The 57,671-nt window shown below is 54.5% G+C and carries 55 protein-coding genes (1 of these 55 running past the window's edge); 40 read left to right on the top strand and 15 right to left on the bottom strand.

From position 1 onward, the window contains the following. On the bottom strand, positions 1 to 57 hold the beginning of the coding sequence (gene bcp / locus CJP72_RS01060) for a thioredoxin-dependent thiol peroxidase (protein ID WP_162379060.1). The gene continues 414 nt to the left of window position 1, outside the view; the window shows 57 of its 471 coding nt (coding positions 1-57); its start codon is at positions 55 to 57; its stop codon lies off the left edge, out of view. Beyond that, positions 57 to 629 (bottom strand): glycine cleavage system transcriptional repressor, encoded by a 573-nt coding sequence (locus CJP72_RS01055; RefSeq protein WP_202882566.1) that lies wholly within the window; start codon positions 627 to 629, stop codon positions 57 to 59. Before CJP72_RS01055 ends, bcp begins: the two co-directional genes overlap by 1 nt. Positions 630 to 774: 145 nt before the next feature. Between CJP72_RS01055 and dapA the strand changes: the two genes are divergently transcribed. The 6 genes from dapA to ypfH all read left to right on the top strand — a co-directional run bounded on the left by dapA (position 775) and on the right by ypfH (position 7,335). Continuing rightward, positions 775 to 1,653 (top strand): 4-hydroxy-tetrahydrodipicolinate synthase, encoded by an 879-nt coding sequence (dapA, locus tag CJP72_RS01050; RefSeq protein WP_162379058.1) that lies wholly within the window; start codon positions 775 to 777, stop codon positions 1,651 to 1,653. Positions 1,654 to 1,669: 16 nt separating this feature from the next. Further along, positions 1,670 to 2,704: an outer membrane protein assembly factor BamC gene (gene bamC, locus CJP72_RS01045; protein ID WP_162379057.1), complete on the top strand. Its 1,035-nt coding sequence runs from the start codon at positions 1,670 to 1,672 to the stop codon at positions 2,702 to 2,704. A gap of 110 nt (positions 2,705 to 2,814) precedes the next feature. Next, a complete protein-coding gene (gene purC / locus CJP72_RS01040; protein WP_162379056.1) occupies positions 2,815 to 3,528 on the top strand; it encodes a phosphoribosylaminoimidazolesuccinocarboxamide synthase in 714 nt (237 codons plus the stop codon). Positions 3,529 to 3,666: 138 nt separating this feature from the next. Continuing rightward, the gene (gene ypfJ, locus CJP72_RS01035) at positions 3,667 to 4,533 is read left to right on the top strand and encodes a KPN_02809 family neutral zinc metallopeptidase (protein WP_162379055.1); all 867 of its coding nucleotides are present in this window, start codon (positions 3,667 to 3,669) and stop codon (positions 4,531 to 4,533) included. Between the two features lie 15 nt (positions 4,534 to 4,548). Continuing rightward, on the top strand, positions 4,549 to 6,564 hold the full coding sequence (locus CJP72_RS01030) for a tRNA(Met) cytidine acetyltransferase TmcA (RefSeq protein WP_162379054.1): 2,016 nt from the start codon (positions 4,549 to 4,551) through the stop codon (positions 6,562 to 6,564). Between the two features lie 72 nt (positions 6,565 to 6,636). Then, positions 6,637 to 7,335, top strand: a complete 699-nt coding sequence (gene ypfH / locus CJP72_RS01025) for an esterase (protein ID WP_162379053.1) — start codon at positions 6,637 to 6,639, stop codon at positions 7,333 to 7,335. Between the two features lie 78 nt (positions 7,336 to 7,413). Here ypfH and CJP72_RS01020 read toward each other — a convergent pair whose 3' ends face one another. The 3 genes from CJP72_RS01020 to CJP72_RS01010 all read right to left on the bottom strand — a co-directional run bounded on the left by CJP72_RS01020 (position 7,414) and on the right by CJP72_RS01010 (position 9,252). Then, positions 7,414 to 7,614 (bottom strand): YpfN family protein, encoded by a 201-nt coding sequence (locus CJP72_RS01020; RefSeq protein WP_162379052.1) that lies wholly within the window; start codon positions 7,612 to 7,614, stop codon positions 7,414 to 7,416. A 27-nt stretch (positions 7,615 to 7,641) separates the two neighbouring features. Beyond that, the gene (gene dapE / locus CJP72_RS01015) at positions 7,642 to 8,769 is read right to left on the bottom strand and encodes a succinyl-diaminopimelate desuccinylase (protein ID WP_162379051.1); all 1,128 of its coding nucleotides are present in this window, start codon (positions 8,767 to 8,769) and stop codon (positions 7,642 to 7,644) included. A 108-nt stretch (positions 8,770 to 8,877) separates the two neighbouring features. Continuing rightward, entirely contained in the window at positions 8,878 to 9,252 is a 375-nt protein-coding gene (locus tag CJP72_RS01010; RefSeq protein WP_162379050.1) for an ArsC family reductase, read from the bottom strand. Between the two features lie 412 nt (positions 9,253 to 9,664). Here CJP72_RS01010 and ypfM point away from each other — a divergent pair, with 412 nt between their 5' ends. Further along, positions 9,665 to 9,724 (top strand): protein YpfM, encoded by a 60-nt coding sequence (gene ypfM / locus CJP72_RS01005; protein WP_001386977.1) that lies wholly within the window; start codon positions 9,665 to 9,667, stop codon positions 9,722 to 9,724. A gap of 93 nt (positions 9,725 to 9,817) precedes the next feature. Here the strand turns inward: ypfM and acrD are convergent, their stop codons facing one another. Beyond that, entirely contained in the window at positions 9,818 to 12,931 is a 3,114-nt protein-coding gene (gene acrD / locus CJP72_RS01000; RefSeq protein ID WP_162379049.1) for a multidrug efflux RND transporter permease AcrD, read from the bottom strand. A 184-nt stretch (positions 12,932 to 13,115) separates the two neighbouring features. Next, positions 13,116 to 14,816, bottom strand: a complete 1,701-nt coding sequence (narQ, locus tag CJP72_RS00995; protein WP_162379048.1) for a nitrate/nitrite two-component system sensor histidine kinase NarQ — start codon at positions 14,814 to 14,816, stop codon at positions 13,116 to 13,118. Between the two features lie 236 nt (positions 14,817 to 15,052). Here narQ and aegA point away from each other — a divergent pair, with 236 nt between their 5' ends. From aegA to CJP72_RS00980, 3 genes are all read left to right on the top strand, one after another. After that, positions 15,053 to 17,032, top strand: coding sequence for a formate-dependent uric acid utilization protein AegA (gene aegA, locus CJP72_RS00990; RefSeq protein WP_162379047.1), 1,980 nt, complete (start codon positions 15,053 to 15,055; stop codon positions 17,030 to 17,032). Positions 17,033 to 17,099: 67 nt separating this feature from the next. Beyond that, positions 17,100 to 17,675 (top strand): GDP-mannose pyrophosphatase NudK, encoded by a 576-nt coding sequence (gene nudK / locus CJP72_RS00985; RefSeq protein WP_162379046.1) that lies wholly within the window; start codon positions 17,100 to 17,102, stop codon positions 17,673 to 17,675. A gap of 124 nt (positions 17,676 to 17,799) precedes the next feature. Continuing rightward, complete coding sequence (locus tag CJP72_RS00980; protein ID WP_162379045.1) at positions 17,800 to 18,843, top strand: DUF1176 domain-containing protein; 1,044 nt, start codon at positions 17,800 to 17,802, stop codon at positions 18,841 to 18,843. Positions 18,844 to 19,073: 230 nt separating this feature from the next. Here CJP72_RS00980 and tkt read toward each other — a convergent pair whose 3' ends face one another. After that, complete coding sequence (gene tkt / locus CJP72_RS00975; RefSeq protein WP_162379044.1) at positions 19,074 to 21,068, bottom strand: transketolase; 1,995 nt, start codon at positions 21,066 to 21,068, stop codon at positions 19,074 to 19,076. A 20-nt stretch (positions 21,069 to 21,088) separates the two neighbouring features. Beyond that, positions 21,089 to 22,039 carry a transaldolase gene (tal, locus tag CJP72_RS00970; protein WP_162379043.1) on the bottom strand — a complete coding sequence of 317 codons (951 nt, stop codon included), beginning with the start codon at positions 22,037 to 22,039 and terminating at the stop codon, positions 21,089 to 21,091. 272 nt (positions 22,040 to 22,311) lie between these two features. Here tal and maeB point away from each other — a divergent pair, with 272 nt between their 5' ends. From maeB to eutR, 18 genes are all read left to right on the top strand, one after another. Then, complete coding sequence (gene maeB / locus CJP72_RS00965) at positions 22,312 to 24,591, top strand: NADP-dependent oxaloacetate-decarboxylating malate dehydrogenase (RefSeq protein WP_162379042.1); 2,280 nt, start codon at positions 22,312 to 22,314, stop codon at positions 24,589 to 24,591. Positions 24,592 to 24,751: 160 nt separating this feature from the next. Then, entirely contained in the window at positions 24,752 to 25,087 is a 336-nt protein-coding gene (gene eutS / locus CJP72_RS00960; protein ID WP_042317647.1) for an ethanolamine utilization microcompartment protein EutS, read from the top strand. 12 nt (positions 25,088 to 25,099) lie between these two features. Further along, positions 25,100 to 25,579, top strand: a complete 480-nt coding sequence (gene eutP / locus CJP72_RS00955) for an ethanolamine utilization acetate kinase EutP (RefSeq protein ID WP_162379041.1) — start codon at positions 25,100 to 25,102, stop codon at positions 25,577 to 25,579. Further along, complete coding sequence (gene eutQ / locus CJP72_RS00950; RefSeq protein ID WP_162379040.1) at positions 25,557 to 26,246, top strand: ethanolamine utilization acetate kinase EutQ; 690 nt, start codon at positions 25,557 to 25,559, stop codon at positions 26,244 to 26,246. Before eutP ends, eutQ begins: the two co-directional genes overlap by 23 nt. 156 nt (positions 26,247 to 26,402) lie before the next feature. Next, positions 26,403 to 27,212, top strand: a complete 810-nt coding sequence (eutT, locus tag CJP72_RS00945; protein WP_162379039.1) for an ethanolamine utilization cob(I)yrinic acid a,c-diamide adenosyltransferase EutT — start codon at positions 26,403 to 26,405, stop codon at positions 27,210 to 27,212. Then, positions 27,202 to 28,218: a phosphate acetyltransferase gene (pta, locus tag CJP72_RS00940; RefSeq protein WP_162379038.1), complete on the top strand. Its 1,017-nt coding sequence runs from the start codon at positions 27,202 to 27,204 to the stop codon at positions 28,216 to 28,218. Before eutT ends, pta begins: the two co-directional genes overlap by 11 nt. Positions 28,219 to 28,254: 36 nt before the next feature. Further along, on the top strand, positions 28,255 to 28,548 hold the full coding sequence (eutM, locus tag CJP72_RS00935) for an ethanolamine utilization microcompartment protein EutM (protein WP_135324804.1): 294 nt from the start codon (positions 28,255 to 28,257) through the stop codon (positions 28,546 to 28,548). A gap of 105 nt (positions 28,549 to 28,653) precedes the next feature. Further along, on the top strand, positions 28,654 to 28,941 hold the full coding sequence (gene eutN, locus CJP72_RS00930) for an ethanolamine utilization microcompartment protein EutN (RefSeq protein ID WP_162379037.1): 288 nt from the start codon (positions 28,654 to 28,656) through the stop codon (positions 28,939 to 28,941). Positions 28,942 to 28,952: 11 nt separating this feature from the next. Further along, complete coding sequence (locus tag CJP72_RS00925) at positions 28,953 to 30,356, top strand: aldehyde dehydrogenase family protein (protein ID WP_162379036.1); 1,404 nt, start codon at positions 28,953 to 28,955, stop codon at positions 30,354 to 30,356. A gap of 28 nt (positions 30,357 to 30,384) precedes the next feature. Further along, positions 30,385 to 31,224, top strand: a complete 840-nt coding sequence (gene eutJ / locus CJP72_RS00920) for an ethanolamine utilization protein EutJ (protein ID WP_162379035.1) — start codon at positions 30,385 to 30,387, stop codon at positions 31,222 to 31,224. After that, a complete protein-coding gene (gene eutG, locus CJP72_RS00915) occupies positions 31,214 to 32,401 on the top strand; it encodes an ethanolamine utilization ethanol dehydrogenase EutG (RefSeq protein ID WP_162379034.1) in 1,188 nt (395 codons plus the stop codon). Before eutJ ends, eutG begins: the two co-directional genes overlap by 11 nt. A gap of 163 nt (positions 32,402 to 32,564) precedes the next feature. Beyond that, positions 32,565 to 33,791: an ethanolamine utilization protein EutH gene (gene eutH, locus CJP72_RS00910; protein WP_162379033.1), complete on the top strand. Its 1,227-nt coding sequence runs from the start codon at positions 32,565 to 32,567 to the stop codon at positions 33,789 to 33,791. Further along, a complete protein-coding gene (eutA, locus tag CJP72_RS00905) occupies positions 33,788 to 35,191 on the top strand; it encodes an ethanolamine ammonia-lyase reactivating factor EutA (protein ID WP_162379032.1) in 1,404 nt (467 codons plus the stop codon). Before eutH ends, eutA begins: the two co-directional genes overlap by 4 nt. Positions 35,192 to 35,202: 11 nt before the next feature. Next, complete coding sequence (gene eutB, locus CJP72_RS00900; RefSeq protein ID WP_162379031.1) at positions 35,203 to 36,564, top strand: ethanolamine ammonia-lyase subunit alpha; 1,362 nt, start codon at positions 35,203 to 35,205, stop codon at positions 36,562 to 36,564. Positions 36,565 to 36,584: 20 nt separating this feature from the next. Then, positions 36,585 to 37,484, top strand: coding sequence for an ethanolamine ammonia-lyase subunit EutC (gene eutC / locus CJP72_RS00895; protein ID WP_162379030.1), 900 nt, complete (start codon positions 36,585 to 36,587; stop codon positions 37,482 to 37,484). A 9-nt stretch (positions 37,485 to 37,493) separates the two neighbouring features. Next, on the top strand, positions 37,494 to 38,153 hold the full coding sequence (gene eutL / locus CJP72_RS00890) for an ethanolamine utilization microcompartment protein EutL (protein ID WP_045445968.1): 660 nt from the start codon (positions 37,494 to 37,496) through the stop codon (positions 38,151 to 38,153). An 11-nt stretch (positions 38,154 to 38,164) separates the two neighbouring features. Next, positions 38,165 to 38,671, top strand: coding sequence for an ethanolamine utilization microcompartment protein EutK (gene eutK, locus CJP72_RS00885; protein WP_162379029.1), 507 nt, complete (start codon positions 38,165 to 38,167; stop codon positions 38,669 to 38,671). Positions 38,672 to 38,720: 49 nt separating this feature from the next. Continuing rightward, positions 38,721 to 39,773, top strand: coding sequence for an HTH-type transcriptional regulator EutR (gene eutR / locus CJP72_RS00880; RefSeq protein WP_162379028.1), 1,053 nt, complete (start codon positions 38,721 to 38,723; stop codon positions 39,771 to 39,773). Positions 39,774 to 40,683: 910 nt separating this feature from the next. On the opposite strand, the gene hemF is transcribed toward eutR, so the two are convergent. Beyond that, positions 40,684 to 41,583, bottom strand: a complete 900-nt coding sequence (gene hemF, locus CJP72_RS00875) for an oxygen-dependent coproporphyrinogen oxidase (protein WP_162379027.1) — start codon at positions 41,581 to 41,583, stop codon at positions 40,684 to 40,686. Positions 41,584 to 41,585: 2 nt separating this feature from the next. Then, positions 41,586 to 42,455 carry an N-acetylmuramoyl-L-alanine amidase AmiA gene (gene amiA, locus CJP72_RS00870; RefSeq protein ID WP_162379026.1) on the bottom strand — a complete coding sequence of 290 codons (870 nt, stop codon included), beginning with the start codon at positions 42,453 to 42,455 and terminating at the stop codon, positions 41,586 to 41,588. 214 nt (positions 42,456 to 42,669) lie between these two features. On the opposite strand from amiA, the gene CJP72_RS00865 reads away from it, so the two are divergent. From CJP72_RS00865 to yfeX, 4 genes are all read left to right on the top strand, one after another. Continuing rightward, entirely contained in the window at positions 42,670 to 43,095 is a 426-nt protein-coding gene (locus CJP72_RS00865; protein ID WP_162379025.1) for a GNAT family acetyltransferase, read from the top strand. Then, positions 43,082 to 43,531 (top strand): DUF2919 domain-containing protein, encoded by a 450-nt coding sequence (locus CJP72_RS00860; RefSeq protein WP_162379024.1) that lies wholly within the window; start codon positions 43,082 to 43,084, stop codon positions 43,529 to 43,531. The genes CJP72_RS00865 and CJP72_RS00860 overlap by 14 nt, the downstream gene beginning before the upstream one ends. A 60-nt stretch (positions 43,532 to 43,591) precedes the next feature. Next, positions 43,592 to 44,167 carry an RpoE-regulated lipoprotein gene (locus tag CJP72_RS00855; RefSeq protein WP_162379023.1) on the top strand — a complete coding sequence of 192 codons (576 nt, stop codon included), beginning with the start codon at positions 43,592 to 43,594 and terminating at the stop codon, positions 44,165 to 44,167. 97 nt (positions 44,168 to 44,264) lie between these two features. Beyond that, positions 44,265 to 45,164, top strand: a complete 900-nt coding sequence (gene yfeX / locus CJP72_RS00850; protein ID WP_162379022.1) for a porphyrinogen peroxidase — start codon at positions 44,265 to 44,267, stop codon at positions 45,162 to 45,164. Between the two features lie 125 nt (positions 45,165 to 45,289). Here the strand turns inward: yfeX and murP are convergent, their stop codons facing one another. Continuing rightward, positions 45,290 to 46,714 carry a PTS N-acetylmuramic acid transporter subunit IIBC gene (gene murP / locus CJP72_RS00845; RefSeq protein WP_162379021.1) on the bottom strand — a complete coding sequence of 475 codons (1,425 nt, stop codon included), beginning with the start codon at positions 46,712 to 46,714 and terminating at the stop codon, positions 45,290 to 45,292. A gap of 5 nt (positions 46,715 to 46,719) precedes the next feature. Further along, positions 46,720 to 47,616, bottom strand: a complete 897-nt coding sequence (murQ, locus tag CJP72_RS00840; protein WP_162379020.1) for an N-acetylmuramic acid 6-phosphate etherase — start codon at positions 47,614 to 47,616, stop codon at positions 46,720 to 46,722. Positions 47,617 to 47,809: 193 nt separating this feature from the next. On the opposite strand from murQ, the gene murR reads away from it, so the two are divergent. The 7 genes from murR (at position 47,810) to cysM (ending at position 54,724) form a co-directional block, all read left to right on the top strand. Then, positions 47,810 to 48,670, top strand: coding sequence for an HTH-type transcriptional regulator MurR (murR, locus tag CJP72_RS00835; protein WP_162379019.1), 861 nt, complete (start codon positions 47,810 to 47,812; stop codon positions 48,668 to 48,670). Between the two features lie 124 nt (positions 48,671 to 48,794). Then, on the top strand, positions 48,795 to 49,586 hold the full coding sequence (gene ucpA / locus CJP72_RS00830; protein WP_162379018.1) for an SDR family oxidoreductase UcpA: 792 nt from the start codon (positions 48,795 to 48,797) through the stop codon (positions 49,584 to 49,586). A 305-nt stretch (positions 49,587 to 49,891) separates the two neighbouring features. Then, on the top strand, positions 49,892 to 50,908 hold the full coding sequence (gene cysP / locus CJP72_RS00825; RefSeq protein ID WP_162379017.1) for a thiosulfate/sulfate ABC transporter substrate-binding protein CysP: 1,017 nt from the start codon (positions 49,892 to 49,894) through the stop codon (positions 50,906 to 50,908). After that, positions 50,909 to 51,742 carry a sulfate/thiosulfate ABC transporter permease CysT gene (cysT, locus tag CJP72_RS00820; protein WP_162379016.1) on the top strand — a complete coding sequence of 278 codons (834 nt, stop codon included), beginning with the start codon at positions 50,909 to 50,911 and terminating at the stop codon, positions 51,740 to 51,742. After that, the gene (gene cysW, locus CJP72_RS00815; protein ID WP_162379015.1) at positions 51,742 to 52,617 is read left to right on the top strand and encodes a sulfate/thiosulfate ABC transporter permease CysW; all 876 of its coding nucleotides are present in this window, start codon (positions 51,742 to 51,744) and stop codon (positions 52,615 to 52,617) included. Before cysT ends, cysW begins: the two co-directional genes overlap by 1 nt. Further along, a complete protein-coding gene (gene cysA / locus CJP72_RS00810) occupies positions 52,607 to 53,704 on the top strand; it encodes a sulfate/thiosulfate ABC transporter ATP-binding protein CysA (RefSeq protein WP_162379014.1) in 1,098 nt (365 codons plus the stop codon). Before cysW ends, cysA begins: the two co-directional genes overlap by 11 nt. 108 nt (positions 53,705 to 53,812) lie before the next feature. Further along, positions 53,813 to 54,724 (top strand): cysteine synthase CysM, encoded by a 912-nt coding sequence (cysM, locus tag CJP72_RS00805; protein ID WP_162379013.1) that lies wholly within the window; start codon positions 53,813 to 53,815, stop codon positions 54,722 to 54,724. A 32-nt stretch (positions 54,725 to 54,756) separates the two neighbouring features. Here the strand turns inward: cysM and CJP72_RS00800 are convergent, their stop codons facing one another. After that, positions 54,757 to 55,473, bottom strand: coding sequence for a glutamine amidotransferase-related protein (locus CJP72_RS00800; RefSeq protein WP_162379012.1), 717 nt, complete (start codon positions 55,471 to 55,473; stop codon positions 54,757 to 54,759). Between the two features lie 13 nt (positions 55,474 to 55,486). After that, positions 55,487 to 56,782, bottom strand: coding sequence for a MocR-like B6 salvage transcription factor PtsJ (gene ptsJ, locus CJP72_RS00795; RefSeq protein WP_162379011.1), 1,296 nt, complete (start codon positions 56,780 to 56,782; stop codon positions 55,487 to 55,489). A gap of 82 nt (positions 56,783 to 56,864) precedes the next feature. Between ptsJ and pdxK the strand changes: the two genes are divergently transcribed. Further along, on the top strand, positions 56,865 to 57,671 hold an 807-nt coding region (gene pdxK / locus CJP72_RS00790; RefSeq protein WP_162379010.1), incomplete at its 3' end, for a pyridoxine/pyridoxal/pyridoxamine kinase.

Below are 57,671 nucleotides of genomic sequence, written 5' to 3'. Positions count from 1 at the left end.
GTCTTGATCCGGCAAGCTAAATTTCGGTGCGGTATCACCGGCTTTCAGTGGGTTCATTACTTAACTCCATCCTGTTCATCATGTTGTGAATAATTGACAACGTTTATACTGCCTTGCGCATTGAGTTCTGTACATAGTGCTTTAAACGCTTGTTCAATATTTACCGAAACCTGCGATGCCGGGCTATGTGCGGTAATTTGAATAAAAAGTTGTGCCGCTTTTTCGTTTTCAGCAGGTTGAGTGCGTGAAACCAGTTCGGCGATATTCATTTGGTGGTTGTCGAACAGGGCGGTAAAACGCTCAATCAAATGCGGAGAGTCTGGTACGTCGACCTGCACCCATACCGTGGCAGGCATTGCCGGGCGAGGACGGGCGGTCGTACGCTTCATCACAATCAATAAATCCAGCTCTGCGCCTTTCAACGGCAAGGTCGATTCAATCAGGGTGATGGCGTTCCAGGAACCCGATAACAACATGATAAACGTAAACTCATCCCCCAGCATCGCCAGTCGACTGTCTTCAATATTGCAGCCACAACTGCTGACATGGCGGGTGATAGTGTTCACAATTCCCGGGCGATCAGCACCCAGCGCAGTGATGACCAGATAATGTTGCGATGACGATGTCAATCCTGTTCTTCCTTTGAGAGGTGAGGTAATCATAAGGAAAGCATAAAAAAAACCTGCATACAACAATCAGAACCGCTCTGGTCACTTGCTTTTATTGTCGTACCAAACGTACCATTGAGACACTTGTTTGCACAGAGGATGGCCCATGTTCACGGGAAGTATTGTCGCGCTTGTTACACCGATGGATGAAAAAGGTAATGTCTGCCGGTCAAGCCTTAAAAAACTGATTGATTATCATGTCGCTAGCGGCACTTCGGCGATTGTTTCTGTTGGCACCACGGGCGAGTCTGCGACGCTGAGTCATGATGAGCATGGCGATGTGGTGATGATGACGCTGGATCTGGCTGATGGGCGTATTCCGGTGATCGCCGGAACGGGCGCCAATGCTACGGCGGAAGCCATTAGCCTGACTCAGCGTTTCAACGACAGCGGTATTGTCGGTTGTCTGACGGTGACACCGTACTATAACCGCCCGACGCAGGAAGGGTTGTTCCAGCATTTCAAAGCCATCGCTGAGCACACCGACCTGCCGCAAATTCTGTATAATGTGCCCTCCCGTACTGGCTGCGATATGCTGCCGGAAACCGTTGGTCGCCTGGCGAAGGTGAAAAATATTGTCGCTATTAAAGAGGCAACAGGGAACTTAAGTCGCGTTCACCAGATCAAAGAGCTGGTTTCAGATGAGTTCGCTCTGCTTAGCGGTGATGATGCGACTGCGATGGACTTTATGCAGCTCGGTGGTCATGGCGTGATTTCTGTAACAACTAACGTTGCAGCGCGCGATATGGCTGAAATGTGCAAACTGGCGGCAGAAGGGCGTTTTGCCGAGGCGCGTGTGATCAATCAGCGCCTGATGCCGTTACACAACAAACTATTTGTCGAACCCAATCCTATCCCGGTGAAATGGGCATGTAAGGAGTTGGGTCTTGTGGCGACCGACACGCTGCGCCTGCCAATGACGCCGATCACGGATAATGGTCGTGAGATTGTCAAAGCGGCGCTTAAGCATGCCGGTTTGCTGTAAAGTTTAGGGAGATTTGATGGCTTACTCAGTACAAAAGTCGCGCCTGGCCAAGGTTGCGGGTGTTTCGCTTGTTATGTTGCTCGCGGCCTGTAGTTCTGACTCGCGCTACAAGCGCCAGGTGAGTGGTGATGAATCCTATCTGGATGCGGCACCGCTTGCTGAACTTCATGCTCCTGCAGGAATGATTCTGCCGGTGCAAGCAGGCGACTACAACATTCCGGTGACCAACGGCAGCGGTGCAGTGGGTAAAGCGCTGGACATTCGCCCGCCAGCTCAGCCGTTAGCGCTGGTCAGCGGTGCGCGTACCCAGTTTACTGGCGATACTGCAACTCTGCTGGTGGACAACGGTCGTAGCACCACGCTGTGGCCACAGGTTGTTAGTCTGATTCAGTCTAAAAACTACCCGATTGAAAAACGTGATGATGCCACTCAGACGCTGACGACCGGTTGGGTTGACTGGAACCGTCTGGATGAAGACGAGCAGTATCGCGGACGTTATCAAATCTCTGTTAAACCGCAAGGTTATCAACAGGCTGTCTCAGTGAAACTGGTTAACCTGGAGCAGGCGGGTAAACCGGTTGCCGATGCGGCATCGTTGCAGCGTTACAGCGCAGAGATGATGAATGTCATCTCTGCGGGTCTCGATAAGACGGCCACTGACGCGGCGAATGCGGCGCAGAATCGTTCTGCTGCGACCATGGACGTACAGAGTGCGGCCGACGACACCGGCTTGCCGATGTTGGTGGTACGTGGTCCGTATAACATCGTCTGGCAGCGTCTGCCGGCAGCGCTTGAAAAAGTGGGCATGACAGTGACCGACAGCACGCGTTCGAAGGGGAGTCTCGCTGTGACCTATAAACCCCTTTCTGACAGCAACTGGCAGGAACTGGGCGCAAGCGATCCGGGACTGGTTTCCGGCGACTATAAATTGCAGGTCGGTGATTTAGATAATCGTAGCAGCTTGCAGTTTATCGATCCGAAGGGTCATACCCTGACGCAATCGCAAAACGATGCCCTGGTTGCCGTCTTCCAGGCTGCATTCAGTAAGTAATAAATCAGGGCTGGAGATATCCGGCCCTTTTTTCTGATATGATACGCAAACGTGTGCGTCGGCAGAAAAACGCAATTTTTATCGTTAATTCACACCCAGGAGTGTTAAAGATGCAAAAGCAAGCTGAGTTGTATCGTGGTAAAGCGAAAACCGTATACAGCACGGAAAACCCGGACCTGTTGGTGCTCGAATTCCGCAATGATACGTCAGCAGGGGATGGCGCGCGCATTGAACAATTTGATCGCAAAGGGATGGTGAACAACAAATTTAACCATTTCATTATGACCAAACTGGCAGAAGCGGGTATCCCGACCCAGATGGAGCGACTGCTTTCCGACACCGAGTGTTTGGTGAAAAAGCTGGATATGGTGCCGGTAGAGTGTGTGGTACGTAACCGCGCGGCAGGCTCTTTGGTAAAACGCTTAGGCGTTGAGGAAGGCATCGAACTGAACCCGCCGTTGTTCGACCTGTTCCTGAAAAACGACGCTATGCATGATCCCATGGTTAACGAATCCTACTGCGAAACCTTTGGCTGGGTGAGCAAAGAAAATTTGGCACGGATGAAAGAGTTAACTTACAAAGCCAATGATGTGCTGAAAAAGCTGTTTGATGACGCTGGCCTGATTCTGGTCGACTTCAAACTGGAATTCGGTCTGTACAAAGGTGAAGTGGTACTGGGTGATGAGTTCTCTCCGGACGGCAGTCGTCTGTGGGATAAAGAGACGCTGGATAAAATGGATAAAGACCGTTTCCGTCAGAGTCTTGGCGGCCTGATCGAAGCCTATGAAGCCGTCGCACACCGCCTGGGTGTAAAGTTAGACTAACATATTCTCTTAAGCCGGAGGGGTAAAAACCCTCCGGTTCATCCCGAACAGCCGATTCTGGTAGCTGTTTCTTATGGTAATCCTCTCCCTGAGCGCCTACGATCATCACTATAACGAATATATTGATGAGGTATGACTATGCGCTGGCAAGGGCGTCGTGAAAGTGACAATGTGGAAGACAGGCGCAACAGCACCGGTGGTGGCCCTTCTATGGGCGGTCCTGGCTTTCGTTTGCCGAGTGGCAAAGGCGGTATCATTCTGCTGATTGTGGTGTTGGTGGCGGGTTATTACGGTGTGGATTTAACCGGCTTAATGACTGGTGAACCGGTCTCGCAACAACAAACGACACGTTCCATCAGCCCGAATGATGATGAAGCGGCAAAATTTACCTCGGTGATCCTGGCAACAACAGAAGACACCTGGGGACAACAGTTTGAAAAGATGGGGAATACCTACCAGCAACCGAAGCTGGTGATGTATCGTGGCGCGACGCGTACCGGGTGCGGTGCGGGCCAGTCGGTCATGGGGCCGTTTTACTGCCCGGCGGACGGTACTGTCTACATCGATCTGTCGTTCTATGATGACATGAAGAACAAACTGGGCGCCGATGGCGATTTCGCTCAGGGTTATGTGATTGCCCACGAAGTGGGGCACCACGTGCAAAAACTGCTGGGTATTGAACCGAAAGTACGTCAGTTGCAGCAGAACGCGTCACAAACAGAAGCAAACCAGCTTTCCGTACGTATGGAATTACAGGCGGATTGTTTTGCCGGTGTCTGGGGCAACAGCATGAAACATCAGGGCGTCCTGGAGTCGGGTGACCTGGAAGAAGCGTTGAATGCCGCTCAGGCGATTGGCGATGATCGTCTGCAACAGCAGGGTCAGGGGCGTATTGTCCCGGACAGCTTTACGCACGGAACATCTGAGCAGCGTTACACCTGGTTTAAACGCGGATTTGATAGCGGAGATCCGGCACAATGTAATACCTTTGGCAAAGGCTTTTAATCGACCGGGGCAGGGATGTCGGAAAATAATGTGCTGAGTACCTTAACTGCGCAAATGACGCAGCAGGGAATACGCCGTCTATTGGTTCTCAGTGGTGATGAACGCTGGTGCGGTGAACAGGCGCTCATGCTTCGCGACGCGTTACCGGGCGACTGGTTGTGGGTCGCATCTGAAGCGCCCGTTGAGCCGCATTGTCGGCCTCAGGCGCTTCAAACATTATTGGGGCGAGAGTTTCGTCATGCGGTATTTGATGCGCACCAGGGATTTGACGCCGCCGCGTTTGCCGCGTTGAGTGGGACGCTTCAGGCGGGAAGCTGGCTGGTATTGCTGACGCCTGAGTATGCGGCCTGGGAAAATCACCCTGACGAAGATTCGCTGCGCTGGAGTGACTGCCCACACCCGATTCCCACCCCCCACTTTGTCCAGCATTTTATGCGGTGCATCACCCGCGATGAGCAGGTGTTGCACTGGCAACAGAATCAGCCCTTCTCGTGGCCGCATTTTCCTCCCCGTAACGACTGGCAGCCCGCATCGGGTGAGCCACAGCCTGAACAAGCCGATATTTTGCGGCAGTTGTTGCAAATGCCTTCTGGCGTGGCCACCGTCACCGCCGCGCGTGGTCGGGGAAAATCAGCGTTGGCAGGGCAGTTGATCCGGCGAATCGGCGGTACGGCGATTGTGACCGCACCGGCGAAAGCGGCAACGGACGTACTGGCGCAGTTCGCCGGTGACAAATTTCGTTTTGTTGCGCCGGATATGTTACTGGCGGGCACTGAGTCCGCTGACTGGCTGATTGTTGATGAAGCCGCGGCACTTCCCGCTCCGTTACTTCATCGCCTGGTTGCGCGGTTTCCTCGCACGCTGTTGACCACCACCGTTCAGGGTTATGAAGGCACTGGTCGCGGCTTTTTACTGAAGTTTTGCGCTCATTTTGCGCATCTGCAACGTTTTGAGCTGCAACAACCGATTCGTTGGGCGCAAGGATGCCCGCTGGAAAAAACAGTCAGCGACGCATTGGTTTTTGATGACGAAACGTTCGTGCAGACCCCTCGGGGTGATATTCGTATCTCTGCGTTTGAACAGGACGCCTGGCGCACAAACCCGGAACTGCCGCTAGCGGTATATCGGTTGCTCTCTGGCGCGCACTATCGCACATCGCCACTGGATTTACGCCGCATGATGGATGCTCCCGGTCAGCATTTTCTTCAGGCCTCGGGGACCGATCGTGTGGCCGGTGCCGTCTGGCTGGTGGATGAAGGTGGATTACCCGCCCGTTTGAGTCAGGCGGTCTGGGCGGGCTACCGCCGACCCAGAGGCAATCTGGTTGCTCAGTCGCTGGCGGCGCATGGCGGCTGTCCGCTGGCGGCAACACTGACGGGGCGACGCGTGAGCCGCATTGCTGTACATCCAACAAGGCAACGTGAAGGTCTCGGTCAACAGTTGATTGCGCGAGCCTGTGCCGACGCGGCTCAGCTTGATTATCTCTCCGTCAGCTTTGGTTTCACGGAGACATTGTGGCGTTTCTGGCAACGCTGTGGGTTCATACTGGTTCGGATGGGTAACCATCGTGAAGCGAGTAGTGGGTGTTTTACCGCGATGGCCATTTTCCCGATCAGCGAGGCGGGGAAACAGCTGGCAGAGCGTGAACATCACCGGCTACGACGAGATGCGGTGGCATTGTCTCACTGGAATGGTGAAGCGGTTCCGGTTATCCCGCTGAAAGAGGTTACGCTTAATGATGATGACTGGCAGGCGCTGGCGGGTTTTGCTTTTGCCCATCGCCCGCTGCTGACGTCAATAGGCAGCCTTAGCCGTCTGCTGGAGGCCTGCTATCTCCCGCTTCCTGGGTTACGTGGACGTTTGCAGGACAAAGACAGTGAAATGCAATTGTGCGCCAGACTGTCTCTGTCAGGGCGCAAGGCGTTGCTGGCAATGCAAAGAACGGAAGTGGCGCTGGCGCTGGCATCGCTGGATGCCGGACGCGCGCAGCGGTTACATGATCGTATTTTGCAATGGCAATTTTTTCACTAACTCCTTCAATTTCCTGGCATGGTCATTGTGATTAAGCGGCGTAGAATCGACTCATCAGTTAAGGAGATTGCCATGAAACATGACCATTTTGTTGTTCAAAGTCCTGCCCAACCTGCGCAACAGTTGTTGCTGCTGTTTCATGGCGTGGGTGACAACCCGGTTGCGATGGGGGAATTGGGGCGCTGGTTTATTCCCCTGTTTCCGCAAGCACTGATCGTCAGCATTGGGGGCGCAGAACCTTGTGGTTTGGCTCCGGGACGCCAGTGGTTTTCCGTACAGGGCGTGACGGAAGAAAATCGTCAGGCGCGGGTAGACGCTATTATGCCGGTATTCGTTGAAACCATTCGCTACTGGCAACAGCAGAGCGGAGTGGATGCGAAGGCCACAGCGCTGATTGGTTTTTCGCAAGGCGCAATTATGTCGCTCGAAAGCGTGAAAGCGCATTCGGGCTTGGCTTCCAGAGTGATTGCGTTTAATGGTCGTTACGCCAGTCTGCCACAAACCGCGACAACTGCGACGACCGTGCATTTGATTCATGGCGGCGAGGATCGGGTGATTGAGTTATCGCATGCGGTGGCGGCCCAGGAAGCCTTATTACGCGCGGGTGGCGATGTCACGCTGGATATCGTGGAAGATTTAGGTCACGCCATTGATGACCGCAGTATGCAGTTTGCACTCGATCATTTGCGCTATACCGTACCGAAGCATTACTTCGATGAAGCGCTGAGCGGTGGTACGCCCCATGATGATGATGTGATTGAGATGATCTAATCTGTAGGCCTGATACGCGTAGCGCCATCAGGCGCGAGTGCCGGATGGCAACGCTACGCGTTTTATCCGGCCTACGGGTTACTTCTTCGGTTGATCTTTCTTCGGCCAATCGTCATCGTCGTCCCACTTGTCGTTAAAGTCACGATGTGGGGGAAGATCCGGCTTATTGGCGAGGAATTTTTTATGGTCGACGCGCTTGAGATCTTTGATCACGTTCAGCAGTACGCCTACCAGAAATACCAGTACCAGAATCCACCAATATTTTTCCAGCCAGTCCATGCTTATTTCCTCTTGCAGGAACACTCATCAGGCGACGAGTTGCTCCATGATACGTTGATACATACGGGCAAGTAGTTGCAGATCGGCCGCATTAACACATTCATTAATTTTATGAATGGTGGCGTTAACCGGTCCCAGTTCCACCACTTGTGCCCCCATACGTGCAATAAACCGCCCATCGGATGTGCCACCCGTCGTGAGCAGTTGGGGTTTGATCTCATTATAGTGCTCAATGGCATTCACCACCGCATCCACCAGTTTGCCGCGTGCCGTCAGGAAAGGCTGGCCGGAAAGCCACCAATCGACGGTGTAGCGCAACTGATGTTTGTCGAGCAGTGCCAGCACGCGGGACTTGATCATCTCGTCGTTCAGTTCCGTGCTAAAACGGAAATTGAACTGGACAAACAGTTCGCCCGGGATCACGTTATTACTGCCCGTGCCTGCCTGAATGTTGGCTATCTGCATGCTGGTGGCAGGGAAGAATTCATTACCCTGATCCCACTCGATCCCCACCAGTTCGTTCAGCATGGGCGCTGCGCGGTGAACGGGGTTATCTGCCAGATGTGGGTAAGCCACGTGACCCTGGACACCGTGGATTGTGAGATTACAGGTCAGTGAACCACGACGACCATTTTTCACCACGTCACCGACGATTTCCGTACTGGAGGGTTCGCCCACCAGACAGTAATCGAGTCTTTCGCGGCGCGCCATCAGTGCTTCAACCACTTTAACGGTGCCATTTTGCGCGCTGGCTTCTTCATCTGAGGTTATCAAAAACGCCAGACGTCCACGGTGATTGGGATGCTGAGCAACGAAGCGTTCTGCCGCCACAACCATGGCCGCCAGTGAACCTTTCATGTCTGCTGCGCCGCGCCCGAACAGCATACCGTCACGGATCGTTGGCTCGAAAGGCGGGTTAATCCACCGATCGACATCGCCGACGGGTACTACATCGGTGTGGCCGGCAAAGGCCAGGGTTTCACCTTCTCCGCGCCATGCCCAGAAATTCTGTGTGTCACCAAAATCCATGCGCTCGACGGTAAAACCAATAGCGCGCAGGCGTTCAATCATTAACGCCTGACATCCCGCATCATCCGGGCTCAGGGAAGGGCGGCGAATAAGCTGCTGTGTCAGCTCAATAACCGGGCACGACATAGATTACACCTCATTAAAAAACGGCTAATACTCGTCGCCTTTCAAGTTGCATGTGCTGCGACGACGTTGACTCACTCCAGTCACTGACTGAAGTTTGCTTTTGGGGACTCATTCGCTTGTCGCTTTCTCGCAACCCGAAATCCACAGAGTATAACTGGATTCGCTAAAGCCAAGCAGCATAGGCTTACCGGGCGTCCAGAGCAATGGTCGTTTTATAATTGCTGGCATTTCTGTCATCAATGCGGCGGCGGCATTGGCATTGGTAATACTGTTACGCGTCGCTTCATCAAGTTTGCGCCAGGTCGTGCCACGGGTATTCAGTAACGCTTCCCAGCCGAGTTCAGCAATAAAAGTATTCAATAATTCACTCTCTAACCCGTCCACACGGTAATCGTGGAAACGGTAGTCAATGCTGTGCGCCTCCAGCCAGCGCCGTGCTTTTTTGATGGTGTCGCAGTTTTTGATGCCGAAGACGGTAACCATTTTTGAATCCTTTTACGCGAATTTCGAATAATTAAGCAATATTATCGCAGCACATGACCACGCGGAATAGTCATCATCGCTGTTATTTCTCAGGTAATGACGAACGTAAAATATAACACTGTTGAATGCGTTGTGAATAATGATACATGAATGTTCTTGAATATTTCGCAGATCTGAAATTCAGATTCTCACCCGTTGCAATTGACTGTTTTCACATTAAAAATAAGAAAGTCGTAGAAGATGTATGATTGTTGCGAAATATTGCAGTTAGTCACATAAAAATGGCGGGTATCGAACCATAGTGATGACATAGTCTCGCTCTTTGGAGAATGTAATCGCAGTAATCGGTTAAATTGTCTTCACCTGAAGATAATGTTTCCGTAGAATACCCATAATAATAAGAGAGGTTGTTATGATTGAACGTGAACTGGGGAACTGGAAAGACTTTATTGAAGTGATGCTTCGTAAATAGTTTTCAGGAAGAAATAAGCAGTGAAATAATCATAGTGTGAAGGTTTCACACAGAAAAGGCGACCCGTAGCAGGTCGCCTTTTTTATGGCGGGATTATTCTGGTCGCGGTTTTAGCGGAAAACGCCGACGCACCAGGACGAAGAACAACGGTACGAAGTAGATAGCCAAAATCGTGGCAGAGATCATGCCGCCCATCACACCGGTCCCTACGGCATGCTGACCACCGGAACCCGCGCCATTGCTGATCGCCATCGGCAACACCCCGAAGATAAACGCCAGCGAGGTCATCAGAATCGGTCGTAAGCGCTGACGACAGGCATGCAGAGTGGCCTCCAGCAGATCGTGTCCTTTCTCATTCATCTCGTTGGCGAACTCGACAATCAGAATGGCGTTTTTCGCCGAGAGACCAATGACCGTGAGTAACCCCACCTGGAAATAGACGTCGTTTTCCAGACCGCGCATCCATGTAGCGAGCAGGGCACCGATAACGCCCAGCGGCACGACCAGCATCACAGAGAACGGCACTGACCAGCTTTCATACAGCGCCGCCAGACAAAGGAACACCACCAGTAGCGAGATAGCATACAGCGCTGGCGCTTGTGCGCCAGAGAGGCGTTCCTGATATGACATTGCGGTCCACTCCAGACCAAAACCTGTCGGCAATTGGCGTACCAGCGACTCCATAATATCCATCGCGGTGCCGGTGCTGACGCCGGGGGCGGCTTCCCCCACAATTTCTACCGCAGAGTAGCCGTTATAGCGCTCCAGACGCGGTGAACCGGTCTCCCAGAATGAGGTTGCAAAGGCGGAGAAAGGCACCATCCCGCCGTCTTTATTGCGCACGTACCAGAGATTGATATCCCCTGGCAACATGCGGTATTTTGCCTCCGCCTGGACGTACACTTTCTTCACACGACCCCGGTCCATAAAGTCGTTGACGTAGGTCGAACCCCAGGCCGTTTGCAACGTATCGTTGATATCGTCGATAGAGACGCCAAGCGCCTGCGCTTTACGTTGGTCAATTTCAATTTGCAACTGCGGGCTGTCGTCGAGGCCATTGTGGCGAACACGGGTCAACAGGCTGTCTTTTCCAGCAAGCTCAATCATTTGGTCGCGGGCAGCCATCAGGGCGTCATGCCCGGCACCAGCGTGATCCTGAAGCTCCATATCAAACCCAGCAGAACTGCCAAGACCGCTGATCGCGGGGGGACTACTGGCGAATACCCTGGCTTCTTTAATCTTGCTAAAGGCTTTTGTTGAACGCTCAATAATGGCAAACGACGTGCCCGTTGTGGTGTCTCGTTCGCCCCAGTCTTTTAAACGGACAAACATTCGAGCTACGTTCTGCCCGTTTCCGCCCGGGCCTGAGCCGACCGTTGAGAAGACGGACATGATGTTGTCTTTCTCATGGGTAAAGAAATATTTCTCGACTTCCTCTACCACTTTCAGTGTCTGTTGCTGCGTTGCCCCGCTGGGTAACTGGACTGAGGTCGTGAACATGCCGCGATCTTCCAGCGGCAAAAATGAGGTTGGCAGGCGCAAAAACAGGAACACCATACCGCCAAGCAGCAGCACGTAGATCACTATCCAGCGCAGGCTGCGATGCAGAATTCTCGCGACCCCTTTTTCGTAACGTTCAGTATTGCGGTTAAAGCTGCGGTTAAACCAGCCGAAGAATCCTTTTTGCCCGTGGTGTTCGCCTTTATGCAGGGGTTTTAACAACGTGGCGCACAGGGCAGGCGTCAGGATCATCGCTACCAGCACGGAGAGCACCATTGCGGCAACAATGGTGATTGAGAACTGTCGATAAATTGCCCCGGTTGTCCCGCCGAAGAAAGCCATCGGCACAAATACTGCGGAAAGCACCATCGCGATACCGACCAGCGCCCCCTGAATTTGCCCCATCGATTTGCGTGTCGCTTCGCGCGGAGAGAGCCCTTCCTCACTCATGATTCGCTCAACGTTTTCAACGACCACGATGGCGTCATCGACCAACAGGCCAATCGCCAGTACCATCGCGAACATCGTCAACGTATTGATACTGTAACCAAACGCGTAGAGCACCGAGAAGGTGCCCATCAATACTACGGGCACCGCAATGGTCGGGATAAGCGTCGCACGGAAGTTTTGCAGGAACAGGTACATGACGAGGAACACCAGCAAGATGGCTTCCAGCAGTGTTTTTACCACGTCTTCAATAGAGGCTTTAACGAAGGAGGTGGTTTCATAGGCCAACTTGTATTCCAGCCCATGCGGGAAGTACTGCGCCAGTTCATCCAGACGGTGAAGAACCAGACTGGCGGTGGCCATTTCATTGGCGCCAGAGGCCAGTTTTACCCCAAGACCCGAGGCCGGATTGCCATTAAAGCGACTGATATAATCGTATTTTTCCGCCCCCATTTCGACGGTGGCGACATCTGCCAGTTTAACCTCGGAACCGTCCTGATTAACACGCAGCGTAATCGCACGGAATTGATCGGGCGTTTGCAGCAGCGATTGCGCATTGATGGTGGCGTTCAGCGCCTGCTTGTCCACCGAAGGCGTACCGCCAAGCTGTCCGACGGCGATCTGCGCATTCTGCGACTCAATGGCATCGGTCACGTCTTTGGCGGTCATCTGAACGCTGTTCAGTTTGGCGGGATCCAGCCAGATTCGCATTGAATACTGTGAGCCGTAGGCATCAATGTCCCCCACGCCGTTCACGCGACTCAGCGGATCCTGAATATTACTGGCGACGTAGTCGGCAATATCCTGCTTATCCATTGAGCCATCGGTAGACACAAACGCGATGGTCAGGATATTGGTATCCCCGGTTTTTCGCGCGGTGACGCCTTGATCCTGTACCGCCTGTGGCAATTTACGCATCGCGGATTGCAGCTGGTTTTGTACCTGCTGAACAGCTTCATCCGGATCGGTCCCGGCAATAAAGCTGAGTGTGATCGACGCTTGTCCTGTTCCGCTGCTCTGCGATGACATGTACATCAGATTATCGAGACCTGTCATATTTTGTTCGATAACCTGAGTGACGGTATTTTCCAGCGTTTGTGCGGAAGCGCCCGGATAGTTTGCGTTGATTCGCACGTTTGGAGGCGCCAGATCGGGGTATTGTTCAACGGGCAAAGATAAGATGGCCAGGGTTCCTGTCAGGCACAACAGTATTGCCAGCACCCAGGCAAAAATGGGGCGATCAATGAAAAAATTCGCCATTAAAAGAGGACCTCGTGTTTCTACGTATCGTTATGGGTATGACCTGCACTACTGTAGCGGCAGGGCGTCAGGCAAACGTGGAGAAAAAAAGGAGATAATGTAAATTATCATACCTGGTTACGGCGTACGTTTTGTGCCAGTCGCCCCTGGCCTGTGTTCAGGTTTTCTGACGCTTTGCCATTCTTTATGTCAGTTGACCCTCTTTCGTTTCTGATGACCGGAAACTGATACTCACCAGCGTACCTCCCCCGGAAGGCTGAGAAAAATGTAAGGTACCGCTGAGCCTTTCAGCACGCTCACGCATAATGTTCAGGCCATAGTGTCCCGGTGGTTCGTTCGGTTCGCCAATTCCCACGCCATTATCCCGAATGTAGACGGTATGATTTCCGTCCGGCGCCGTAACGCAACTGACGGCAATCTCGGTGGCATCGGCATGTTTAATCGCGTTTAACACCGCCTCGCGGATAATTTGCAGCAAATGCACCTGCATTTGCGCATCCAGCGCCAGTGTGGGCAGGCGACAGTCCAGAGACAGTTTAGCGGAGGTTTGATTTTTCAGGGTATCGAGCATTTCGTGCAATGCCGAGGGTAAATCGGCCTGCTGCAGCGTCAGACGGAAAGTCGTGAGTAGCTCACGCAATTGGCGCCAGGCATCATTCAATGCGACGGAAAAATCGGAAAGGATGGTTTGCGCTCCCGCATTCTCTTCCGCCACGGAGCGTTTTAACAAGGTGAGCTGAATGCGTAAATAGGAAAGCATTTGCGCCAGCGAATCGTGCAGTTCGCGGGCGATGGTCGCGCGCTCCTCCATCAACAGCAACTGCTGAAAGTGTTTCTGTGCCTGGTTAAAGTACAACCCGCGCCCCAGCATACTTGAAACACTGTTCAGCAGCGGTGCGGAGGCATTAACGTTAGGGCTTTGCCAGTGTAACTCGCCATAGACTGTCTCCTGCATGGTGACGGGCAGGATTTGCAGCGGGAGATCGGCGCTCAGCGTTCCTTCGCTGATGCGCCAGTTGTCGCCTACGGTCAATTCCAGATAATACGCGGCGTCATTTTCCCGCACGATCTTCAGAATATGGCGGAAACAGTGCACGTCGATCTGACTGGTATTCAGCGCCTGAGAACACTGATAAAGCACCTCAAGTTGACGGTTGGCCTCATGCAGATCATGGGTTTTCTCTTCAACAGAGGCCTCAAGCGAACGATAAAGTTTAAACAGTTCGCTCGACATCTGATTAAAGGTTTTTGCGAGCAAACCCAGCTCGTTAGGTAAACCGGTATCCAGTGGCGGAGCATCAAACTGCCCGTGCTCAATACGCTGGCTCGCCATCACCAGTTGATTGAGTGGCCGCACGACCTGGTGGCGAATCCGCCGTAGCGTAAAGAAGACCAGCGTAAAAATTCCCAGCCCGCCTGCCAGCGAGATACTGACAACCAGCATCATTTTACGCTCGGCATAGCGCTGGAGTTCCAGCACGTACAGATCTATGTGGTCGACATAGGCGTTGATGTTTTTTTGATACCACGGCAAATCGCCGTCAACCAGCCGTGCGTCCATTTCCAGCCAGTTTGCATGCAGCCGCCCGTAGCCGCTTTTTACTGCGTCCGGAACGTACCAGGTATTCAGTTTTTGCAGCACCGGTGAATTCAGGGTCTTCTGGAACAACTGACGGTGCGCGTTTAGTTGAGGACTGCCGCTTTGTAGGTCGTAGCCCAGCCGATAGCTTTGCATCCGCAGTGAGCCAGAAATATTAATGGCTTCCGCATCCTGCAAACTGCTGGCAAGCGTCAGCAACGCGATACCGGTAGAAAGTATCGACAGCAAAACAATGTAAAAAAATGCCCGGGCCAGGCTGGCCGAGACGGGGCGTTTGACCGTCACACGCGTAATCCTCTGTACAAAGGCAATGAGTAAAGCGCAGGTGGTGAAATGATAAAGAAAGTTCTGGATTAACTAAAACGCAATTTCACCTGCCATGAAATAAATTGATCTGCCACAGGTTCTGGATAAATAGTTGTGTATCCTGGGCAAATGAACATTGCCGACCCTTGTCGGGTCGGTTAATAACATTGTTCCTATAAAGAATAAGGTTTTTACAACCAAAACAGAAGGTCGCCATGAATCGTTTTATTATGGCTAATAGCCAGCAGTGTCTGGGTTGCCATGCCTGTGAGGTCGCCTGCGTGATGGCCCATAATGCAGAGCAACATGTACTGAGCCAGCGGCATTATCAACCCAGGATTACGGTTATCAAACATCAGCATCAGCGCAGCGCGGTGACCTGCCACCACTGTGAAGATGCACCCTGCGCCCGAAGCTGTCCAAACGGCGCGATAAGTCACGTTAACAGCAGCGTACAGGTGAACCAGCAGAAATGTATCGGCTGCAAATCCTGCGTGGTCGCGTGTCCATTTGGCACTATGCAAATTGTGCTGACACCGGTCGCGCGCGATCAGGTCAAAGCCACGGCGCACAAATGCGACTTGTGTCAGGATCGTGAAGGCGGTCCGGCCTGCGTAGAAAACTGCCCGGCCAATGCGCTGCAACTGGTGACGGAGTCGTCCCTCGCCAGCTTGTCAAAAGCACGCCGTTTGCGTACGGCACGTCAGGAAAACCAACCCTGGCATACCGATGCCGCCGGGATGGCGCCTTATGTCGTGACTAAAGTTGAGCGGATGCAGGCGACACTGCCGCGCGGCGAGCCGGACAAACTGGCGATTGAGGCGCGAAAAACCACCTTTGAGGAAATTTATCTGCCATTTCGCACGCTCCAGGCCCAGCGCGAGGCATCGCGCTGTCTGAAGTGCGGCGAACACAGTATTTGTGAGTGGACCTGCCCATTACACAACCATATTCCGCAGTGGATTGAACTGGTCAAAGCCGGAAACATCGACGCGGCAGTGGAGCTCTCCCACCAGACTAACTGTCTGCCGGAAATTACTGGGCGTGTTTGCCCCCAGGACAGATTGTGTGAAGGGGCGTGTACCGTTCGCGACGAGCATGGTGCGGTCACGATCGGCAATATTGAGCGCTACATATCTGACCGGGCGTTAAGCAAAGGCTGGCATCCCGACCTGAGTGATGTCCAGAAGGTCGACAAACGTGTCGCCATTATCGGCGCGGGACCGGCAGGTCTGGCTTGTGCCGATGTACTGGCGCGTCATGGCGTGAGTGCAACGGTGTTCGATCGTCACCCGGAGATCGGCGGTTTGCTGACATTCGGTATCCCGGCCTTCAAGCTGGATAAATCGCTGCTGGCGCGCCGTCGGGAAATCTTCAGCGCAATGGGGATCCATTTTGAGCTGAATTGTGAAGTGGGCAAAGAGGTGACTCTTGAAGCGCTGCTGGAGGATTTCGATGCCGTATTCATCGGCGTGGGAACCTACCGCTCCATGAAAGCCGATCTGCCGAATGAAGATGCGCCAGGCGTTTACGATGCGCTGCCGTTTCTGATCGCCAATACGAAAAACGTGATGGGAATTGATGAGTCGCCGGATGAACCCTTTATTGATACCGCCGGGCTGAATGTCGTGGTGTTGGGCGGCGGCGATACGGCAATGGATTGTGTGCGTACGGCGTTGCGCCACGGCGCCAGTAAGGTGACCTGCGCTTATCGCCGTGATGAAGTCAACATGCCGGGCTCGAAGAAAGAGGTGAAAAACGCCAAAGAAGAAGGGGCGCACTTCGAGTTCAACGTGCAGCCGGTTGATCTGGTGCTCAACGGTGAAGGACGCGTGAGCGGCGTACGCTTGCTGCGTACTCAACTGGGCGAACCCGATGCGCAAGGGCGACGTCGTCCGGTACCTGTTGCAGGCAGCGAGTTTGTCATGCCGGCGGACGCGGTCATTATGGCGTTTGGTTTTCATCCTCACGGTATGCCGTGGCTGGAAGCCCACGGCGTGAAGGTGGACGACTGGGGACGGATCGCGGCTAACGTTGAGAGCACTTTCCGCTATCAGACCACCAATCCGAAAATCTTTGCCGGAGGCGATGCGGTACGCGGCGCCGATCTGGTGGTCACGGCAATGGCGGAGGGGCGACATGCCGCGCAGGGGATGATTGACTGGTTGGGGATAAAATCAGTCAAATCTCACTAGGTCAGGCTGACGACAAATCCGGTTTCACGGCGTAGTATGGTGATTCACTTCTCGCTGTGGAGCCGGTATGTCGCAAAAAATTACCCTCATCAAAGATAAAGTCCTCTCTGATAACTACTTCATCCTGCGCAACATCACCTACGATTTGACCCGCCAAAATGGGGATGTCATCCGCCACAAACGCGAGGTTTACGATCGCGGAAACGGCGCGACGATTCTGCTGTATAACGCGGAGAAAAAAACGGTTGTTCTGATCCGCCAGTTTCGTGTTGCCACCTGGGTTAATGGCAATGAAACGGGGCAATTGATCGAAACCTGTGCCGGTTTGTTGGATAACGACGAGCCGGAAACCTGCATCCGTAAAGAAGCGATCGAAGAGACCGGGTACCAGGTGGGGGAAGTGAAAAAGCTGTTTGAGCTGTATATGTCACCGGGCGGGGTAACGGAGCTGATCCACTTCTTTATTGCTGAATACAGCGATAACCAGCGCGCCAATGCAGGTGGGGGCGTGGAAGATGAAGATATCGACGTACTGGAATTACCCTTTACTCAGGCGCTGGAGATGATCAAATCGGGTGAAATACGTGACGGTAAGACGGTGTTATTACTCAATTATTTGCAGTCTTCACACCTAATGGACTGATAAATAAATGTTATAATTATTTACATTTCTTAACGTAATCCGATAAATCTGATTGAGCCGGATAGGGACCCCAACGAAGATACTCACTGTGTAAGCTGTTTGACTTTTGGGGTTCGTACCGGCCATGCGCTATCGCGTTATTTTCATTTTCCTGCTCAGCGTCATCGCGGCCCGACTTACGTGGGCGGCGCCAGCGCAACAGACGTTTTCCGACTGGCAGGTGACCTGTAATAATCAAAATTTCTGCGTGGCGCGAAACAGCGGTGAACATCATGGTCTGGTCATGACCCTGAGTCGCAGTGCCGGGGCGCGCACGGATGCCGTTTTACGCATCGATCTGGGCGGATTAACGCCCCCTGATGCAACAGAGGCGGATATTGCATCGCGCCTGTTGCTGGAAGGAAAGCCGCTGACGCTGGACGCTCAGAGCTGGCAGATCTCGCCGTGGCATCTGATGACGGGCGATGCGGCGACCATCACGTCATTTTTGCAGACCATTCAACAAGCCCGGGCGATTACCCTGAGCGGGGGGCCGCAAATCCTTTCACTGGAGGGATTAAAGGCCGCCTTACTGTTTATTGATTCTCAACAAAAACGTGTTGGCAGTGAAACGGCATGGATTGAAAAAGGCGACGATCCGCCGCTCAGCGTGCCGCCTGCGCCTGCGTTAAAAGGGGTGGCGATGATTAACCCCACACCGACCCCTCTGTCTGATGAAGAACGCAACGATCTGCTGGAATACGCTAACTGGCGAATGAATGGTTTTCGTTGTTCACTGGATCCGATGCGTCGCGAAGTTCGGGTCACCGCCCTGACCGATGACAAAGCGCTGATGATGATAGGCTGTGAGGCTGGCGCTTATAACACCATTGATCTGGCGTGGATTGTTTCACGCAAAAAAACGCTGACGTCCCGATCGCTGCGTCTACGCCTACCGTTTAATTCCGCTGCGGAAAGTAACGACATGGAGTTGATGAACGCCACGTTTGATGAAAAATCGCGTGAGTTGGTGACGCTGGCAAAAGGGCGGGGGTTAACCGACTGTGGTATTCAGACTCGCTGGCGTTTTGACGGCCAGCGTTTTCGTCTGGTGCGCTACGCCCAGGAGCCGAGTTGTGACAACTGGCATGGGCCAGACGCGTGGCCCACACTGTGGATCACGCGTTGATCGTGACGACAAGCAGACGTGAAGTAACGTGTAACCCGATATCCCTGCGAGTTCCCCCAGCCTTACGCAAACACGTCGGCAATTTTCCCGCCGGGAGCCAGGGGGCAAGGGAGGCGGTGGTGAGCCTCCCTTGCGCGTTCACGGGGAGTGTGGCTTCAGATAAACAGTGGTCATAGGGTGAACGTCACCCTTCACCAGACTAAAAGATTCTCCTTAATTCTTTCACTGACCTACCGGCTCAATACGTGATGCGCTTTCGCTACGATGTTCTCGACTGTAAAACCGAAGAACGGAAATAATTTCTCTGCCGGGGCAGATTCCCCGTAGCCGGTCATCCCGACAATAGCCCCTTTCAGCCCGACATATTTGTACCAGTAATCGGCGATACCCGCCTCGATAGCGACGCGGGCGCTGACTTTCGAGGGCAAAACCGATTCCCGGTACGCTTCATCCTGCGCGTCGAAAATATCCGTCGAAGGGAGGGAAACAACGCGGACATTGCGGCCTTCTCCTGTCAGTTTTTCTGCGGCCTGTAGCGTTATCTCCATTTCGGAGCCGGTCGCTATCAGGATCACATCCGGTTTTCCTCCGCTGTCTTTCAGCACATATCCGCCGCGGGCAATCTCTTTGACCTGCTCGGGGGTGCGCTCAATCTGAGCCAGATTCTGGCGAGAGAGGATCAGCGCCGTCGGGCCAGTACGCCGTTCAACGGCCAGTTTCCAGCCGACTGCCGCTTCGACCTGATCGCACGGTCGCCAGGTACTGAAGTTTGGTGTCAGTCGCAGGCTCGCTAACTGCTCAACCGCCTGGTGTGTCGGACCGTCTTCGCCCAGACCGATAGAGTCATGGGTATAGACCATGATTTGCCGGGCTTTCATTAGCGCTGCCATTCGGGCTGCGTTACGGGCGTATTCCACAAACATCAGGAAGGTCGCGGTGTAGGGTAAAAATCCGCCGTGATGGGCAATGCCGTTGGCAATGGCGGTCATGCCGAATTCACGTACGCCGTAGTGAATATAATTTCCTGCCAGATCCTCTGTCAGTGAGGTGGAGCCTTTCCAGATGGTCAGGTTGCTGGGGGCGAGATCGGCTGACCCACCGAGCAGTTCCGGCAGCAGTGGGCCGTAGACATTCAAGGTGTTCTGCGAGGCTTTACGGGTGGCAATTTTGGCCGGATTCGCCTGGAGTTCGGCGATATATTTCTGGGTAGTCTTTTCCCAGGATTTGGGCAGGTCGCCGTTCATCCTACGAGTAAACTCTGCCGCCAAATCGGGATGCGCTTTTGCATAGGCGGCGAACTTCGTCTTCCACGCCTGTTGTGTTTTTTCGCCTTTTTCATGGGCATCCCAGGCCTGATAAATCTCTTTAGGGATCTCAAAGGCAGGATGATGCCAGCCCAGTTTCTGGCGAGACAATGCCACTTCTTCCTGACCCAGCGGCGCGCCGTGCGCCTCTTCTTTGCCAGCTTTGTTCGGTGAGCCAAAGCCAATCACCGTCCGGCAAAGAATCAGCGACGGTTTATCTTTCACGCTTTGCGCCTGCAAAATCGCGTTTTTCACCGCTTGTGGATCGTGACCGTCGATCTCTTCCACCACATGCCAGTGGTATGCCTCGAAGCGTTTTGCCGTGTCATCGGTAAACCACCCTTTGGTTTCGCCATCAATGGAGATGCCATTGTGATCGTAAAAGCCGATCAGTTTACCGAGCCCTAACGTGCCCGCCAGCGAGCACGCCTCGTGGGAGATCCCTTCCATCAGGCAGCCGTCGCCCATAAACACATACGTGAAGTGATCGACAATCTCATTACCGGGCTGATTAAACTGCGCCGCCAGCGTACGTTCGGCGATCGCCATTCCGACGGCATTGGCTAAGCCCTGACCCAGCGGTCCCGTCGTGGTTTCTACACCCGGCGTATAGCCGATCTCTGGGTGTCCCGGTGTTTTGGAGTGCAACTGACGGAAATTCTTTAACTCGTCTAACGACAAGTCGTACCCGGAAAGATGCAGGAGGCTGTACAGCAACATGGAAGCGTGACCGTTGGACAAAATAAAGCGGTCGCGATCGGGCCAGCCGGGGTCAGCGGGATTGTGGCGCAGAAAATCATTCCACAGCACTTCGGCAATATCGGCCATCCCCATTGGCGCACCGGGATGTCCGGAATTGGCTTTTTGCACGGCATCCATACTCAGCGCACGAACAGCATTGGCAAGATCTTTACGGGTCATAAATCACTCCGTGGCAAGGTTTACAGTTTGGCAGCAAGCAGGTCTTCCAGTTTGCGTTGGTCAACGGCGAACAGACGAATACCGTCCGATAATTTTTCTACTGCCATTGCGTCCTGATTGTGTTCCCAGCGAAATTCCGCTTCCGTCATTGGCACTGGGCGGGGAAGGGCTTGTGACGCTGGTACCAGTTTGCGGACAACTGGCTCCTCCTTATCTTGTAGCTCTTTTAGCAGGTTAGGGGCGATAGTCAGGCGATCGCAGCCGGTCAGCGCCAGAATTTGTTCGGTGCGACGGAAACTGGCGCCCATAACGATGGTGTCATAGCGATGCTGCTTGAAGTAGTCGTAGATGTTACGTACTGATTTCACACCCGGATCTTCATCGACCACGTAGGGGTCCATTGAGCTGCGCGCCTGATACCAGTCGTAAATACGACCGACAAACGGTGAGATCAGAAATACGCCCGCTTCGGCGCAGGCGCGTGCCTGAGCGAACGAAAACAACAGCGTCAGGTTGCAGTTGATCCCCTCTTTTTCAAGCTGCTCAGCCGCGCGAATACCTTCCCAGGTTGAGGCCAGCTTGATGAGGATCCGTGACTTTTCGACACCTTGTTGTTGGTAGAGGTCCACCAGATGGCGCGCTTTCTGCATACTCTTTTCTTTGTCAAAAGAGAGGCGCGCATCCACTTCTGTCGACACGCGACCCGGAATGCTGTTCAGAATTTCCGCACCGAAATTGACCGCCAGTTTGTCGCAGGCTTCAGATACCTGTTTACGCTGGGTTTTTCCGTGGTGTTTGCCCCAGACAACCGCGTCGTCAACCAGATGACCGTACTGTGCAAGCCCGGCGGCCTTCAACAACAGCGAAGGGTTGGTGGTGGCATCCTGGGGGTGATAATGGCGAATTGACTCAATATCACCACTGTCGGCAACGACGGTGGTGAATTGTTTGATGCCGTCTAACTGGTTCATAGGAAATACTCCTTGAAAAGTAAAGTGTTAGCTGAGTGCTTTGATTCACACTTCTGAGAAATTCATGGGGTATACCACAAAAAAGCATAGCAGACGGGCATGGTAATGTTGGTTTAAGCAGGTAACATGGCAGTTATAAATTGATAACAAATTCTTTCTTTGAGTAGTGAGAGTTTGGTGACGTTCAAAGTTTGTGCCGCTCAGTGAGGCGATAATGTGCGGCTCAGTTGAACCGCACCACTTTTTTGATCGATACGTGAAAGGAACAACAAATGGATGACCAGTTAAAACAAAGTGCCCTTGATTTCCACGAATTTCCTGTTCCGGGTAAAATCCAGGTATCCCCGACAAAACCCCTTGCAACGCAGCGTGATCTTGCGCTGGCCTACTCGCCAGGTGTGGCTGCGCCCTGTCTTGAAATTGAAAAAGATCCGCTGGCTGCTTACAAATATACCGCGCGCGGCAACCTGGTCGCGGTGATCTCTAATGGTACGGCGGTGCTTGGCCTGGGCAATATTGGTGCGCTGGCAGGTAAACCGGTAATGGAAGGCAAAGGCGTTCTGTTTAAAAAGTTTGCCGGCATTGATGTGTTCGACATTGAAGTGGATGAACTCGACCCGGATAAATTTATTAACGTCGTTGCCGCGCTTGAACCGACGTTTGGCGGCATTAACCTTGAAGACATCAAAGCGCCCGAATGTTTTTACATTGAGCAAAAACTGCGCGAGCGCATGAATATTCCGGTCTTCCACGACGATCAACACGGTACGGCGATCATCAGCACTGCGGCCATCCTCAATGGCCTGCGCGTGGTGGAGAAAAACATCTCTGATGTGCGTATGGTGGTTTCCGGCGCAGGTGCGGCGGCGATTGCCTGTATGAATCTGCTGGTGGCGCTGGGGATGCAGAAGCACAACATTGTCGTGTGCGACTCGAAAGGCGTTATCTACAAAGACCGCGAACCGAATATGGCGGAAACCAAAGCGGCTTACGCGGTGGCGGACGACGGCAAACGTACGCTGGATGATGTGATCGACGGAGCGGACATTTTCCTCGGCTGCTCAGGACCAAAAGTCCTCACGCCTGAGATGGTGAAAAAAATGGCCCGTGCGCCGATGATTCTGGCGCTGGCCAACCCGGAACCTGAAATCCTGCCGCCGCTGGCGAAATCGGTGCGTGAAGACGCCATTATCTGTACCGGTCGTTCTGACTATCCAAACCAGGTGAACAACGTGCTGTGCTTCCCGTTCATCTTCCGTGGCGCGCTGGATGTGGGCGCCACGGCGATTAACGAAGAGATGAAACTGGCGGCAGTCCATGCCATTGCTGAACTGGCGCATGCAGAGCAAAGCGAAGTCGTGGCTTCCGCTTATGGCGATCAGGATCTGAGCTTCGGCCCGGACTACATTATTCCGAAACCGTTCGATCCGCGTCTGATCGTCAAGATCGCCCCTGCGGTGGCAAAAGCGGCGATGGATTCCGGTGTGGCGACGCGTCCGATTGCTGATTTTGACGCTTACATCGATAAACTGACCGAGTTTGTTTATAAAACCAACCTGTTCATGAAGCCTATCTTCTCTCTTGCCCGCAAAGCGCCAAAACGCGTGGTACTGACGGAAGGGGAAGAGGCGCGCGTCCTGCATGCCACGCAAGAATTGATCACCCTGGGGCTGGCGAAACCGATCCTGGTCGGTCGTCCGAGCGTGATCGAGATGCGTATTCAAAAACTGGGGCTGCAGATCAAAGCGGGCGTCGACTTTGAGATCGTCAACAATGAATCCGACCCGCGCTTTAAAGAGTACTGGAGCGAGTACTACCAGATCATGAAGCGCCGGGGGATTACCCAGGAGCAGGCGCAGCGCGCGGTGATCAGTAATACGACGGTGATTGGCGCAATTATGGTCCAGCGTGGCGAAGCGGATGCGATGATCTGCGGGACTATCGGCGACTATCACGAACACTTCAGCGTGGTGAAGGATATCTTCGGCTATCGCGAAGGCGTACATACGGCAGGTGCGATGAACGCCTTGCTGCTGCCAAGCGGTAACACCTTCATTGCAGATACCTATGTCAACGATGACCCAGGCCCGGAAGAGCTGGCTGAAATTGCGCTGATGGCGGCAGAAACCGTCCGTCGTTTTGGTATCGAGCCGAAAGTGGCGCTGTTGTCACACTCCAACTTTGGTTCCTCTAACTGTCCGTCTGCGGGCAAAATGCGCACGACGCTGGAACTGATCAGATCGCGGGCGCCTGATCTGATGATCGACGGCGAAATGCACGGAGACGCCGCACTGGTGGAGAGTATCCGTAATGAGCGGATGCCAGACAGCCCGCTGAAAGGGTCGGCCAATATTCTGGTCATGCCGAACATGGAAGCAGCCCGTATTAGTTACAACTTACTACGCGTCTCCAGCTCTGAAGGCGTCACGGTGGGACCCGTGTTGATGGGGGTCTCTAAACCGGTTCACGTATTAACGCCGATCGCCTCTGTTCGCCGTATTGTGAATATGGTGGCGCTGGCCGTTGTGGAAGCGCAAACACAGCCGCTGTAATTTCGTTTTAATTAATTCAGGCGCGGGTTTCTCCCGCGCTTTTTTTATATCCCCATTCTTAGTGATCCATCTCACCTTTTAAACCAGCTTGCCGAATTTTGTTATTTACTCTGGCGAAAAATTGCCACGATGAGGAAAGTTTCAACACAGGCGGCGAGCAATGGATAAAGAACGCATCATTCAGGAATTTGTGCCGGGAAAACAGGTCACGCTGGCGCATCTCATTGCGCACCCCGGTGAAGAACTGGCGAAAAAGATCGGCGTACCCGAAGCCGGAGCCATCGGCATTATGACGCTGACACCAGGCGAAACCGCGATGATTGCCGGTGACTTAGCCATGAAAGCGGCTGATGTACATATCGGTTTTCTCGACAGATTCAGCGGTGCGCTGGTGATTTATGGATCTGTCGGCGCGGTAGAAGAGGCGTTATTGCAGACGGTCAGCGGCCTGGGTCGCCTATTAAATTTCACGTTGTGCGATCTGACAAAAAGCTAATGAGAGGCGGCCATGAGACGAATTGCGTTTGTCGGCACCGTCGGCGCGGGAAAAACAACGCTTTTTAATGCATTGCAGGGGAATTATTCCCTCGCCAGAAAAACGCAGGCCGTGGAATTTAATGAAAACGGCGATATCGATACCCCAGGCGAATATTTTAGTCATCCTCGCTGGTATCACGCCTTAATTACCACGCTGCAGGATGTCGATACGCTGATTTATGTTCATGCAGCAAATGACAAAGAAAGTCGCTTACCTGCCGGGCTGTTGGATATCGGTGCCAGTAAACGACACATTGCCGTCATCAGCAAAACAGACGTACCGGATGCCGACGTCGCCGCAACGCGACAATTACTGCGCGGATTAGGGTTCCAGGACCCCGTTTTTGAACTCAATACGCATGATCCGAACAGCGTGCAGCATCTGGTGGATTATCTGGCAGCACTTACCGAACAGGAGGAAGGGGCAGGTGAAAAAACTTATCACAGCTAATGACATTCGTGCGGCCCACGCACGTGGCGAACAGGCAATGTCGGTTGTTCTGCGCGCCAGCATCATCACCCCGGAGGCCCGCGAAGTTGCGGAGCTACTGGGTGTCACGATCACCGAATGCGATGAAACGCCCGTCGTTGCGGCGCCGGCACAAGACGACAAAACGGACAGCCAGCGTATTCGTGAAACCATCATCGCCCAGTTGCCGGAAGGACAGTTCACCGAAAGCCTCGTCGCGCAGTTGATGGACAAGGTGATGAAGGAAAAACAGTCGCTGGAACAAGGTGGTATGCAGCCGAGTTTTACGTCGGTAACCGGTAAAGGCGGCGTGAAAGTGATTGACGGCAGCAGTGTGAAGTTTGGCCGCTTTGACGGCGCTGAACCCCACTGTGTCGGCTTAACGGATTTAGTGACGGACAAAGACGGTAGCAGCATGGCCGCTGGCTTTATGCAGTGGGATAACGCCTTCTTCCCGTGGACGCTGAATTACGACGAAATCGATATGGTTCTGGAAGGGGAACTCCACGTTCGACATCAGGGCGAAACCATGATTGCCAAAGCCGGGGACGTGATGTTCATCCCGAAAGGCTCCAGTATTGAATTTGGCACGCCATCGACCGTGAAATTCCTGTATGTGGCCTGGCCTGCGAATTGGCAGTCCTGCTAACTGCCTGACCCAGCAGGCTATTTTATTTGCCATTTTGGCTCTGGGCAGTGCTCACAATCCTCCCGTACTCCGCGTACGCTCCGGTTGTTCCGCGCTGTCCATGCCCAAACTGGCGGCAACAATGACGCCTGTTGGGACAGGCTTTGGGGCGGATGTATGAAGGATTTCATTACTGAAGCATGGCTGAGAGCGAATCACACGCTCAGCGAAGGGGCTGAAATTCACCTCCCCGTTGATGCTCGCCTGACGCCATCTGCCAGGGAACTGCTGGAAAGCCGTCACTTGCGCATTAAGTTTCTGGATGAACAAGGAAGTTTGTTTGTTGATGACGACGAGCAGCAACTGCAGTCGGTACACGGCTTGACCAGCAGCGACTCGCATCCGCAGGCGTGCTGCGAGCTGTGCCGTCAGGAAGTGACGAAAAAGCCCGATACGTTGACCCATCTGACGGCGGACAAAATGGTTGCGAAAAGCGACCCACGATTGGGGTTTCGCGCCGCGCTGGACAGCACCATCGCCCTGACGGTGTGGTTACAAATTGAGTTGCCGGAACAGTGGCAACCCTGGCTTGCGGACATTCGTTCGCGTCTGGGCAACATCATGCGCGCCGATGCGATGGACGAGCCGCTGGCGGCACAGTCCATCGTGGGATTCAGCGAGGAACAACTGCATCGGCTTTCTCATCAGCCGCTGCGCTACCTTGACCATGATCACCTGGTCCCGGAAGCCAGCCACGGCCGGGATGCCGCCTTACTGAATTTGCTGCGTACCAAAGTCCGTGAGACAGAAGTAGTGGCGGCCCAGGTCTTTATTACCCGTGGGTTCGACGTACTACGACCGGATATCTTGCAGGCGCTGAACCGCCTCTCGAGTACGGTTTACGTGATGATGATCCAAAGCGTGGTGAAGCATCCGCAGACGGTCAGCCAAATTCAACAACGACTGGGAGAGGGCAATGATCATTGAACGTTGCCGTGAGTTGGCAAAAAACTCACCGGCCCGGGTGGTCTTCCCGGACGCGCTGGACGTACGCGTGCTGAAAGCGGCGCATTACCTGCAACAGCAGGGGCTGGCGCAGCCGATTCTGGTGGCCAGCCCATTTGAGATGCGCCAGTTTTCTCTGACGCACCGCATTGCCATGGACGGTCTTCGCGTTATTGACCCACAAAGCAATCTGCAAATGCGCGAAGAATTTGCGCAGCGTTGGCTGGCGCGGGCTGGTGAGAAAACCCCGGCAGATGCGCTGGAGAAACTCAACGATCCGCTGATGTTCGCCGCCGCGATGGTTAGCGCAGGCAAGGCGGATGTCTGTATCGCGGGCAACCTGTCGTCAACGGCGAACGTACTGCGTGCAGGGCTACGCATCATTGGTTTGCAACCGGGCTGTAAAACGCTGTCGTCCCTTTTTCTGATGCTGCCGCAGTACACCGGACAACCATTAGGGTTTGCCGATTGCAGCGTGGTTCCACAGCCGACGGCGGCACAACTGGCGGATATTGCTATTGCCAGCGCCGACACCTGGCAGGCGATTACTGGCGTTGAACCGCGCGTGGCAATGCTGTCATTTTCCAGCAACGGCAGCGCTCGTCATCCCAACGTGGCTAACGTGCAACAGGCGACGGAGATCGTACGTGAACGTGCGCCGCAGCTTGTGGTTGATGGCGAATTGCAATTTGACGCCGCGTTTGTACCGGATGTCGCCGCGCAAAAAGCGCCAGCCAGTCCGTTACAGGGGAAAGCCAACGTGATGGTCTTTCCGTCGCTGGAGGCGGGCAACATCGGTTACAAAATTGCACAGCGTTTGGGGGGGTATCGCGCCGTCGGGCCATTGATTCAAGGGCTTGCCGCGCCGCTCCACGATCTCTCCCGAGGTTGTAGCGTGCAAGAAATTATCGAACTGGCGTTGGTAGCAGCTGTACCGCGCCAGACTGACGTGAGCCGTGAAAACGTCTCGCACACACTGGTTGTATAAGGTCCCGTTCTGGACCCTTTAAACGAGGAAAACACAATGGAAGCATTAGGAATGATCGAAACCCGGGGCCTGGTTGCACTGATTGAGGCTTCTGACGCAATGGTTAAAGCAGCACGCGTGAAGCTGGTTGGCGTGAAGCAGATCGGTGGCGGCCTGTGTACTGCCATGGTGCGCGGCGATGTGGCAGCGTGCAAAGCGGCGACCGATGCCGGTGCTGCCGCAGCGCAACGTATTGGCGAGCTGGTTTCTGTGCATGTTATTCCGCGTCCGCATGGCGATCTGGAAGAAGTGTTCCCGATCAGCTTCAAAGGCGACAGCAGCGACATGTAATCACCCCATGTGACGTCACTGGCTGGCGTCACTCTCTCTCCTTTTCGCATTGTTCTCTTTGGAGAGCAGGGGGAGGTTTTACCTGAAAATGCCACGGAGGCGGGTATGAAACTGGCAGTCGTCACAGGACAAATCGTTTGTACCGTACGCCATCAGGGGCTGGCGCATGACAAATTGTTGATGGTGGAAATGATTGATTCCCAAGGAAATCCCGACGGACAGTGTGCCGTTGCTATCGACAGCATTGGGGCGGGAACCGGGGAATGGGTATTGCTGGTCAGCGGCAGTTCTGCTCGCCAGGCTCATCGTAGCGAAGCGTCTCCTGTCGACTTGTGCGTGATTGGCATCGTCGACGAAGTGGTGGCTGGTGGTCAGGTGATCTTCCATAAATAAGGCAGAAAATCATGAATCAACAGGATATTGAACAGGTCGTCAAAGCGGTATTGCTGAAAATGAAAGACAGCAGCCAACCTGACCAGGCTGTTCATGAAATGGGCGTCTTTGCCTCCCTGGATGACGCGGTTGCCGCCGCAAAAGTGGCTCAGCAGGGGCTTAAGAGCGTCGCGATGCGCCAGTTGGCCATTCACGCTATTCGTGAAGCAGGCGAAAAACACGCCAGAGAATTAGCGGAACTTGCGGTTTCTGAAACCGGCATGGGACGTGTAGACGATAAATTTGCCAAAAACGTGGCACAGGCGCGCGGCACGCCGGGCGTGGAATGTCTGTCTCCCCAGGTTTTGACCGGCGATAACGGCCTGACCTTGATTGAAAACGCGCCGTGGGGCGTGGTGGCGTCGGTGACGCCGTCTACCAACCCGGCGGCAACGGTAATTAATAATGCCATCAGCCTGATTGCCGCAGGTAACAGCGTGGTATTCGCGCCCCATCCAGCGGCGAAAGGCGTTTCTCAACGCGCCATTACCTTACTCAACCAGGCGGTTGTCGCAGCGGGTGGTCCGGAAAACCTGCTGGTCACTGTCGCAAACCCCGATATCGAAACGGCTCAGCGCCTGTTTAAGTACCCGGGTATTGGTCTGCTGGTCGTCACTGGCGGCGAAGCGGTGGTAGATGCTGCACGTAAACACACCAATAAACGTCTGATTGCCGCCGGTGCCGGTAACCCGCCGGTCGTCGTCGATGAGACCGCAGACCTGGTGCGCGCCGCGCAATCCATCGTCAAAGGGGCCTCCTTTGATAACAACATTATCTGTGCCGACGAGAAGGTATTGATTGTTGTTGATAGCGTCGCCGATGAGCTGATGCGTCTGATGGAAAGCGAACAGGCGGTGAAACTGACCACGGCTCAGGCTGAACAGCTTCAGCCGGTGCTGCTGAAAAATGTCGATGAGAACGGAAAAGGCACCGTCAGTCGCGATTGGGTAGGACGTGATGCCGCGAAAATCGCCGCATCGATAGGTCTGAACGTACCAGCGCAAACGCGTCTGCTGTTTGTCGAAACGTCCGCCACTCACCCGTTCGCTGTCACCGAACTGATGATGCCGGTTTTACCGGTGGTGCGGGTGGCGAATGTTGACGAAGCCATTGCGCTGGCCGTGAAGCTGGAAGACGGCTGTCACCATACGGCAGCGATGCACTCGCGCAACATTGACAACATGAACCGGATGGCGAATGCCATTGATACCAGCATTTTCGTCAAGAACGGACCGTGCATTGCCGGACTTGGCCTGGGCGGAGAAGGCTGGACCACCATGACCATTACCACGCCAACCGGGGAAGGGGTGACCAGCGCGCGTACGTTTGTGCGTCTGCGTCGCTGTGTGTTAGTGGATGCGTTCCGCATCGTGTAAGTGCCTCAGGCTATACGGAGAAGAAGAGATGGCGCACGACGAACAACTATGGCTTAGCCCACGTTTGCAAAAGGCCGCTGCCCTGTGCAATCAGACGCCTGAAAACAGCGATTCCGCGCTGTGGCTGGGCGTTGATTTGGGCACCTGCGATGTGGTGTCGATGGTTGTCGATAGCGACGGAAACCCGGTGGCGGTCTGTCTCGATTGGGCCGACGTGGTGCGCGACGGCATCGTCTGGGATTTCTTCGGCGCGGTGACCATTGTTCGTCGCCATCTCGATACCCTTGAACAACAACTCGGTTGTCGGTTTACCCATGCGGCGACCTCGTTTCCGCCAGGTACTGACCCGCGCATTTCCATCAATGTGCTGGAATCCGCCGGACTGGAAGTCAGCCACGTACTGGATGAACCGACGGCCGTTGCGGATCTGCTGCAACTGGATAACGCCGGTGTGGTGGATATCGGCGGAGGAACCACGGGGATCGCTATCGTTAAACAGGGCAAGGTGACTTACTCCGCAGACGAAGCGACCGGCGGTCATCATATTTCCCTGACGCTGGCCGGAAACCGCCGCATTCAACTGGAAGAAGCAGAGCAATACAAGCGCAGCAACGGGGCAGAAATTTGGCCCGTGGTGAAGCCGGTCTACGAAAAGATGGCGGAAATTGTCGCCCATCATATCGAAGGGCAAGGGATCGCAGACCTCTGGCTGGCAGGTGGTTCGTGCATGCAGCCGGGGGTTCATGACCTGTTTTGCAAACGCTTTCCAGAGTTAGCGGTGCATTTGCCGCAGCACAGTTTGTTTATGACGCCGCTGGCGATTGCGAACAGCGGAAAAGAGAAAGCGGAGGGGATCCATGCAAGCTGAATTGCAGACGGCGCTGTTCCAGGCATTTGACACCCTGAATCTGCAACGGGTGAAAACGTTCAGCGTTCCACCGGTCACCTTGTGTGGTCTGGGGGCGCTCAGCGCCTGCGGGCAGGAAGCGCAAACGCGCGGGCTGACGCATCTGTTTGTGATGGTTGACAGTTTCCTGCATCAGGCCGGAATGACAGCCGCACTCACACGCAGTCTGGCGATGAAAGGGGTGGCGATGACTCTCTGGCCTTGTCCGGTTGGGGAGCCATGCATCACTGATGTGTGTGCAGCCGTGGCGCAACTGCGTGAGTCGAAGTGTGACGGCGTGGTGGCGTTTGGTGGTGGTTCAGTACTGGATGCGGCGAAAGCGGTCGCTTTACTGGTCACCAATCCTACACAAACATTGGCGGAAATGACGACGCAAAGCGCATTGCGTCCGCGTTTGCCGCTGATAGCAGTGCCGACGACGGCAGGGACCGGTTCGGAAACGACGAACGTGACGGTCATCATCGATGCGGTCACCGGACGTAAGCAGGTACTGGCGCATGCTTTTATGATGCCGGATGTGGCGATTCTGGATGCTGCACTGACGGAAGGTATTCCATCGCACGTGACCGCAATGACCGGGATCGACGCGTTAACGCACGCGGTTGAAGCGTACAGCGCGCTGAACGCCACACCGTTTACCGACAGTCTGGCCATTGGCGCGATTGCGATGATCGGCAAATCTCTGCCGAAAGCGGTGGGCAATGGTCACGATCTGGCGGCGCGGGAGAGCATGCTACTCGCCTCCTGTATGGCCGGGATGGCCTTTTCCAGCGCGGGGCTGGGGCTGTGTCATGCGATGGCGCACCAGCCGGGCGCGGCGCTGCACATTCCGCACGGACAAGCCAACGCCATGCTGTTATCGACGGTGATGGGATTTAACCGCATGGTGTGCCGTGAGCGCTTCAGCCACATCGGACGGGCATTAACCAATAAGAAATCAGACGATCGTGACGCGATTGTTGCTGTTAGCGAATTGATTGTCGAGGTGGGCCAGACCAAACGGCTCGCTGACGTCGGTGCTCAACCTTCGCAATACAGCGCATGGGCGCAGGCCGCGCAGGACGATATTTGTATCAGCAGCAACCCACGCACCGCGACGCAGGAACAGATTATCGAACTGTACGCGGCGGCGCAGTAAATGCCTGATGGCGCTGCGCTTATCAGGCCTACAACGACGGGGTGCCCGTAGGTCGGATAAGGCGTTTGCGCCGCCATCCGGCAAGAGTGCGGTTTTAATGCCGGACGACGACGCAGACGCGTCATCTTCGGTCACTAATAACAAATGACAGGGAGTAGAGGCTATGGGAATTAACGAAATCATCATGTACATCATGATGTTCTTTATGCTGATTGCCGCCGTGGACAGGATCCTGTCGCAGTTTGGCGGCTCTGAACGCTTCCTCGGTAAGTTCGGTAAGAGTATCGAGGGTTCCGGCGGTCAGTTTGAAGAAGGGTTTATGGCGATGGGCGCGCTGGGTCTGGCGATGGTCGGTATGACCGCGCTGGCGCCGGTGATGGCGCATGTGCTGGGGCCAGTGATTATCCCGTTGTACGAGATGCTGGGCGCTAACCCGTCAATGTTCGCGGGTACGCTGTTGGCTTGCGATATGGGCGGCTTCTTCCTCGCCAAAGAGCTGGCGGGCGGCGATGTGGCGGCGTGGCTATACTCAGGTTTAATTCTCGGCGCGATGATGGGGCCGACGCTGGTTTTCTCTATTCCGGTGGCGCTTGGCATTATCGAGCCGTCTGACCGTCGTTACCTGGCCCTCGGCGTACTGGCGGGGATTGTGACCATCCCTGTCGGCTGTATCGCCGGAGGGTTGATTGCCATGTACTCCGGCGTTGAGATCAACGGCCAGCCGGTAGAGTTCACTTTCGCGCTGATCCTGATGAACATGATCCCAGTGCTGATTGTGGCGGTGCTGGTGGCGCTGGGGCTGAAATTTATCCCGGAAAAAATGATCAACGGTTTCCAGATCTTCGCTAAATTCCTCGTGGCGCTGATAACGATCGGTCTGGCGGCGGCGGTGGTTAAGTTCCTGCTGGGCTGGGAGCTGATCCCGGGTCTCGATCCTATCTTTATGGCCCCTGGCGACAAACCTGGCGAAGTGATGCGCGCCATTGAAGTCATCGGTTCAATCTCCTGTGTGCTGCTCGGCGCTTATCCGATGGTGCTGCTGCTGACCCGCTGGTTTGAAAAACCGCTGATGAGCGTTGGCAATCTGCTGAAAATCAACAATATTGCTGCGGCAGGAATGGTGGCGACGCTGGCGAACAACATTCCGATGTTCGGCATGATGAAGCAGATGGATACCCGCGGCAAAGTGATTAACTGCGCGTTTGCCGTCTCCGCCGCGTTCGCCCTTGGCGACCACTTAGGCTTCGCTGCCGCTAACATGAACGCCATGATCTTCCCGATGATTGTCGGCAAGCTGATTGGCGGTGTGACGGCGATTGGCGTAGCGATGCTGCTGGTGCCAAAAGATGACCCGACAGCGGTTAAAACCGAAGTGGAGGCGCAATCGTGAAGACTCGCCAGCTACTGAGCGTCGGTATCGATATCGGCACCACCACCACTCAGGTGATCTTCTCGCGCCTTGAGCTGGTTAACCGTGCGGCAGTGTCGCAGGTGCCACGTTACGAATTCATCAAACGCGAAATTAGCTGGCAAAGCCCGGTCTTCTTTACCCCTGTCGATAAGCAGGGTGGGTTGCAGGAAGCCGAACTGAAGGCACTGATTCTGGCTCAGTATCAGTCTGCCGGTATTGCTCCGGAATCGGTGGATTCCGGGGCTGTCATCATCACCGGAGAGAGCGCGAAAACCCGTAACGCCCGCCCGGCGGTGATGACCCTTTCCCAGTCTCTCGGCGACTTTGTCGTCGCCAGCGCCGGACCGCATCTGGAATCGGTGATTGCCGGTCATGGGGCGGGGGCGCAAACCCTGTCGGAACAGCGTTTGTGTCGCGTGTTGAACATCGATATCGGTGGCGGCACGTCGAACTACGCGCTGTTCGACGCAGGGAAAGTGAGCGGAACGGCCTGTCTGAACGTGGGCGGCAGACTGCTGGAAACTAACGCTCAGGGGCGTGTCGCTTATGCGCATCAGCCGGGACAACGGATTGTTGACGAGGTCTTCGGCGCAGGTTGCGATGCGCACGCGCTGACGGTCGCGCAACTGGGACAAGTAGCGCAGCGGATGGCGGATCTTATCGTTGAGGTGATTGACGGTACGCTCTCGCCGCTGGCGCAGGCACTGATGCAAACGGGATTACTGCCGGCAGGGATGCAGCCTGACGTTATCACGCTTTCCGGCGGCGTGGGGGAGTGCTATCGCAACCAACCCGCCGACGCATTTTGTTTTTCTGATATTGGACCGCTACTGGCAATGGCGCTGCATGAGCACCCGCGCCTGCGTGAAATGAACGTGCAGTTCCCGGCGCAAACCGTGCGTGCCACGGTCATCGGCGCCGGGGCTCACACGCTGTCGCTCTCTGGCAGCACCATTTGGCTGGAGGGCGTAGCGCTGCCGCTGCGCAATCTGCCGGTGGCGATCCCCGTAGATGAATCCAGCCTGGTCAACGCCTGGCATCAGGCGCTGATTCAGCTCGATCTTTGCCCGCAAACTGACGCGTATGTACTGGCGCTTCCCGCCTCGTTGCCGGTGCGTTACGCCGCATTACTCACGGTCATCGACGCGCTTTTAGCGTTCGTCGCGCGTTTTCCGAATCCGCATCCCCTGCTGGTGGTGGCCGAGCAGGACTTTGGTAAAGCCCTGGGCATGCTGTTACGCCCGCAGTTACAGCAACACCCGCTGGCGGTCATTGACGAAGTGATCGTTCGGGCGGGGGACTATATCGACATTGGTACGCCTCTTTTTGGCGGATCGGTTGTGCCGGTGACGGTGAAATCACTCGCATTTCCTTCCTGAGGGAACGACTTATGAAACTAAAGACCACATTGTTCGGCAATGTTTATCAGTTTAAGGATGTAAAAGAGGTGCTGGCAAAAGCCAACGAACTGCGTTCGGGGGATGTGCTGGCAGGGGTCGCCGCTGAAAGCTCGCAAGAGCGCGTTGCTGCGAAACAGGTGTTGTCGGAAATGACGGTAGCGGATATCCGCAACAACCCGGTGATTTCCTATGAGGAGGATTGTGTTACGCGTCTGATTCAGGATGACGTCAACGAAACGGCCTATAACAGCATTAAAAACTGGAGCATCAGCGAGCTGCGCGAATACGTGCTGAGCGATGAAACCTCCGTTGACGACATTGCCTTCACACGTAAGGGGTTAACCTCGGAAGTGGTGGCAGCGGTAGCCAAAATCTGCTCGAACGCCGATCTGATTTACGGCGGCAAGAAAATGCCGATCATCAAAAAGGCCAACACGACCATTGGGCTGCCAGGCACGTTCAGTTGCCGTTTACAGCCGAATGACACCCGTGACGACGTGCAGAGTATTGCGGCGCAAATCTACGAAGGGCTCTCTTTCGGCGCGGGCGATGCGGTGATCGGCGTTAACCCGGTGACGGACGACGTGGACAACTTAAGCCGCGTGCTGGACACCGTTTACGGCGTGATCGACAAGTTCAACATCCCGACTCAGGGTTGTGTGCTGGCGCACGTGACTACCCAGATTGAAGCCATTCGCCGCGGTGCGCCGGGCGGGCTGATTTTCCAGAGTATTTGCGGCAGTGAAAAAGGGCTAAAAGAGTTTGGCGTTGAACTGGCAATGCTGGATGAAGCGCGTGCCGTCGGCGCAGAGTTCAACCGCATCGCCGGGGAAAACTGCCTCTATTTTGAAACCGGACAAGGCTCCGCGCTTTCAGCAGGCGCGAACTTCGGTGCCGATCAGGTGACGATGGAAGCGCGTAACTACGGTCTGGCGCGCCATTATGATCCGTTCCTCGTGAACACCGTGGTGGGCTTTATCGGGCCGGAGTATCTGTATAACGACAGACAGATTATCCGTGCCGGTCTGGAAGATCACTTTATGGGCAAGCTGAGCGGCATCTCAATGGGCTGTGACTGCTGCTACACCAACCATGCCGACGCTGACCAGAACCTCAATGAAAACCTGATGATTCTGCTGGCGACCGCAGGCTGTAACTACATCATGGGTATGCCGCTCGGCGACGACATCATGCTCAACTACCAGACGACCGCATTCCACGATACCGCGACCGTGCGCCAGTTGCTGAATTTGCGTCCGTCGCCGGAGTTTGAACGCTGGCTGGAAACGATGGGCATTATGGCAAATGGTCGCCTGACCAAACGGGCGGGCGATCCGTCACTGTTCTTCTGATGACGCGGGGATGACAAACAATGGATCAAAAACAGATTGAAGAAATTGTACGCAGTGTAATGGCGTCAATGGGACAACCGCAGCCGCAGGCATCCGCGCCGTCACCGAAAGAAAAATGCAGCACGACGCAATGCGCTGCCTCTTCTTTGGCAGAAAGCTGCGCGCTGGATTTAGGTTCAGCCGAAGCAAAAGCCTGGATTGGCGTTGAGAATCCCAACCGTGCTGACGTGTTGACAGAGCTGCGTCGCAGCACTGCCGCCCGCGTCTGTACCGGTCGTGCGGGTCCGCGTCCGCGTACCCAGGCGCTATTGCGATTCCTGGCTGACCACTCTCGCTCGAAAGATACCGTCCTGAAAGAGGTGCCTGAAGAGTGGGTGAAGGCGCAAGGGTTGCTGGAAGTTCGCTCAGAAATTAGCGACAAAAACCTGTATCTGACTCGCCCGGACATGGGCCGTCGCCTGAGCCAGGAAGCCATTGAAGCACTGAAGGCACAGTGTCTGGCGAACCCGGACGTGCAGGTGGTGGTTTCCGATGGGCTGTCTACCGACGCTATCACCGCCAACTATGAAGAGATCCTGCCGCCGCTGCTGGCCGGGTTGCAACAGGCGGGTCTGAAAGTCGGCACGCCGTTCTTTGTGCGCTATGGCCGTGTGAAGATCGAAGATCAGATCGGCGAAATTCTTGGCGCGAAAGTGGTGATTTTGCTGGTGGGTGAGCGTCCGGGGCTGGGGCAGTCAGAAAGTCTCTCCTGCTACGCCGTTTATTCACCCCGCGTGGCGACGACCGTTGAGGCTGACCGTACCTGTATTTCCAACATTCACCAGGGCGGCACACCGCCGGTTGAAGCGGCCGCTGTGATTGTCGATTTAGCAAAACGTATGCTGGAGCAGAAAGCGTCCGGCATCAACATGACCCGTTAAGGAGGCATCATGCCAGCATTAGATTTAATTCGACCCTCGGTCACCGCGATGCGTGTGATTGCCTCCGTTAACGCTGAGTTTGCACGTGAACTTAAATTACCGCCACATATACGTAGTCTCGGACTCATCACGGCAGATTCTGATGATGTGGCGTATATTGCCGCAGATGAAGCCACTAAACAGGCGATGGTAGAAGTGGTGTATGGCCGCTCGCTGTACGCGGGAGCCGCGCATGGTCCGTCACCGACGGCCGGTGAAGTCATGATTATGCTCGGCGGTCCGAATCCGGCAGAAGTGCGCGCCGGTCTGGACGCGATGGTTGCCAACATTGAAAGCGGTGCCGCGTTCCAGTGGGCGAATGACGCAGAAAACACGGCATTCCTCGCGCATGTGGTTTCACGTACCGGTTCGTATCTTTCGGCGACAGCTGGTTGTGCGCTTGGCGATCCGATGGCCTATCTGGTGGCGCCGCCGCTGGAAGCAACATTCGGGATTGACGCAGCCCTGAAATCTGCCGATGTACAACTGGTGACCTACGTGCCGCCGCCATCAGAAACCAACTATTCCGCTGCGTTTCTGACTGGCAGCCAGGCCGCCTGTAAAGCTGCCTGCAACGCGTTTGCCGATGCTGTTCTGGATATTGCCCGTAATCCAGTCCAGCGCGCGTAAGGGAGGTTCCCATGATCAATGCACTGGGATTACTGGAAGTGGATGGCATGGTTGCCGCTGTCGATGCTGCGGATGCCATGCTGAAAGCCGCCAATGTGCGTCTGCTCAGTCACGAAGTGCTCGATCCTGGCAGGCTGACGCTAGTGGTTGAGGGGGATTTAGCGGCATGTCGTGCGGCGCTGGATGCCGGATGCGCTGCAGCACAGCGAACAGGCCGTGTTATCAGTCGCAAGGAAATCGGGCGGCCAGACGATGACACCCAGTGGCTGATCGGCACGTTTAAGCGCCAGCCAACACAATCAGTGAAACCGGAAAAGACGCCAGATGAGCCGGTGGCGTCTGAATCCCTGGAAGAACTGCTGGCGCAGTTGGCAACAATACGTCAGGGAATGACGGCAGGGGAGGTGGCGGCGCACTTTGGCTGGCCACTTGAAAAAGCCAGAAATGCGCTGGAGCAGCTCTTTTCTGATGGGACGTTGCGTAAACGCAGTAGTCGCTATCGTCTGAAGAACGTATAACCTGTCGGAGGCGCCGGGGGCTTCGGTGAAGTTCCCGGCTTAAAAGATCATGAAAAAGACCCGTACAGCAAACTTGCATCATCTTTATCATGAAGCGTTGCCCGAAGACGTTAAACTTACGCCGAAGGTCGAGGTGGACGCGGTTCACCAGCGACGGACAACGGATGTTTATGAACATGCCCTGACGATTACCGCCTGGCAGCAGATCTATGATCAACTGAATCCAGGCCAATTTCATGGCGAATTCACGGAAATCCTGCTGGATGATATTCAGGTATTCCGTGAATACACCGGTCTGGCGTTACGACAGTCTTGTCTGGTCTGGCCAAGCTCATTCTGGTTTGGTATTCCGGCGACACGCGGCGAGCAGGGATTTATTGGTTCGCAATGCCTTGGCAGCGCAGAGATTGCGACCCGGCCGGGGGGAACCGAATTTGAGTTGAGCACGCCGGATGATTACACCATTCTTGGGGTGGTCATCTCCGAAGAGGCCATTACACGGCATGCGAACCTTTTACATAACCCGGACCGGGTGCTGCATATGCTGCGCAACCAGTCAGCGCTGGAGGTAAAAGAGCAGCATAAAGCGGAGCTGTGGGGGTTCGTGCAGCAGGCGCTGGCGACCTTTAGCGAGAATCCTGGCAATCTGCATCAACCCGCCGTACGTAAAGTGCTGCGGGATAATCTGTTGTTGGCGATGGGCACGATGCTGGAGGAAGCGCAGCCGATCATGACCGCTGAGAGCATCAGTCATCAGAGCTATCGACGGTTGTTATCGCGCGCACGCGAGTATGTGCTGGATAATATGTCAGAGCCGCTGACTGTACTGGATTTGTGTAATCAACTGCATGTTAGCCGTCGTACGTTGCAAAACGCTTTTCACGCGATTTTAGGCATTGGGCCGAATGCGTGGTTGAAGCGGATCCGTTTGAATGCGGTGCGTCGTGAGTTGATAAGCCCCTGGTCGCAAAACGTAACGGTCAAGGACGCTGCGATGCAGTGGGGGTTCTGGCATTTGGGGCAGTTTGCCACAGATTATCAGCACCTGTTTGCCGAGAAACCGTCGCTGACCTTGCACCAGCGGATGCGCCAGTGGGGGTAAGTGCGGCGTGTGTGCCGGATGGCGACGCTCTGCGTCTTATCCGGCCTACAAACATGTGTAATGTGTAGGACTGATAAACTGTAGGCCTGATAAGCGCAGCGCCATCAGGCAATGCCGCAATACTGATGCCGGATGGCGACGCTTTGCGTCTTATCCGGCCTACAAACATGTGTAATGTGTAGGACTGATAAACTGTAGGCCTGATAAGCGCAGCGCCATCAGGCAATGCCGCAATGCCGCAATACCGATGCCGGATGGCGACGCTTTGCGTCTTATCCGGCGTACACGTCTGTGCAAATTGTAGACCTGATAAGCCGTAGGCCTGATAAGCGCAGCGCCATCAGGCAATGCCGCAATACCGATGCCGGATGGCGGCGCTTTGCGTCTTATACGGCGTACACGTCTGTGCAAATTGTAGACCTGATAAGCCGTAGGCCTGATAAGCGCAGCGCCATCAGGCAATGCCGCAATACCGATGCCGGATGGCGACGCTTTGCGTCTTATCCGGCGTACAAGTCTGTGCAATTTGTAGACCTGATAAGCTGTAGGCCTGATAAGCGAAGCGCCATCAGGCAATGCCGCAATGCCGCAATACCGATGCCGGATGGCGACGCTTTGCGTCTTATCCGGCCTACAAACATGTGTAATGTGTAGGACTGATAAACTGTAGGCCTGATAAGCGAAGCGCCATCAGGCAATGCCGCAATACCGATGCCGGATGGCGACGCTTTGCGTCTTATCCGGCCTACAAACATGTGTAATGTGTAGGTCTGATCAGCTGTAGGCCTGATAAGCGCAGCGCCATCAGGCAATGCCGCAATACTGATGCCGGATGGCGACGCTTTGCGTCTTATCCGGCCTACAAATATGCGTAATGTGTAGGCCTGATAAGCGAAGCGCCATCAGGCAATCACACCCAATCGCGTACCCGAATAAACTCACTCAATGCGGCTTCCGGGCTGTCGGCTTCTGGTTGCCAGTCGTATTCCCAGCGAACCAGTGGCGGCATTGACATCAAAATGGATTCGGTGCGCCCACCGGTCTGCAACCCAAACAACGTTCCTCTGTCCCACACCAGGTTGAATTCCACGTAGCGCCCGCGACGATAGAGCTGGAAGTTGCGTTCACGTTCACCCCAGCGCATCGTTTGGCGGCGCTCAACGATCGGCAGATACGCATCGCTATACCCTTTACCGACCGCCTGCATAAAGGCAAAACAGCTGTCGAAATCTGGGGTATTCAGGTCGTCAAAGAACAACCCACCAATTCCGCGCTGTTCGTTGCGATGTTTAAGGAAGAAGTAGTCGTCGCACCACTTTTTGTAACGAGGGTAGACGTCATCGCCAAAGGGCAAGCATAAATCACGCGCCGTGCGGTGCCAGTGAATGGCATCGTCTGTAAAGCCGTAGTAGGGCGTGAGATCAAAACCCCCGCCAAACCACCAGACCGGGTCCGCCCCAGGTTTTTCGGCGATAAAAAAACGCACGTTGGCATGGCTGGTTGGAATGTACGGGTTGAGTGGATGTACTACCAGCGAGACGCCCATCGCTTCAAAGCTGCGCCCTGCCAGCTCAGGCCGGTGCGCGGTGGCGGAAGCGGGCATCGCATCGCCGTGAACATGGGAGAAATTGACGCCCGCTTGTTCAAAGATCCCACCGCTGCGCAACACCCGACTGCGTCCGCCGCCGCCCGCTTCGCGCTGCCAGTTGTCTTCAACGAATCTGGTGCCATCGACGGCTGACAATTGCTGGCATATATCATCCTGCAAACTCAGCAGGAACTGTTTCACGCGTTGTACATCGGGTTTCATGGTTAACGTTTCTTCGAGTGGGCTTTCTGGTTATCGAACCAGTGAAAATAGCTGATTACGCCGTTGGCGATAGCGGTAGCAATTTTTTGCCGGAAGGCGGTTGTGCCCAACAGGCGTTCCTCTTCCGGATTAGTGATAAAAGAGGTCTCAACCAACACTGACGGAACTGACGGTGATTTTAGCACCACGAACGCGGCCTGTTCTGTACTGCGACTGTGCAGACGATGTACGGGTTTGATCTTCCTGAGAATATGCGACCCCAGCGTCAGGCTGTTTTTAATGGTGTCCGTTTGTACCAGGTCGAAAAGCACCTGCTGCAACAGATGATCTTTGTCGGTGGTTTTCTTGCCAGCGACTTCATCGGCCCGGTTCTCGCGATCGGAGAGGTATTTCGCCATCGCACTACTGGCGCCGCGATTGGAGAGCGCGAAAACAGACGCCCCCGCAGCTGACGGGTTGGTAAAGCCATCGGCGTGAATGGACATGAACAGATCAGCGCCGTGCTTGTGGGCAATTTCAACGCGATCGTATAACGGAATAAAGGTGTCGCCGTTACGGGTTAAACGTGCATCAATTCCCTGAGCGCGCAATATTGAACGGACGTTTTTTGCGATGGCCAGCACCACATGTTTCTCTTTTGAACCGTTGCGGCCAATGGCGCCAGTGTCGATTCCTCCGTGACCCGGATCGAGCACGACAACACGTCTGGCCCCTGCTTTTTTTGCCTTCGGCGTACTGTGGCCGTTGCTGGTTTTCAGCGGTTCTTCTTTGGCGATGGCGTTTGACATGCCTGATAGTGTCAGGGCAGCCAGCCCCGCTTTCAGCACCTGGCGGCGCGATGTGAGAGTTTTTAGTGGTTTAAAAGTGCTCATACGGCCTGAGTTGTAATAAAAATAAGTTCCAGATGTTATATCGTAGCGCGTAATCCGTTACGACTGTTCAGGATGAAAATTGTTTTACGTTTCATTTCAATACGTGACATTACCCGTATTATGCCATTTTTTTCACCGCTTCGCGTCAGATATTGGCTAAATCGGGCGATCGCGCCATAATCACAGTTTTTAACCCTAAAAGGTAACTCATACCATGGAGATACGCGTTTTCCGCCAGCAAGATTTCGAAGAGGTGATCACCCTTTGGGAGCGCTGCGATCTGCTGCGTCCATGGAACGATCCGGAAATGGATATCGAACGTAAGCTGAACCATGACGTCAGCTTGTTCCTGGTGGCTGAGGTGAACGGCGAAGTGGTCGGCACGGTGATGGGGGGATACGACGGGCATCGCGGCTCGGCGTACTATCTTGGCGTGCATCCGGAGTTTCGTGGTCGTGGCATCGCCAATGCACTACTGAACCGACTGGAGAAAAAGCTGATTGCGCGCGGCTGCCCGAAAATTCAAATCATGGTGCGGGACGATAACGACGTTGTTCTGGGCATGTATGAGCGCCTGGGCTACGAGCACAGCGATGTGCTGAATTTGGGTAAGCGTTTGATTGAAGATGAAGAGTATTGAGTTTCATCCCGGAGACTATGACAGTCACGGACGTTTACGCTTGCCTTTTCTGTTCTGGTGCGTTCTGTTGCTACAGGCGCGCACCTGGGTATTGTTTGTGATTGCGGGCTCATCTCGCGACCAGGGCAATACACTGCTGAATCTGTTTTATCCCGATCACCACTCGTTTTGGCTGGGGCTAATCCCTGGCGTACCCGCCGTTCTGGCGTTTTTACTCAGTGGGCGGCGCTTTGCGTTTCCGGTTTTGTGGCACGGGTTTCGCTGGCTTTTAATTTTTGCCCAGTCGGTGATACTTTGCTGGCAGCCGGTATTGTGGTTGATGGGAGAGCCGGTTAGCGGCGTCGGGCTGGCGCTGGTGGTGGCGGATATCGTCGCGCTTATCTGGCTGATAACCCATCGGCGTTTACGCGCTTGTTTTGCCATTGAAAAAGAATAACGGCACTTTTTAGCGAAGCCGGACTCCAACCAAGGTTAATTAATCAAGAAAGGAAGTGAGATGAAATCGCTGCGTTTACTGGTATGTGCTTTGCCGTTGGCCTTAACCGGCTGCTCCACGCTCTCTTCGGTGAACTGGTCTGCGGCCAACCCGTGGAACTGGTTTGGCTCATCGACAGAAGTGACCGAACAAGGCGTAGGAGCATTAACGGCATCCACCCCGCTTGATGAAAACGCCATTGCCGATGCGCTGGATGGCGACTATCGCCTGCGTAGCGGGATGAAAACGGATAACGGCAATGTGGTACGTTATTTCGAGGCGATGAAGGGTGACCAGGTGGCGATGGTGATCAACGGCGACCAGGGAACCATTAGTCGGATTGCTGTCATGGACAGCGAGATTCCGGCACACACCGGTGTTGAGATCGGTACACCGTTTAGCGACCTTTACAGTAAAGCATTTGGCAACTGCGAGTTGGCCTCAGGCGATGATAGCAATGCCGTAGAGTGTAAAGCGGAAGGAAGTCAGCATGTTAGCTATGTTTTCTCTGGCGAGTGGAGTGGTCCGGAAGGTTTAATGCCCTCTGATGACACGCTGAAAAACTGGACGGTGAGCAAAATTATCTGGCGTCGTTAATTTGCGTCGGAACAAACCGCCTGGCAGAAAAAACGGTTACAATAGCCCCCATCAATAATGCCACGAAGTCGTGGCATTCTCATATTCAGGAGGAATGATGTCTCAGGTTCAGAGTGGCATTTTGCCAGAACATTGCCGTGCGGCGATTTGGATTGAAGCCAATGTGAAAGGGGAGGTTGATGCCCTGCGTGCGGCGAGCAAAGCGTTTGCCGACAAACTGGCAACCTTCGAAACAAAATTCCCTGATGCGCATTTAGGCGCAGTGGTGGCTTTCGGCAACAACACCTGGCGTGCCCTCAGCGGCGGCGTGGGCGCAGAGGAGCTGAAAGATTTTATCCCTTACGGTAAAGGTCTGGCGCCGGCAACACAGTACGACGTGCTGATCCATATTTTGTCCCTACGTCATGACGTGAATTTCTCGGTTGCGCAGGCGGCGATGGAAGCCTTTGGCGACTGCATCGAGGTGAAAGAAGAGATCCACGGTTTCCGTTGGGTAGAAGAGCGCGACCTCAGCGGCTTTGTTGATGGGACGGAAAACCCGGCGGGCGTTGAGACGCGCCGTGACGTTGCGGTCATTAAAGACGGCGTGGATGCGGGCGGCAGCTATGTGTTCGTTCAGCGTTGGGAGCACAACCTGAAGCAGCTCAACCGCATGAGCATCCACGATCAAGAGATGATGATTGGCCGCACCAAAGAAGCCAACGAAGAGATCGATAGCGACGATCGCCCGGCGACCTCTCACCTGAGTCGCGTGGATCTGAAAGAAGACGGCAAAGGACTCAAAATCGTCCGCCAGAGTCTGCCATACGGTACTGCCAGCGGTACTCATGGCCTTTATTTCTGCGCCTACTGCGCGCGTTTGTACAATATCGAACAGCAGTTGTTGAGCATGTTCGGCGACACCGACGGCAAGCGCGATGCCATGTTGCGCTTCACCAAACCGGTGACTGGCGGTTATTACTTTGCGCCGTCTCTGGATCGTTTGATGGCGCTGTAAGACGTTAACTGTTTTGCACGTTGAAAGGCCAGCCAGTGATATCACTGACTGGCCTTTTTGTTATTCCCGTTTTAGCGTGGCGCGGGGGAAAACGAAGGGTAAACAGAGAAGCAACGCGTCATGTTTTAATCCAGATTCACGTTACGGCAGCCAAAGAGCACCGTAAAAATAAATCCGGCAATATATGAAACCAGCATGCCGCCGGCATATACCGCCATTGCAGGGAGAATACCTTGCGCTGAGGTCATTAATGGCAGAGCCACCAGACCGGAGGGACCAAAGGCGCTGTTTAACCCCATTGGCAGACCGGACCAGGCCACCAGACCGATAAACAGCCCCCCGGCAGCACCGCCAAAGCAGGCGGTAATAAAAGGTTTCATTCGTGGCAATGTGACGCCATAAATCAGCGGTTCGCCGACGCCGAGTAAACCTGGAATGATCGCGCCGCGAACCTGGCTACGTAACGTACTGTGTTTTTCAGCCCGCCAGTAGAGCGCCAGTGCAGCCCCAACCTGGCCTGCGCCCGCCATCGAAAGAATCGGAAAAAGGCTGTTAAACCCCTGGCTGCTCATTAACGCCAGATAGACGGGAATAAAACCCTGATGGACGCCAAAGACGACAGAAATCAGAAAAAGCCCGGCGAGGACGGCACACCCCAGCGGGTTGCTGTTGAGATGGATAAAGAGCCACGACATCCCTTCGAATAGCCATCCGCCCAGCGGCATAATCACCAGATAAGCCAGAATGGCTGTGATCACCAGAGTGAGCATGGAGGTCAGAAGCATATCCAGATCATCAGGCATAAAACGGCGAATCAGACCTTCAATGCGTGCGCTGGCCCATGCGGCGATCAGAACGCCAATAATGTTGCCGCGCGGGTCTATCGAGAGTCCGAAGAAATCCTGAAGACCGGAGAAATAGCCCGTGGTGGCCGTTGGGTTGTACCCCAGCAAGAACAGCGAGGCGATGATTGCACCGTTAACCCCTGTGCCGCCAAACGCCTGCGCCGCGTTGTAACCAATAAGAATGACCAGAAAGGTAAAGAGTCCTTTGCTAAAAACCTTCATAAAGTTCAGCGCATCGGGAAGCGTGCCGGTCGCATCGGCCGGGACGTGCATCACAGTGCCGATGAGTGTCGCAATCCCGAGTAGCAGACCCGCGGCAATAAAGCCGGGGATCAGCGGGGTGAAAATAGTGGCAAAGGTTGACAGAAATTGCTGAATCCCGGATGTCTGCTTCGCTTTAATCTGGCGTTTGTTCTGCGCCGCGATTTCCGCAGCCTGTGGGGGCACCGTTTCACCCAACAATACGTTCATGGCATCTGCCGCGCGTTGCGCTTTACCCGGGCCAAAAATGACCTGCACCTGGTTATCAGAGATAACGACGCCTTTCACCCCCTCCAGCGTTTTAATGGCAGGATCAACCAAGTTGCTGTCATGCACTGACAGGCGCAAGCGGGTCATGCAGTTGCCGCATTTGGCAATGTTCGCTGCGCCGCCGACCCGATCGAGGATGCGATTCAGGAGTTCGTTACTGATGTCTTTTGCCATTCGCGTTATTCCTCTTCCAGTACCCGGCGAATGAAGCCGCCGTGTTGCTCAAGCCGCAACCTGGCTTCTGTTGCATCGAGGTTTTTCAGCAACATGATAATGGCGGTTTTGCAGTGACGCGCACACGCCAGCAACGCGTCTTCAGCTTGCTGTTCGGTACAGCCTGTTGCATTTTTGACGATATTGACCTGCCGGGCATGCAGCTTTTCGTTGGTGGCAACAACGTCTACCATCAGATTGCCGAATACCTTACCTGATTTAATCATCAGCCCGGTCGAGAGCATATTGAGAACGAGTTTTTGCGCGGTGCCGGCTTTCATACGAGAAGAACCGGTGACGACTTCTGGACCGACGACAGGGGTGATGGCCAGTTCTGCGGTTTTTGACACATCGCTGCCCGGATTACAGGATATTCCGATCGTCCGGCAACCGATTTTACGTGCATATTCCAGTCCGGCAATCACATACGGCGTACGACCGCTGGCAGCGATGCCCACCACCACATCGTTGTGGTTCAATGCGAGACTTTTCAGGTCGTTGATACCGAGTTCCCGATCATCTTCTGCGCCTTCGATGGCGTGCTGTAGCGCGCGATCGCCTCCGGCAATTACGCCCACGACGACCCCAGGGGCCACGCCGTAAGTTGGCGGGCATTCACTGGCATCAAGGACGCCAAGGCGGCCTGACGTTCCTGCGCCGGTATAAATCAGACGTCCGCCAGCGCTGACCTGAGCCGTAATCATATCAATGGCTGCGGCGATGTCTGGCAGCACGCGTTCTATCGCCAGGGGAACGGTTTTATCTTCATTATTAATGATTTGGCACATCTCTAATGTCGATACACGGTCAATTTCTGCAGAGGCGCGGTTAGCCCCTTCGGTAATCATCTTTTCAAGTTTCATTGTGCGGACTGCCTTACTGGTTCGTCATTACTCTATACTATAGTTGGAATCATATATTTCATAAAATTAAACATAATGAGAATCATTGAGTCTCGATGTGGAGTGTGAGGACAATCAAACTCTGATGCCTTTATGGTATGCTGCGCCGAGAGTTTGGAATTTTTGATTCCATGATGACGGGAGCCGAAGCGATATGTTTTATCTGACGAAAATGCGCAGTGCAGAGGGCGAATTTACTGAAAATGAGCAGAAAATTGCCGGGTTTCTTTTGGCGAATGTCAGTGAACTGAAGGCGGTTTCTTCCCGTAGCATGGCAAAACAGCTGGATGTGAGTCAGTCCAGCATCGTGAAATTTGCCCAGAAGCTTGGAGCCAAAGGCTTTACTGAACTCCGAATGGCGTTGATTGAAGAGCACAGTATCAGCCGGGAAAAAAAACATGATACGGCGCTGCATCTGCACAGTACCATTACCAGTGAAGACACTCTGGAAGTGATCGCCCGCAAGCTTAATCGCGAAAAAATGTTTGCCCTTGAACAAACCTGCGCACTGATGGATTTCACTCGCCTGCAAGCGGTTATTGGGGCTATCAGCAAAGCCAGTCTCATTCAGATAACCGGAGTCGGCGGTTCGTCCCTGGTGGGACGGGATTTATCGTACAAACTCATGAAAATTGGCTACCGCGTTGCCTGCGAGGTGGATACCCATGTCCAGGCCACGGTCGCGCAGGCCCTGCGAAAAGGAGATGTGCAGATAGCTATCTCCTACAGCGGTTCGAAAAAGGAAATCGTGTTGTGCGCTGAAGCTGCGCGTAAACAAGGGGCCACTGTCGTCGCTATCACATCATTGAGTGATTCTCCACTACGCCGCCTGGCGCACTTCACGCTGGACACCGTCTCCGGGGAAACCGAATGGCGAAGCTCTTCGATGTCTACGCGGACCGCGCAGAATTCGGTGACCGACCTTCTCTTTATCGGCATGGTACAGCTTAACGACGTTGAGTCCCTGCGCATGATCGAACGCAGTAGCCAGCTTATTAAGCAGCTAGGTAAATAGCGTACTGATTTTTTAATTAAGATTTACCTGAATTAGTGAGCTGTTCCGCAGCACTTATTTGTTATTGCTGTATTTTCAATGTTAATGGAGTGTAAGGCTCTGTATTCAAATGGAGAACATTGAAATGGGTAAACTCACGGGTAAAACAGCACTGATTACGGGCGCGTCACAAGGTATTGGCGAAGGGATCGCCAGGGTGTTTGCTCGCCACGGCGCGAACTTAATTTTGTTGGACATCTCCGATGAGATTGAAAAACTGGCGGACGAGCTGGGAGGGCGCGGCCATCGTTGTACGGCGGTTCATGCTGATGTCAGGGATGCCGCCTCTGTTGCTGCAGCGATTGCCCGCGCGAAGGAGACGGAAGGTAAAATTGATATTCTCGTCAATAATGCGGGTGTTTGCCGGTTAGGTAACTTTCTTGACATGAGCGAGGAGGACCGGGATTTACATATTGATATCAATATTAAAGGTGTCTGGAACGTCACAAAAGCCGTGCTGCCCGAAATGATCGAGCGTAACGACGGGCGCATTGTGATGATGTCTTCCGTGACGGGCGATATGGTTGCCGACCCAGGTGAAACCGCCTATGCCTTATCCAAAGCCGCGCTGGTCGGTCTCACCAAATCACTGGCTGTAGAATTTGCACAGGCGGGGATTCGGGTGAATGCGATCTGTCCTGGCTACGTGCGCACCCCGATGGCGGAAAGCATTGCCCGGCAGTCCAATCCGGACGATCCAGAGTCCGTACTGACCGAGATGGCGAAAGCGATCCCGATGCGCCGCCTGGCAAGCCCGCTTGAAGTCGGTGAGCTTGCGGCCTTCCTCGCCTCCGATGAATCCAGCTACCTGACGGGAACGCAAAACGTCATTGACGGTGGCAGCACGCTGCCGGAAAGTGTCAGCGTCGGTGTCTGATTGACGCGTATGACCTCCTCACCGTCGGTGGGGAGGTGTTCTCTTATTCTCTTTTCAACTTTCAAATCATTAAACGGTATATAAAACCGTTACTCTTTTGACGCTAGTTATAAATATGATGGCAAATAGAAAGAGTCTGACCCATTAGGCTATTTTATTTGGCATTTTGGCCCCGGGCAGTGCTCAGAATCCTCACGTACTCTGTGTACGCTCCGGTTCTTGCGCGCTGTCCATGTCCAAACTGCCTGCAACAATTACGCCTAATGGGGGCAGGCTCTACGTCATTAAATTTATAAGGGTGCGCAATGGCCGTTAACTTACTGAAAAAAAGCTCTCTGGCGCTGGTAGCGTCTCTGTTACTGGCCGGCCAGGCGCAGGCAACGGAACTGCTGAACAGCTCGTACGATGTTTCCCGCGAGCTGTTTGCCGCCCTGAACCCGTCGTTTGAACAGCAATGGGCGAAAGACAACGGCGGCGACAAGCTGACGATTAAACAATCTCATGCCGGTTCATCAAAACAGGCGTTGGCGATTTTACAGGGCCTGAAAGCCGACGTCGTGACTTACAACCAAGTGACGGATGTGCAGATCCTGCACGATAAAGGCAAACTTCTCCCGGCGGACTGGCAAAGCCGTCTGCCAAATAACAGTTCGCCATTCTATTCAACAATGGCGTTCCTGGTACGCAAGGGTAATCCGAAGAATATTCATGACTGGAATGATCTGGTACGGGCAGATGTGAAACTGATTTTCCCGAACCCAAAAACCTCCGGCAACGCGCGCTATACCTACCTCGCCGCGTGGGGCGCAGCGGATAAAGCAGACGGTGGCGATAAAGCCAAAACCGAGCAATTCATGACGCAATTTTTGAAAAACGTCGAAGTGTTTGATACCGGCGGCCGCGGTGCAACCACCACGTTTGTGGAGCGCGGATTGGGCGATGTGTTGATCACCTTTGAATCGGAAGTAAACAACATTCGCAAACAGTATGAAGCGCAGGGTTTTGAAGTGGTGGTGCCGAAGGTCAATATCCTCGCCGAGTTCCCGGTGGCGTGGGTGGATAAAAACGTGCAGGCCAACGGCACAGAGAAAGCGGCGAAAGCCTACCTGAACTATCTGTACAGCCCGCAGGCGCAGACCATCATCACTGATTACTACTACCGCGTGAATAACCCGCAAGTGATGGACAAATTGAAAGACAAATTCCCGCAAACTGAACTGTTCCGTGTGGAAGATACGTTTGGCGCCTGGCCTGAGGTGATGAAAACCCATTTTGCCAGTGGTGGTGAACTGGACAAACTGCTGGCGGCGGGGCGTTCGTAAATGTTAGCCGTCTCCTCCAGACGCGTGCTGCCCGGCTTTACTTTAAGCCTGGGCACCAGCCTGCTGTTTGTCTGCCTGATTTTGCTGCTGCCACTCAGTGCGCTGGTGATGCAGTTGGCGCAAATGAGCTGGGCGCAGTACTGGGACGTGATCACTAATCCGCAGGTGGTTGCAGCTTATAAAGTCACGCTATTGTCGGCCTTTGTAGCGTCGATGTTTAACGGCGTGTTCGGCCTGCTGATGGCGTGGATCTTGACCCGCTACCGCTTCCCGGGGCGCACTCTGCTGGATGCGTTGATGGATCTGCCGTTTGCCCTGCCGACGGCGGTTGCGGGTTTGACGCTGGCGTCGCTGTTTTCGGTCAACGGTTTTTACGGCGAGTGGCTGGCAAAGTTTGATATCAAAGTCACCTATACCTGGCTCGGTATTGCGGTCGCGATGGCGTTTACCAGCATTCCGTTTGTGGTGCGTACGGTGCAACCGGTGCTGGAAGAGTTAGGCCCGGAATATGAAGAAGCGGCAGAGACGCTCGGCGCGACTCGCTGGCAGAGTTTTCGCAAGGTGGTGTTGCCGGAGCTCTCTCCGGCGCTGGTGGCAGGTGTAGCGCTCTCCTTTACCCGCAGCCTGGGAGAATTCGGCGCGGTGATTTTTATCGCGGGCAATATCGCGTGGAAGACCGAAGTGACATCGCTGATGATTTTTATTCGCTTGCAGGAGTTCGATTATCCGGCGGCGAGCGCGATAGCGTCGGTTATCCTGGCCGCGTCGTTATTACTGCTGTTTTCGATTAACACTCTGCAAAGTCGCTTTGGTCGACGTGTGGTAGGTCACTGATGGCGGACGTTACTCAATTAAAGCGCTATGACGCGCCCCGTATTAACTGGGGGAAATGGTTGCTGATTGGCGCGGGCATGCTGGTGTCCACGTTTATTTTGCTGGTGCCGATGATCTCTATCTTCGTGCAGGCATTCAGCAAAGGATTGATGCCGGTATTACAGAATCTGGCTGACCCGGATATGCTCCACGCCATCTGGTTGACCGTACTGATTGCATTGATTGCGGTGCCGGTGAATCTGGTGTTTGGCGTGTTACTGGCGTGGCTGGTGACGCGCTTTAACTTCCCGGGCCGCCAATTGTTGCTGACGCTGCTGGATATCCCATTTGCCGTCTCGCCGGTGGTCGCCGGTCTGGTGTATCTGTTGTTTTATGGCTCCAACGGTCCGCTGGGCGGCTGGCTGGATGAGCATAACCTGCAAATCATGTTCTCCTGGCCAGGCATGGTGCTGGTCACCATCTTCGTCACCTGCCCATTTGTGGTACGTGAACTGGTGCCAGTGATGCTGAGCCAGGGGAGTCAGGAAGACGAAGCGGCGATTTTGCTCGGCGCCTCCGGTTGGCAAATGTTCAGGCGCGTTACGCTGCCGAACATCCGCTGGGCGCTGTTGTACGGCGTGGTGCTGACCAACGCCCGTGCGATTGGCGAGTTTGGCGCGGTGTCGGTGGTCTCCGGTTCGATTCGCGGTGAAACCCTGTCGCTGCCGCTACAGATTGAATTACTGGAGCAGGACTACAACGCTGTCGGCTCCTTTACCGCCGCCGCGTTATTGACGCTGATGGCGATTATTACCCTGTTTTTGAAGAGCATGTTGCAATGGCGCCTGGAGAATCAGGAAAAACGCGCGCAACAGGAGGAAAATCATGAGCATTGAGATTGCCAATATTAAGAAGTCTTTTGGTCGCACCCAGGTGCTGAACGATATCTCACTGGATATTCCTTCAGGTCAAATGGTGGCTCTGCTGGGGCCATCCGGTTCAGGAAAAACGACACTGTTACGGATTATCGCCGGGCTGGAACATCAATCCAGCGGCCATATTCGCTTCCACGGTACTGACGTCAGTCGCCTGCATGCCCGCGATCGTAAAGTTGGTTTTGTGTTCCAGCATTACGCGCTGTTCCGCCATATGACCGTATTTGACAATATCGCCTTTGGCCTGACGGTGCTGCCGCGTCGTGAGCGTCCGAATGCGGCGGCAATTAAAGCGAAAGTGACAAAGTTGCTGGAGATGGTGCAGTTGGCTCATCTGGCAGATCGCTTCCCGGCACAGCTTTCCGGCGGGCAGAAACAGCGTGTAGCGCTGGCGCGTGCGCTAGCCGTAGAACCACAAATTCTGCTGCTTGATGAACCGTTTGGCGCACTAGACGCTCAGGTACGCAAAGAGCTGCGTCGCTGGCTGCGTCAGCTGCATGAAGAGCTGAAATTCACCAGCGTCTTTGTGACGCACGATCAGGAAGAAGCCACCGAGGTGGCGGACCGCGTGGTGGTGATGAGTCAGGGCCATATTGAGCAGGCCGATGCGCCGGATCAGGTATGGCGTGAGCCGGCGACCCGCTTCGTGCTGGAGTTTATGGGCGAGGTGAACCGTCTGCAGGGGACAATCCGCGGCGGACAGTTCCACGTTGGGGCGCACCGCTGGCCGTTGGGCTATACCCCGGCGTATCAGGGGCCTGTCGATCTGTTCCTGCGCCCGTGGGAAGTGGACATCAGCCGTCGCACCAGTCTTGACTCACCGTTGCCGGTACAGGTGCTGGAGGCCAGTCCGAAAGGCCACTACACCCAATTAGTTGTGCAGCCTCTGGGGTGGTACAACGAACCCCTGACGGTAGTGATGCAGGGTGACGATGCGCCAGTGCGCGGTGAGCGCCTGTTTGTTGGGTTGCAAAATGCGCGTTTGTATAACGGCGAACAGCGCATTGAAACGCGCGAAGCGGAGCTTGCTCTGGCTGAATCGGCCTGATAGGTTAATTCGTATGTTTATCGCCCGGTGGCGCCGGGCTTACGGGATCGTCGTCATTGGTAGACCGGGTAAGCGCAGCGCTACCCGGCTTTTTTATGAGCAGAAAACGTGAATACATTAGAACAGACCATCGGCAACACGCCGCTGGTTAAATTACAACGTCTGGGGCCGGACAACGGCAGCGAAATTTGGCTCAAACTGGAAGGGAATAATCCGGCAGGCTCGGTAAAAGATCGTGCCGCATTATCAATGATTGTCGAGGCGGAAAAGCGTGGCGAAATCCAACCGGGCGACGTGCTGATTGAAGCGACCAGTGGCAACACTGGTATTGCGCTGGCGATGATTGCTGCGCTGAAAGGCTATCGCATGAAACTGTTAATGCCGGACAACATGAGCCAGGAGCGGCGTGCCGCCATGCTCGCATACGGTGCTGAGTTGATCCTGGTTACCAAAGAGCAGGGGATGGAAGGGGCGCGGGATTTGGCGGCGTCAATGGCCAATCACGGTGAAGGTAAACTGCTGGATCAGTTTAACAATCCGGATAACCCGTATGCACACTACACCACCACCGGTCCCGAAATCTGGCAGCAAACGTCCGGGCGGATCACCCATTTCGTTTCCAGTATGGGGACGACCGGCACCATCACCGGAGTTTCACGTTTTCTGCGTGAGCAAGTGAAGCCGGTGACGATTGTCGGGCTACAGCCTGAAGAAGGCAGCAGTATTCCGGGAATTCGGCGTTGGCCGGCAGAATATATGCCGGGCATTTTTAACGCCTCGCTGGTGGATGAAGTCTTAGATATTCATCAGAACGATGCCGAAAACACGATGCGCAAACTGGCGGTGCGTGAAGGCATTTTCTGCGGCGTCAGTTCCGGCGGTGCGGTGGCTGGGGCGCTGCGCGTGGCGAAAGCGAATCCAGGCGCCGTGGTTGTGGCGATCATTTGCGATCGCGGCGATCGCTATCTTTCGACCGGAGTCTTTGGCGAAGAGCACTTCAGCCAGGGGGCGGGCATTTAATCACATCGCCCGGCAATGGCCGGGCATGTCTGTTATTGGCGGTGCTTCCCGACCAGCAGATCCAGGAACTGCCACAGTTTTTCATTCATTTCCCGGTAACCCCATTCACGCATTTCCGCGTTTGTGCGAATAAAACGCTTCCCTCTGGATTCGGTCAGTTCCTGCTCGGAATGTTGAATCAGTCCTTCAACCGCTTCGGCGGTAAACTCCATATGGCACTGGAAACCATAAACAAAATTACCGTACTGCACGATTTGCCGTGGGCAGCCTTCGCTTGTGGCAAGTACCGTTGCCTGGTCGGTTAGCCCCGGCATGTCGTTGTGCCAGTGACCCACCATCAATGGAGAGCCAAAGTGGGCAATCAACGGATGCTGTTGACCTGCTTCGGTCAGCGTAATGGGATAATGACCAATCTCTTTTTCCGGGCTTTGACACACTTTTGCCCCCAGCGCCTCGCCAATCAGCTGCGAGCCTAAGCAAATCCCCACCACAATCCGTTGCGCGACAATGGCCTGGTTGATCAGATGCTGCTCAGCCAGTGAGTCAAAATGTGGGCACTCGGCAAGCGTAGTGCGCGGTGACTGCGGCCCGCCAAAAACCACCAGCATGTCGAACCCATCGGCATTTGCGGGGACGGGCTCGCCGTTATAGACGCGAGACCAGGAGATGGCGTAACCGCGTTCTTCAGCCCATTGCAGATAGGCTCCGGTTGATTCGAACGACTCATGAACAACAAAATGAACTCGCACTTATAGTCTCCAGTTAGCGTTGCAGCGCCTGATGAATATCAGCCGCCAGTGTGTCGATATCGCTGTCGCTGAGTGTCGACAGCGTAATGCGCAGGCCGTGGGCTGGCGTATTAACGGCAAACACTTCGCCTTCGCGCACCAGCCACCCTGATTTTGCCAGTTTAAACGCAACCGCCTGGCTTGCGTCATGGAGCGGTATCCACAGATTCAGGCCGTCGCCGGGAGTGACGGAATCAATGCCCTGATGGCGTAATGCCGCCGCCAGTTTTTGCTGCTGAGAGGCATAAAACAGCCGGGTATGATGAAGCGATTGCTGGAAGTCCTCGTCGCTCAGACAGGCGCAAACGAGATCCTGCAACAGATGGCTGACCCACTGACTGCCGGAGTTCAACCGTAAACGAAGTTTTGCCGATGTGGCCGCGTCGCTGCAAACGATGGCAAGGCGCAGGTCCGGACCGAGCGTTTTCGACATCGAACGCACCACGGCCCAATGTTGCGTTTCGCGGGCAATGACCGGATACCAGGGGGATGAAGAAAGCAGCGCGAAGTGATCATCGACAATCACCAGCACTTGCGGATAACGAGCCAGAATGGCGTGTAACGCAGCAGCGCGCGAAGCGCTCAGACTACATCCCGTTGGGTTGTGCGCCCGTGGGGTCAGAATAACGGCTCTTGCCCCTTTTTGCAGTGCCTGCTCCAGCCCTTCCGGCAGCATGCCTTCGGCATCGACAAGTACCGGAGCCGCGCCAAACCCGGCGTAACGGAGCATACTGATACTGCTTAAAAAGCAGGGATCTTCCACCACCACGCTGTCGCCAGGCAACAGATGCGCACAGAGCAAGCGCTCAATCGCATCGATGGCGCCACTGGTAATATCGATTTCACCCGCATGAGGCGTCGCATTCTGCATCCAGCGCGTAGCCCATTTCCTGAGGTCAGGAGATACAGCCGCATCGCCATACAGACGTGGCGACTTGTTTATCGCGGTGAAGTAGCGGCTGAGGTCGGGCAGGCGCCGGGGATCAGGGTTACCGCCGGAGAGGTCGGTAAGCGGTGTTCCTGGATTGCTCCCTTCAAGTGCGACAGGCGATGGGAGGCCTTTGATCACTGTCCCGTTGCGTCCGAGGCTAACGGCAAGCCCGGAGGTGACCAGTCGCTTGTAAGCCGCCGCGACAGTATTGCGGTTGATCTCCAACGCCGTCGCCAGTTCACGGACCGACGGCAGCGTTTCGCCTGGCGTCAATCTGCCGCTCGCGACATGTTGACGAATATTGTCAAAGATTTCGTTGGCGGTTTTTCCGTCGATCATTATTGACCTATGACAAAATGAATTTTAGCATATGACGATAATAGTGAGGCGTGAGCCCGCTGTCCAGTGAGAGGAGAAGGTTATGGGGCAGGAGAGTGAAATACAGTCAGTGCTCTTCGACGATACGCATCGGGCGATACAGACCGATATTGTCGCCGTTCAGTCACAGGTCGTTTATGGTAGCGTCGGCAACAGCATTGCGGTGCCTGCCATCAACGCACAGGGATTACGGGTGACCCCGATCCCTACGGTATTGTTTAGCAATACTCCGCATTATCAGACATTTTATGGTGGCATTATCCCTGCTGACTGGTTTAGCGGTTATCTTCAGGCCTTAAATGAACGTGACGCACTGCGCGAACTTAAAGCCGTGACCACTGGTTACATGGGAAGCGCGGAGCAAATCGCCCTGCTGGCGCAGTGGCTGAAGACGGTCCGGGACTCGCACCCTGATGTGTGTATTCTGGTGGACCCGGTGATGGGCGACACGGACAGCGGAATGTACGTGAAAGCGGAAATTCCCGCCGCGTACTGCTGCCATCTGCTGCCGTTGGCGCAAGGACTGACCCCCAACGTCTTCGAACTGGAGAGGCTCAGTGGGAAGCCGTGCCACACGCTGGATGATGCCGTGATAGCTGCCAAATCGCTACTTTCCGATACCCTGAAATGGGTGGTGATCACCAGCGCACCGGGTGAAACCGATGAGACGATAAACGTCGCGGTGGTGACCGCCGATTCGGTGGATGTTATTGAACACTCACGGGTAAAAACCGATCTGAAAGGAACCGGCGATCTGTTCTGTGCGGAACTGGTGAGCGGTCTCGTGAAAGGAAAAACGCTGGTGGCGGCGACGAAAGGTGCTGCACAGCGGGTGCTGGAGGTCATGACG

The sequence above is a fragment of the Citrobacter sp. NCU1 genome (assembly GCF_010231475.1).
In the GTDB taxonomy this organism is placed as follows: Bacteria; Pseudomonadota; Gammaproteobacteria; order Enterobacterales; family Enterobacteriaceae; genus Citrobacter_D.
Note: the sequence above shows the minus strand (reverse complement) of the source record. Positions and strands in the feature narration are given on the sequence as shown.

Bases quoted from the DNA above. Each gene is read 5' to 3' on its own strand.
- dapA (WP_162379058.1), top strand. From the start codon at position 775: ATGTTCACGGGAAGTATTGTCGCGCTTGTTACACCGATGGATGAAAAA.
- bamC (WP_162379057.1), top strand. From the start codon at position 1,670: ATGGCTTACTCAGTACAAAAGTCGCGCCTGGCCAAGGTTGCGGGTGTT.
- purC (WP_162379056.1), top strand. From the start codon at position 2,815: ATGCAAAAGCAAGCTGAGTTGTATCGTGGTAAAGCGAAAACCGTATAC.
- ypfJ (WP_162379055.1), top strand. From the start codon at position 3,667: ATGCGCTGGCAAGGGCGTCGTGAAAGTGACAATGTGGAAGACAGGCGC.
- CJP72_RS01030 (WP_162379054.1), top strand. From the start codon at position 4,549: ATGTCGGAAAATAATGTGCTGAGTACCTTAACTGCGCAAATGACGCAG.
- ypfH (WP_162379053.1), top strand. From the start codon at position 6,637: ATGAAACATGACCATTTTGTTGTTCAAAGTCCTGCCCAACCTGCGCAA.
- CJP72_RS01020 (WP_162379052.1), bottom strand. From the start codon at position 7,614: ATGGACTGGCTGGAAAAATATTGGTGGATTCTGGTACTGGTATTTCTG.
- dapE (WP_162379051.1), bottom strand. From the start codon at position 8,769: ATGTCGTGCCCGGTTATTGAGCTGACACAGCAGCTTATTCGCCGCCCT.
- CJP72_RS01010 (WP_162379050.1), bottom strand. From the start codon at position 9,252: ATGGTTACCGTCTTCGGCATCAAAAACTGCGACACCATCAAAAAAGCA.
- acrD (WP_162379049.1), bottom strand. From the start codon at position 12,931: ATGGCGAATTTTTTCATTGATCGCCCCATTTTTGCCTGGGTGCTGGCA.
- aegA (WP_162379047.1), top strand. From the start codon at position 15,053: ATGAATCGTTTTATTATGGCTAATAGCCAGCAGTGTCTGGGTTGCCAT.
- nudK (WP_162379046.1), top strand. From the start codon at position 17,100: ATGTCGCAAAAAATTACCCTCATCAAAGATAAAGTCCTCTCTGATAAC.
- CJP72_RS00980 (WP_162379045.1), top strand. From the start codon at position 17,800: ATGCGCTATCGCGTTATTTTCATTTTCCTGCTCAGCGTCATCGCGGCC.
- tkt (WP_162379044.1), bottom strand. From the start codon at position 21,068: ATGACCCGTAAAGATCTTGCCAATGCTGTTCGTGCGCTGAGTATGGAT.
- tal (WP_162379043.1), bottom strand. From the start codon at position 22,039: ATGAACCAGTTAGACGGCATCAAACAATTCACCACCGTCGTTGCCGAC.
- maeB (WP_162379042.1), top strand. From the start codon at position 22,312: ATGGATGACCAGTTAAAACAAAGTGCCCTTGATTTCCACGAATTTCCT.
- eutS (WP_042317647.1), top strand. From the start codon at position 24,752: ATGGATAAAGAACGCATCATTCAGGAATTTGTGCCGGGAAAACAGGTC.
- eutP (WP_162379041.1), top strand. From the start codon at position 25,100: ATGAGACGAATTGCGTTTGTCGGCACCGTCGGCGCGGGAAAAACAACG.
- eutT (WP_162379039.1), top strand. From the start codon at position 26,403: ATGAAGGATTTCATTACTGAAGCATGGCTGAGAGCGAATCACACGCTC.
- pta (WP_162379038.1), top strand. From the start codon at position 27,202: ATGATCATTGAACGTTGCCGTGAGTTGGCAAAAAACTCACCGGCCCGG.
- eutM (WP_135324804.1), top strand. From the start codon at position 28,255: ATGGAAGCATTAGGAATGATCGAAACCCGGGGCCTGGTTGCACTGATT.
- eutN (WP_162379037.1), top strand. From the start codon at position 28,654: ATGAAACTGGCAGTCGTCACAGGACAAATCGTTTGTACCGTACGCCAT.
- CJP72_RS00925 (WP_162379036.1), top strand. From the start codon at position 28,953: ATGAATCAACAGGATATTGAACAGGTCGTCAAAGCGGTATTGCTGAAA.
- eutJ (WP_162379035.1), top strand. From the start codon at position 30,385: ATGGCGCACGACGAACAACTATGGCTTAGCCCACGTTTGCAAAAGGCC.
- eutG (WP_162379034.1), top strand. From the start codon at position 31,214: ATGCAAGCTGAATTGCAGACGGCGCTGTTCCAGGCATTTGACACCCTG.
- eutH (WP_162379033.1), top strand. From the start codon at position 32,565: ATGGGAATTAACGAAATCATCATGTACATCATGATGTTCTTTATGCTG.
- eutB (WP_162379031.1), top strand. From the start codon at position 35,203: ATGAAACTAAAGACCACATTGTTCGGCAATGTTTATCAGTTTAAGGAT.
- eutC (WP_162379030.1), top strand. From the start codon at position 36,585: ATGGATCAAAAACAGATTGAAGAAATTGTACGCAGTGTAATGGCGTCA.
- eutL (WP_045445968.1), top strand. From the start codon at position 37,494: ATGCCAGCATTAGATTTAATTCGACCCTCGGTCACCGCGATGCGTGTG.
- eutK (WP_162379029.1), top strand. From the start codon at position 38,165: ATGATCAATGCACTGGGATTACTGGAAGTGGATGGCATGGTTGCCGCT.
- eutR (WP_162379028.1), top strand. From the start codon at position 38,721: ATGAAAAAGACCCGTACAGCAAACTTGCATCATCTTTATCATGAAGCG.
- hemF (WP_162379027.1), bottom strand. From the start codon at position 41,583: ATGAAACCCGATGTACAACGCGTGAAACAGTTCCTGCTGAGTTTGCAG.
- amiA (WP_162379026.1), bottom strand. From the start codon at position 42,455: ATGAGCACTTTTAAACCACTAAAAACTCTCACATCGCGCCGCCAGGTG.
- CJP72_RS00865 (WP_162379025.1), top strand. From the start codon at position 42,670: ATGGAGATACGCGTTTTCCGCCAGCAAGATTTCGAAGAGGTGATCACC.
- CJP72_RS00860 (WP_162379024.1), top strand. From the start codon at position 43,082: ATGAAGAGTATTGAGTTTCATCCCGGAGACTATGACAGTCACGGACGT.
- CJP72_RS00855 (WP_162379023.1), top strand. From the start codon at position 43,592: ATGAAATCGCTGCGTTTACTGGTATGTGCTTTGCCGTTGGCCTTAACC.
- yfeX (WP_162379022.1), top strand. From the start codon at position 44,265: ATGTCTCAGGTTCAGAGTGGCATTTTGCCAGAACATTGCCGTGCGGCG.
- murP (WP_162379021.1), bottom strand. From the start codon at position 46,714: ATGGCAAAAGACATCAGTAACGAACTCCTGAATCGCATCCTCGATCGG.
- murQ (WP_162379020.1), bottom strand. From the start codon at position 47,616: ATGAAACTTGAAAAGATGATTACCGAAGGGGCTAACCGCGCCTCTGCA.
- murR (WP_162379019.1), top strand. From the start codon at position 47,810: ATGTTTTATCTGACGAAAATGCGCAGTGCAGAGGGCGAATTTACTGAA.
- ucpA (WP_162379018.1), top strand. From the start codon at position 48,795: ATGGGTAAACTCACGGGTAAAACAGCACTGATTACGGGCGCGTCACAA.
- cysP (WP_162379017.1), top strand. From the start codon at position 49,892: ATGGCCGTTAACTTACTGAAAAAAAGCTCTCTGGCGCTGGTAGCGTCT.
- cysT (WP_162379016.1), top strand. From the start codon at position 50,909: ATGTTAGCCGTCTCCTCCAGACGCGTGCTGCCCGGCTTTACTTTAAGC.
- cysW (WP_162379015.1), top strand. From the start codon at position 51,742: ATGGCGGACGTTACTCAATTAAAGCGCTATGACGCGCCCCGTATTAAC.
- cysA (WP_162379014.1), top strand. From the start codon at position 52,607: ATGAGCATTGAGATTGCCAATATTAAGAAGTCTTTTGGTCGCACCCAG.
- ptsJ (WP_162379011.1), bottom strand. From the start codon at position 56,782: ATGATCGACGGAAAAACCGCCAACGAAATCTTTGACAATATTCGTCAA.